The sequence below is a fragment of the Mesorhizobium sp. M1027 genome (genome assembly GCF_040318745.1).
Classification (GTDB): Bacteria; Pseudomonadota; Alphaproteobacteria; order Rhizobiales; family Rhizobiaceae; genus Mesorhizobium.
Map to the genome: position 1 here is coordinate 170,122 of NZ_JAMYMW010000011.1, position 53,253 is coordinate 223,374.

General features: G+C 62.3%; 57 protein-coding genes and 1 tRNA gene. 33 read left to right on the plus strand and 25 right to left on the minus strand.

Features of this window, described 5'->3' with window-relative positions:
- The first annotated feature begins 33 nt into the window (after window positions 1-33).
- Window positions 34-1,155: a branched-chain amino acid ABC transporter substrate-binding protein gene (locus tag NKH50_RS21665; RefSeq protein WP_254819977.1), complete on the plus strand. Its 1,122-nt coding sequence runs from the start codon at window positions 34-36 to the stop codon at window positions 1,153-1,155.
- An 82-nt stretch (window positions 1,156-1,237) separates the two neighbouring features.
- Here NKH50_RS21665 and NKH50_RS21670 read toward each other — a convergent pair whose 3' ends face one another.
- The 11 genes from NKH50_RS21670 to NKH50_RS21720 form a co-directional block, all read right to left on the minus strand.
- Window positions 1,238-3,223: an acetyl/propionyl/methylcrotonyl-CoA carboxylase subunit alpha gene (locus NKH50_RS21670; RefSeq protein WP_352752353.1), complete on the minus strand. Its 1,986-nt coding sequence runs from the start codon at window positions 3,221-3,223 to the stop codon at window positions 1,238-1,240.
- 49 nt (window positions 3,224-3,272) lie between these two features.
- A complete protein-coding gene (locus NKH50_RS21675; RefSeq protein WP_352507508.1) occupies window positions 3,273-3,557 on the minus strand; it encodes a hypothetical protein in 285 nt (94 codons plus the stop codon).
- A gap of 196 nt (window positions 3,558-3,753) precedes the next feature.
- Window positions 3,754-4,284 carry an O-acetyl-ADP-ribose deacetylase gene (locus NKH50_RS21680; RefSeq protein WP_352752351.1) on the minus strand — a complete coding sequence of 177 codons (531 nt, stop codon included), beginning with the start codon at window positions 4,282-4,284 and terminating at the stop codon, window positions 3,754-3,756.
- Between the two features lies 1 nt (window position 4,285).
- Window positions 4,286-5,893 carry a carboxyl transferase domain-containing protein gene (locus NKH50_RS21685; protein WP_352880906.1) on the minus strand — a complete coding sequence of 536 codons (1,608 nt, stop codon included), beginning with the start codon at window positions 5,891-5,893 and terminating at the stop codon, window positions 4,286-4,288.
- Window positions 5,894-5,897: 4 nt separating this feature from the next.
- The gene (locus NKH50_RS21690; protein WP_352480311.1) at window positions 5,898-6,281 is read right to left on the minus strand and encodes a type II toxin-antitoxin system VapC family toxin; all 384 of its coding nucleotides are present in this window, start codon (window positions 6,279-6,281) and stop codon (window positions 5,898-5,900) included.
- Window positions 6,278-6,670: an AbrB/MazE/SpoVT family DNA-binding domain-containing protein gene (locus NKH50_RS21695; RefSeq protein ID WP_352880908.1), complete on the minus strand. Its 393-nt coding sequence runs from the start codon at window positions 6,668-6,670 to the stop codon at window positions 6,278-6,280. The genes NKH50_RS21690 and NKH50_RS21695 overlap by 4 nt, the downstream gene beginning before the upstream one ends.
- Before the next feature lie 82 nt (window positions 6,671-6,752).
- The gene (locus tag NKH50_RS21700) at window positions 6,753-7,916 is read right to left on the minus strand and encodes an isovaleryl-CoA dehydrogenase (protein ID WP_352880910.1); all 1,164 of its coding nucleotides are present in this window, start codon (window positions 7,914-7,916) and stop codon (window positions 6,753-6,755) included.
- Window positions 7,917-7,964: 48 nt separating this feature from the next.
- Window positions 7,965-8,627, minus strand: a complete 663-nt coding sequence (locus NKH50_RS21705) for a TetR/AcrR family transcriptional regulator (RefSeq protein ID WP_352880912.1) — start codon at window positions 8,625-8,627, stop codon at window positions 7,965-7,967.
- 146 nt (window positions 8,628-8,773) lie between these two features.
- Entirely contained in the window at window positions 8,774-9,052 is a 279-nt protein-coding gene (locus NKH50_RS21710) for an acylphosphatase (protein WP_352880914.1), read from the minus strand.
- A gap of 90 nt (window positions 9,053-9,142) precedes the next feature.
- Window positions 9,143-10,249, minus strand: a complete 1,107-nt coding sequence (locus NKH50_RS21715; RefSeq protein ID WP_352880916.1) for a pyridoxal phosphate-dependent aminotransferase — start codon at window positions 10,247-10,249, stop codon at window positions 9,143-9,145.
- A gap of 154 nt (window positions 10,250-10,403) precedes the next feature.
- On the minus strand, window positions 10,404-11,609 hold the full coding sequence (locus tag NKH50_RS21720; RefSeq protein WP_352880918.1) for a porin: 1,206 nt from the start codon (window positions 11,607-11,609) through the stop codon (window positions 10,404-10,406).
- Window positions 11,610-11,917: 308 nt separating this feature from the next.
- Between NKH50_RS21720 and NKH50_RS21725 the strand changes: the two genes are divergently transcribed.
- A complete protein-coding gene (locus NKH50_RS21725; RefSeq protein WP_352880920.1) occupies window positions 11,918-12,097 on the plus strand; it encodes a hypothetical protein in 180 nt (59 codons plus the stop codon).
- Window positions 12,059-12,149, plus strand: a tRNA-Ser gene (locus tag NKH50_RS21730). Before NKH50_RS21725 ends, NKH50_RS21730 begins: the two co-directional genes overlap by 39 nt.
- A gap of 51 nt (window positions 12,150-12,200) precedes the next feature.
- Here NKH50_RS21730 and NKH50_RS21735 read toward each other — a convergent pair.
- Complete coding sequence (locus NKH50_RS21735; RefSeq protein WP_352880922.1) at window positions 12,201-13,094, minus strand: alpha/beta fold hydrolase; 894 nt, start codon at window positions 13,092-13,094, stop codon at window positions 12,201-12,203.
- Between the two features lie 241 nt (window positions 13,095-13,335).
- Window positions 13,336-15,444 carry a lytic transglycosylase domain-containing protein gene (locus NKH50_RS21740; RefSeq protein WP_352880959.1) on the minus strand — a complete coding sequence of 703 codons (2,109 nt, stop codon included), beginning with the start codon at window positions 15,442-15,444 and terminating at the stop codon, window positions 13,336-13,338.
- A gap of 227 nt (window positions 15,445-15,671) precedes the next feature.
- Here NKH50_RS21740 and dapA point away from each other — a divergent pair, with 227 nt between their 5' ends.
- The 5 genes from dapA (at window position 15,672) to NKH50_RS21765 (ending at window position 18,503) form a co-directional block, all read left to right on the plus strand.
- The gene (gene dapA, locus NKH50_RS21745; RefSeq protein WP_352756397.1) at window positions 15,672-16,553 is read left to right on the plus strand and encodes a 4-hydroxy-tetrahydrodipicolinate synthase; all 882 of its coding nucleotides are present in this window, start codon (window positions 15,672-15,674) and stop codon (window positions 16,551-16,553) included.
- A 25-nt stretch (window positions 16,554-16,578) separates the two neighbouring features.
- On the plus strand, window positions 16,579-17,058 hold the full coding sequence (gene smpB / locus NKH50_RS21750; protein ID WP_023768487.1) for an SsrA-binding protein SmpB: 480 nt from the start codon (window positions 16,579-16,581) through the stop codon (window positions 17,056-17,058).
- Window positions 17,059-17,161: 103 nt separating this feature from the next.
- Window positions 17,162-17,890, plus strand: a complete 729-nt coding sequence (locus tag NKH50_RS21755; protein WP_352753092.1) for a GH25 family lysozyme — start codon at window positions 17,162-17,164, stop codon at window positions 17,888-17,890.
- Between the two features lie 39 nt (window positions 17,891-17,929).
- Entirely contained in the window at window positions 17,930-18,367 is a 438-nt protein-coding gene (locus NKH50_RS21760) for a hypothetical protein (protein ID WP_352880925.1), read from the plus strand.
- 4 nt (window positions 18,368-18,371) lie between these two features.
- Window positions 18,372-18,503, plus strand: coding sequence for a hypothetical protein (locus NKH50_RS21765; protein ID WP_352508496.1), 132 nt, complete (start codon window positions 18,372-18,374; stop codon window positions 18,501-18,503).
- Between the two features lie 30 nt (window positions 18,504-18,533).
- On the opposite strand, the gene NKH50_RS21770 is transcribed toward NKH50_RS21765, so the two are convergent.
- The gene (locus tag NKH50_RS21770) at window positions 18,534-19,211 is read right to left on the minus strand and encodes a uracil-DNA glycosylase (RefSeq protein WP_352647302.1); all 678 of its coding nucleotides are present in this window, start codon (window positions 19,209-19,211) and stop codon (window positions 18,534-18,536) included.
- Window positions 19,208-19,789 (minus strand): LabA-like NYN domain-containing protein, encoded by a 582-nt coding sequence (locus NKH50_RS21775; RefSeq protein ID WP_292657898.1) that lies wholly within the window; start codon window positions 19,787-19,789, stop codon window positions 19,208-19,210. Before NKH50_RS21775 ends, NKH50_RS21770 begins: the two co-directional genes overlap by 4 nt.
- Window positions 19,790-20,079: 290 nt before the next feature.
- Between NKH50_RS21775 and rpoZ the strand changes: the two genes are divergently transcribed.
- From rpoZ to era, 9 genes are all read left to right on the plus strand, one after another.
- Window positions 20,080-20,481, plus strand: a complete 402-nt coding sequence (rpoZ, locus tag NKH50_RS21780; protein ID WP_023677773.1) for a DNA-directed RNA polymerase subunit omega — start codon at window positions 20,080-20,082, stop codon at window positions 20,479-20,481.
- A gap of 111 nt (window positions 20,482-20,592) precedes the next feature.
- Complete coding sequence (locus NKH50_RS21785) at window positions 20,593-22,821, plus strand: RelA/SpoT family protein (protein ID WP_254820189.1); 2,229 nt, start codon at window positions 20,593-20,595, stop codon at window positions 22,819-22,821.
- Window positions 22,822-22,850: 29 nt separating this feature from the next.
- Window positions 22,851-23,429, plus strand: a complete 579-nt coding sequence (gene pyrE / locus NKH50_RS21790) for an orotate phosphoribosyltransferase (protein ID WP_352508499.1) — start codon at window positions 22,851-22,853, stop codon at window positions 23,427-23,429.
- Window positions 23,430-23,524: 95 nt separating this feature from the next.
- On the plus strand, window positions 23,525-23,905 hold the full coding sequence (locus NKH50_RS21795; RefSeq protein ID WP_352480324.1) for a VOC family protein: 381 nt from the start codon (window positions 23,525-23,527) through the stop codon (window positions 23,903-23,905).
- A gap of 231 nt (window positions 23,906-24,136) precedes the next feature.
- A complete protein-coding gene (locus tag NKH50_RS21800) occupies window positions 24,137-24,718 on the plus strand; it encodes a DUF2062 domain-containing protein (RefSeq protein WP_254820192.1) in 582 nt (193 codons plus the stop codon).
- A complete protein-coding gene (acpS, locus tag NKH50_RS21805) occupies window positions 24,715-25,128 on the plus strand; it encodes a holo-ACP synthase (RefSeq protein ID WP_254820193.1) in 414 nt (137 codons plus the stop codon). Before NKH50_RS21800 ends, acpS begins: the two co-directional genes overlap by 4 nt.
- 77 nt (window positions 25,129-25,205) lie before the next feature.
- On the plus strand, window positions 25,206-25,955 hold the full coding sequence (gene lepB / locus NKH50_RS21810; protein ID WP_352508500.1) for a signal peptidase I: 750 nt from the start codon (window positions 25,206-25,208) through the stop codon (window positions 25,953-25,955).
- Window positions 25,956-25,959: 4 nt separating this feature from the next.
- Window positions 25,960-26,685 carry a ribonuclease III gene (gene rnc, locus NKH50_RS21815; protein ID WP_352880930.1) on the plus strand — a complete coding sequence of 242 codons (726 nt, stop codon included), beginning with the start codon at window positions 25,960-25,962 and terminating at the stop codon, window positions 26,683-26,685.
- Window positions 26,682-27,608 carry a GTPase Era gene (era, locus tag NKH50_RS21820; RefSeq protein ID WP_352880932.1) on the plus strand — a complete coding sequence of 309 codons (927 nt, stop codon included), beginning with the start codon at window positions 26,682-26,684 and terminating at the stop codon, window positions 27,606-27,608. The genes rnc and era overlap by 4 nt, the downstream gene beginning before the upstream one ends.
- A gap of 46 nt (window positions 27,609-27,654) precedes the next feature.
- On the opposite strand, the gene NKH50_RS21825 is transcribed toward era, so the two are convergent.
- Window positions 27,655-29,160, minus strand: coding sequence for a winged helix-turn-helix domain-containing tetratricopeptide repeat protein (locus NKH50_RS21825; protein ID WP_352880934.1), 1,506 nt, complete (start codon window positions 29,158-29,160; stop codon window positions 27,655-27,657).
- Between the two features lie 106 nt (window positions 29,161-29,266).
- Window positions 29,267-30,070: a CPBP family intramembrane glutamic endopeptidase gene (locus NKH50_RS21830; RefSeq protein ID WP_352880936.1), complete on the minus strand. Its 804-nt coding sequence runs from the start codon at window positions 30,068-30,070 to the stop codon at window positions 29,267-29,269.
- Between the two features lie 212 nt (window positions 30,071-30,282).
- Here NKH50_RS21830 and NKH50_RS21835 point away from each other — a divergent pair, with 212 nt between their 5' ends.
- The 13 genes from NKH50_RS21835 (at window position 30,283) to NKH50_RS21895 (ending at window position 42,262) form a co-directional block, all read left to right on the plus strand.
- Entirely contained in the window at window positions 30,283-31,119 is an 837-nt protein-coding gene (locus tag NKH50_RS21835; protein ID WP_352880938.1) for an antitoxin Xre/MbcA/ParS-like domain-containing protein, read from the plus strand.
- A gap of 358 nt (window positions 31,120-31,477) precedes the next feature.
- Entirely contained in the window at window positions 31,478-32,611 is a 1,134-nt protein-coding gene (locus tag NKH50_RS21840) for a porin (protein WP_352880940.1), read from the plus strand.
- Window positions 32,612-32,724: 113 nt separating this feature from the next.
- Window positions 32,725-33,510, plus strand: coding sequence for a DNA repair protein RecO (gene recO, locus NKH50_RS21845; protein ID WP_352880942.1), 786 nt, complete (start codon window positions 32,725-32,727; stop codon window positions 33,508-33,510).
- 13 nt (window positions 33,511-33,523) lie between these two features.
- Window positions 33,524-33,676 carry a hotdog fold domain-containing protein gene (locus NKH50_RS21850; RefSeq protein WP_254820198.1) on the plus strand — a complete coding sequence of 51 codons (153 nt, stop codon included), beginning with the start codon at window positions 33,524-33,526 and terminating at the stop codon, window positions 33,674-33,676.
- Between the two features lie 84 nt (window positions 33,677-33,760).
- A complete protein-coding gene (locus tag NKH50_RS21855) occupies window positions 33,761-36,460 on the plus strand; it encodes a DUF2339 domain-containing protein (protein WP_352880944.1) in 2,700 nt (899 codons plus the stop codon).
- A gap of 40 nt (window positions 36,461-36,500) precedes the next feature.
- The gene (locus NKH50_RS21860; protein ID WP_352738149.1) at window positions 36,501-37,037 is read left to right on the plus strand and encodes an ABC transporter substrate binding protein; all 537 of its coding nucleotides are present in this window, start codon (window positions 36,501-36,503) and stop codon (window positions 37,035-37,037) included.
- A 16-nt stretch (window positions 37,038-37,053) separates the two neighbouring features.
- Window positions 37,054-37,398 (plus strand): ABC transporter substrate binding protein, encoded by a 345-nt coding sequence (locus NKH50_RS21865; protein WP_352738148.1) that lies wholly within the window; start codon window positions 37,054-37,056, stop codon window positions 37,396-37,398.
- A gap of 42 nt (window positions 37,399-37,440) precedes the next feature.
- Window positions 37,441-37,689, plus strand: coding sequence for a type II toxin-antitoxin system VapB family antitoxin (locus NKH50_RS21870; RefSeq protein ID WP_352738146.1), 249 nt, complete (start codon window positions 37,441-37,443; stop codon window positions 37,687-37,689).
- A 197-nt stretch (window positions 37,690-37,886) separates the two neighbouring features.
- Window positions 37,887-38,405, plus strand: a complete 519-nt coding sequence (locus NKH50_RS21875; protein ID WP_254820200.1) for a sigma-70 family RNA polymerase sigma factor — start codon at window positions 37,887-37,889, stop codon at window positions 38,403-38,405.
- The gene (locus tag NKH50_RS21880) at window positions 38,402-39,193 is read left to right on the plus strand and encodes an anti-sigma factor family protein (protein WP_352738143.1); all 792 of its coding nucleotides are present in this window, start codon (window positions 38,402-38,404) and stop codon (window positions 39,191-39,193) included. Before NKH50_RS21875 ends, NKH50_RS21880 begins: the two co-directional genes overlap by 4 nt.
- A gap of 208 nt (window positions 39,194-39,401) precedes the next feature.
- A complete protein-coding gene (locus NKH50_RS21885; RefSeq protein WP_352738141.1) occupies window positions 39,402-40,508 on the plus strand; it encodes a peptidase C39 family protein in 1,107 nt (368 codons plus the stop codon).
- Window positions 40,505-41,968, plus strand: a complete 1,464-nt coding sequence (locus NKH50_RS21890) for a RimK family ATP-grasp domain-containing protein (protein ID WP_352738139.1) — start codon at window positions 40,505-40,507, stop codon at window positions 41,966-41,968. The genes NKH50_RS21885 and NKH50_RS21890 overlap by 4 nt, the downstream gene beginning before the upstream one ends.
- Window positions 41,969-41,989: 21 nt before the next feature.
- On the plus strand, window positions 41,990-42,262 hold the full coding sequence (locus NKH50_RS21895) for a DUF3303 domain-containing protein (protein ID WP_352508513.1): 273 nt from the start codon (window positions 41,990-41,992) through the stop codon (window positions 42,260-42,262).
- A gap of 129 nt (window positions 42,263-42,391) precedes the next feature.
- Here NKH50_RS21895 and NKH50_RS21900 read toward each other — a convergent pair whose 3' ends face one another.
- The 3 genes from NKH50_RS21900 to ygfZ all read right to left on the minus strand — a co-directional run bounded on the left by NKH50_RS21900 (window position 42,392) and on the right by ygfZ (window position 46,087).
- A complete protein-coding gene (locus NKH50_RS21900) occupies window positions 42,392-44,530 on the minus strand; it encodes a putative bifunctional diguanylate cyclase/phosphodiesterase (RefSeq protein ID WP_352738137.1) in 2,139 nt (712 codons plus the stop codon).
- A 64-nt stretch (window positions 44,531-44,594) separates the two neighbouring features.
- Window positions 44,595-45,227 carry an HD domain-containing protein gene (locus NKH50_RS21905; protein ID WP_023677753.1) on the minus strand — a complete coding sequence of 211 codons (633 nt, stop codon included), beginning with the start codon at window positions 45,225-45,227 and terminating at the stop codon, window positions 44,595-44,597.
- Window positions 45,227-46,087 carry a CAF17-like 4Fe-4S cluster assembly/insertion protein YgfZ gene (gene ygfZ, locus NKH50_RS21910; protein ID WP_352880949.1) on the minus strand — a complete coding sequence of 287 codons (861 nt, stop codon included), beginning with the start codon at window positions 46,085-46,087 and terminating at the stop codon, window positions 45,227-45,229. The genes NKH50_RS21905 and ygfZ overlap by 1 nt, the downstream gene beginning before the upstream one ends.
- Before the next feature lie 83 nt (window positions 46,088-46,170).
- On the opposite strand from ygfZ, the gene NKH50_RS21915 reads away from it, so the two are divergent.
- Window positions 46,171-47,502 (plus strand): dihydroorotase, encoded by a 1,332-nt coding sequence (locus tag NKH50_RS21915; protein WP_352705393.1) that lies wholly within the window; start codon window positions 46,171-46,173, stop codon window positions 47,500-47,502.
- Between the two features lie 33 nt (window positions 47,503-47,535).
- Here the strand turns inward: NKH50_RS21915 and NKH50_RS21920 are convergent, their stop codons facing one another.
- The 4 genes from NKH50_RS21920 to NKH50_RS21935 all read right to left on the minus strand — a co-directional run bounded on the left by NKH50_RS21920 (window position 47,536) and on the right by NKH50_RS21935 (window position 49,902).
- Window positions 47,536-48,339 carry a hypothetical protein gene (locus NKH50_RS21920; RefSeq protein WP_352705391.1) on the minus strand — a complete coding sequence of 268 codons (804 nt, stop codon included), beginning with the start codon at window positions 48,337-48,339 and terminating at the stop codon, window positions 47,536-47,538.
- A gap of 80 nt (window positions 48,340-48,419) precedes the next feature.
- The gene (locus NKH50_RS21925) at window positions 48,420-48,677 is read right to left on the minus strand and encodes a hypothetical protein (protein WP_008874920.1); all 258 of its coding nucleotides are present in this window, start codon (window positions 48,675-48,677) and stop codon (window positions 48,420-48,422) included.
- Between the two features lie 373 nt (window positions 48,678-49,050).
- The gene (locus NKH50_RS21930) at window positions 49,051-49,428 is read right to left on the minus strand and encodes a TIGR02301 family protein (RefSeq protein WP_023677748.1); all 378 of its coding nucleotides are present in this window, start codon (window positions 49,426-49,428) and stop codon (window positions 49,051-49,053) included.
- Window positions 49,429-49,476: 48 nt separating this feature from the next.
- Window positions 49,477-49,902 (minus strand): NUDIX hydrolase, encoded by a 426-nt coding sequence (locus NKH50_RS21935; RefSeq protein WP_352689570.1) that lies wholly within the window; start codon window positions 49,900-49,902, stop codon window positions 49,477-49,479.
- A 121-nt stretch (window positions 49,903-50,023) separates the two neighbouring features.
- On the opposite strand from NKH50_RS21935, the gene NKH50_RS21940 reads away from it, so the two are divergent.
- On the plus strand, window positions 50,024-50,785 hold the full coding sequence (locus NKH50_RS21940; RefSeq protein ID WP_352705441.1) for an SOS response-associated peptidase: 762 nt from the start codon (window positions 50,024-50,026) through the stop codon (window positions 50,783-50,785).
- Between the two features lie 57 nt (window positions 50,786-50,842).
- Here the strand turns inward: NKH50_RS21940 and NKH50_RS21945 are convergent, their stop codons facing one another.
- The gene (locus NKH50_RS21945) at window positions 50,843-50,992 is read right to left on the minus strand and encodes a hypothetical protein (RefSeq protein ID WP_254820210.1); all 150 of its coding nucleotides are present in this window, start codon (window positions 50,990-50,992) and stop codon (window positions 50,843-50,845) included.
- 418 nt (window positions 50,993-51,410) lie between these two features.
- On the opposite strand from NKH50_RS21945, the gene cysS reads away from it, so the two are divergent.
- Window positions 51,411-52,943, plus strand: a complete 1,533-nt coding sequence (cysS, locus tag NKH50_RS21950; protein WP_352705389.1) for a cysteine--tRNA ligase — start codon at window positions 51,411-51,413, stop codon at window positions 52,941-52,943.
- Window positions 52,944-53,253: the final 310 nt, after the last annotated feature.

Genomic DNA, 53,253 nt, shown 5'->3' on the forward strand with positions numbered 1-53,253 from the left:
GCGGCTGCGCGAGAGTGGAGGAGTTATGTTACCATGAAGAAATTCAGTATTTTGAGCGCAGCCATATTTGGCCTGATGATGACCGCGCCGCTCGCCTTCGCCGACGACATCACCTTTTCGGTGGTCGGACCGATGACCGGGCAGCTTGCCACCATCGGCGATCAGTTCAAGCAAGGCGCGCAAGCCGCCGCCGACGCGATCAACGCGGCTGGCGGCGTCGACGGTCGCCAGATCAAGCTCGACATCGAGGATGATCAGTGCGATCCGAAGCAGGCGGTTTCGGTCGCCAACCGCATCATCGCCAATGGTGTCAAGTTCATCGATGGCCACGCCTGCTCGGGCTCCAGCATCCCGGCCTCCGCTGTCTACGCAGAAGCCGGTGCGCTGATGATGAGTCCGGCTTCCTCAAACCCGGTGTTGACCGACGCAGCGGCGAAGGCCGGCTGGCCGACGATCATGCGCCTCTATACGCGCGACGATGCGCAGGGCGCTTTTATTGGTCCCTGGATCGCCAAGAAATATGCCGGCAAGAAAGTCGTCATCCTGCACGACAAGAGCGCCTATGGGCAGGGCGTGGCCGATGCCGTCAAGGCAACGATGAACCAGAACGGTCTCAATGAAATCCTCTACGAGGGCATCAACGCCGGCGAGAAGGACTATTCCGCGCTCGTTACCAAGCTCAAGGAGCTGAAGGCTGATGTGGTCTATTTCGGCGGCTATCACCCCGAAGCCGGCCTCATCCTGCGCCAGTCCGCGGAGCAGAACCTCAAGTTCCAGTTGATCATGCCGGACTCGATCGCTTCGCCGGAATTCTGGCAGGTTGCCGGTCCGGCCGGCGAAGGCACCATGTTCGTCTTCCCATCGGATCCGCAGTCGAAGCCCGAAGCCAAGGAAGCCATCGCCAAGATCAAGGCCGGCGGCTTTGTGCCGGAGGGCTTCACGCTGTTTTCCTATGCCGTGATCCAGGCATTCGCCGAGGGCATCAAACGCGCCGGCAGCGACGACCCGGCCAAGGTCGCCGAGGCGTTGAAGAACGGCCAGCCGATCAGCACGGTTGTCGGGCCGGTCACCTTCGACGAGAAGGGCGACCTCAAGAACGCCAGCTACGACATCAACCAGTGGCATGACGGCAAATACGCGCCGATCCAGCCCTGATAGAACTATGTTGTAATTGAAAATGGCCGGCTCAAACCCGGCCATTTTCATCTTTGCGGTGCCTTTTGTGACGCGCTCGGGGTCACTTCGTGGATAATGAAACTGCGGTCAGCTGTGGTTCCTCGGCAAAGCGAACCAGCACGGTTCCGTCTGTGACCTGCGCGCCTTCGGCGGCGATCTCGGCGATAAGCCCGTCATGGGGCGCAGCAATGGTGTGCTCCATCTTCATCGCCTCCAGGATCAGCAGCGGCTGGCCCTTGATCACCGCGTCGCCTTTTGCCGCACGCACCAATTTGACCAGGCCCGGCATCGGCGCGCGCAGGCTGCCGGAAGCGGCGGCTTCGTCGGCTCGCGCCAACGGGTCCGGCACGGCAAAATCGTAGCCGATAGCGCCCTCGAAGACGGTGACGTGGCCCGGCCAGCGGGCGAGGCGAGGGGCGGTACGGAGATCATGCGAATTGACGCTGTCATAGGGCGCTTCCAGCGCCACCTCGAACCGTCTGTCCGGCCGCACCGACACGCGCGCGACGATCTCCTGCTCCCCAAACTTCAGCAGCATGCGCCGCACTACAGCGTGGAAATGCGCATAGCCGGCCAGCGACAACCAGGGATCGTCCGAGGACGGCAAGTCGCGCGCACCGGACGCGGCAAGTGCCGCGGCGGCAATCGTCTCACCGCTCGGCGGCGCAACCGCCGTCAACGCCTGCTGATGCCTGGAGATCAGGCCGGTATCGACATCGCCCGCCGCAAAAGCTGCATCAGCGGCCAGCGCGGCAAGAAAGCCAGTGTTGACGGTCGAGCCGGCGATTTCGGTCTGCGACAGCGCCTCGCCAAGTGCCGTGAGCGCCGCCCGTCTGTCCCTGCCATGGACGATCAGCTTGGCGATCATCGGGTCGTAAAACGGCGAAATCGCATCGCCGGCGCGCACGCCGGTTTCGATGCGCATGGTCGCACCTTCCGGTGCTGGCTGCGGAAATTTCAAATGGTGCAAGGTGCCGGTCGCCGGTAAAAACCCTCTTGCCGCGTCCTCGGCATAGATGCGCGCCTCGAAGGCGTGGCCGGAGAGCGCGATCTCGCTCTGCGTCTTCGGCAGTTTTTCGCCGGAGGCTACCCGGAACTGCCACTCGACCAAGTCGATGCCGGTGACCATTTCGGTGACGGGGTGCTCGACCTGCAGGCGGGTGTTCATTTCCATGAACCAGAAACGGTCGGCCTTCAGACCTTGCGAGGCATCGACGATGAACTCGATGGTACCGGCGCCGGAATAGTGGATTGCCTTGGCGGCTTTCACCGCCGCCTCGGTCATCGCCTTGCGCAGTGCCGGCGTCATGCCGGGGGCAGGCGCCTCCTCGATCACCTTCTGATGGCGGCGCTGCGCCGAGCAGTCACGTTCGTGAAGATGTACGGCGTTGCCGAAATTGTCACCAAACACCTGCACTTCGATGTGGCGCGGCTTATCGACATATTTTTCCACCAAGACGCGGTCGTCACCGAACGCGGCTTTCGCCTCGCGCCGCGCGCCCGACAGTGCTTCCGAAAAATCATCGGGATGCTCGACACGCCGCATGCCCTTGCCGCCGCCGCCGGCGCGCGCCTTGATCAATACGGGGTAGCCGATCTCGCGCGCCTTGGAGGCGAGCAACACGATCTCCTGCGCTTCGCCATGATAGCCCGGAACGACAGGCACGCCGGACTTTTCCATCAGCCGCTTGGCCGCGTCCTTCAGTCCCATGGCACGGATCGAGGCCGCCGACGGCCCAATGAAGATCAGCCCAGCGGCCGCGACCTGGTCGACGAATTCGGGGTTTTCCGAAAGAAAGCCGTAGCCCGGATGGATGGCCTCGGCACCTGTGGCCAAGGCCGCTGCAATGATCTTGTCGCCGCGCAGATAGCTTTCGTTGGCGGGAGAGGCGCCGATATGCACCGCTTCGTCGGCCATTTCGACATGCAAGGCGTGAGCGTCGGCATCGGAATAGACGGCGACGCTGCGCACACCCATCCTGCGTGCCGTGCGGACCACCCGGCAGGCGATCTCGCCACGGTTGGCGATCAGGATCTTGGCGAACATCGGGCCTCCCGGATTTGGCGCGGGCAATCCCGGATCGGCGTTTGCCCGTCTACTTCGAAGCCGCGATCTGACAGTTGCCGCTGGCCGCCACCTTGTAGTACGCCCGTGCGCTCTGGCAGGATTTCATCGCCATGGCCTCTGCCGCCTTTTGCGACGAGGCGTTGTAGTGGGCGCCACACAGGACGTAACCGTCCCTGACCCGCACGAAAGACGTCGTGGCGTATGCCGAATGGCCGCTTGCAGCGACATAGGCCTTGTAGGCCTTGGTGCACTCGTCCTTGGCGCTGCCAGGCAGAAGTGGTGAAAAGCGCTTGTCGCCTTCGCTTCCGGCCAACGATCCCGCCGCGCCAGTGCCTGGTGCAGCCAATATAAGTAACCCCGAAAGTATTGCGGCAGTAGTTTTCTGGAAAAGTCGCTGTTTCACCTTCGCCCAAGCCCCATTGACGTTGAAAAACAGCAATAGCCGCAATTTTTCTGTATGGCCAGTTGGATGATTGAAAATGGGTCTGCAGATTTCTCATGGCTGTGGATCACGCTTTGCCGAGTGCAGCAACGACCCGCTGATACAATTCGGCCGTCGGCTCGTCGAAGCAGCAGAAAATGACGGTTTCCGGAACGATGTTCTGGCCGATGAAGGCGCTCACGGTCCCGACAGCAATTTGCGTCGCCTGATCCTTTGGGTAGCGGTAGGCCCCGGTCGAGATCGCTGGAAACGCCACCGTCCGGCAGTCCTTTGCGGCGGCGATTTCGAGCGACCGGCGATAGCAGGAGGCGAGCAGTTCGGCTTCTCCTTTGCTGCCACCTTGCCAGACCGGCCCGACCGTATGAATGACGTAGCGCGCGGGCAGTCTGTAGCCCTTGGTGATTTTTGCGTCTCCGACCTTGCAGCCATGCAAGGCCCGGCATTCTGCCACAAGCTCGGGGCCGGCCGCGCGGTGGATAGCGCCGTCGACGCCGCCGCCTCCGAGAAGAGAGGTGTTGGCGGCGTTGACGATGGCATCGACCGCCAGCTTCGTGATGTCGCCGGTTTGAATACGAATCCTCTGGCCGATTTCGCTCATCTCACATCCTGAACACGCCGAACCTTGTCTCTTCGATCTCGGCGTTGAGCGCGGCCGAAAGGCTGAGCGCCAGCACCTCGCGGGTCTTGGCCGGGTCGATGATGCCGTCGTCCCAGAGCCTTGCCGACGAATAGAGCGGGTGGCCTTCATGCTCGTATTTCATCAGGATCGGCTTCTTGAATTTCGCCTCCTCCTCGGCGCTCCATTCTCCGCCCTTGCGCTCGATGCCTTCGCGCTTGACCACGGCCAGCACCGTTGCAGCCTGCTCTCCGCCCATCACCGAAATGCGGGCATTCGGCCACATCCACAGGAAGCGTGGCGAATAGGCGCGTCCGCACATACCGTAATTGCCGGCGCCGAACGAGCCGCCGATGATCATCGTTACTTTCGGCACCTTGGCGGTGGCGACCGCCATCACCAGCTTGGCGCCGTCCTTGGCGATGCCGCCGGCCTCGTATTTCCGCCCGACCATGAAGCCGGTGATGTTCTGCAGGAAAATCAGCGGGATCTTGCGCTGGCAGCACAGCTCGATGAAATGCGCGCCCTTTAGCGCGCTTTCCGAAAACAGCACGCCATTGTTGGCGATGATGCCGACCGGCATGCCGCTGAGATGGGCAAAACCGGTGACCAGCGTGGTGCCATAACTCTGCTTGAACTCATCGAATTCGGAGCCGTCGACGGTGCGGGCGATTACCTCGCGTACGTCGTAGGGCTGGCGCAGATCCGTCGGCACGATGCCGTAGAGTTCATGTGGATCGTGAAGCGGCGGAACCGATTTCTGTAAGGCAAGGCTTACAGTCTTGTTCTGATTCAGGTTTTTGACGATACGCCGGCATATGGCCAGCGCATGCTCGTCGTCGAGCGCATAGTGGTCGGCAACGCCGGAAAGCCTTGTGTGCACGTCGGCGCCACCGAGGTCCTCGGCGGTGACGTCCTCGCCGGTGGCCGCCTTCACCAGCGGCGGGCCGCCGAGAAAGATGGTTGCCTGGTTGCGCACCATGATTGTCTCGTCCGACATCGCAGGCACATAGGCGCCGCCGGCCGTGCACGACCCCATGACGCAGGCGATCTGCGGAATGCCGGCGGCCGACATGTTGGCCTGGTTATAGAAGATGCGGCCGAAATGATCGCGGTCGGGAAACACCTCGTCCTGATTGGGCAGATTGGCGCCGCCGCTGTCGACCAGATAGACGCAAGGCAGATTGTTCTGCAGCGCGATTTCCTGTGCACGCAGATGCTTCTTCACTGTCAGCGGATAATAGGTGCCGCCCTTCACCGTGGCGTCGTTGACGACGACCATCACTTCGGTGCCTTCGACGCGCCCGATGCCGGCGATGAGGCCGGCCGACGGAATGTCCTCGCCATACATCGACCATGCCGCGAACTGGCCGATTTCGAGGAAGGGCGAGCCGGTATCGAGCAATTGGGCGAGGCGTTGCCGCGGCAGGAGCTTGCCGCGGGAGACGTGCCGCTCGCGCGCATCTTCCGAGCCGCCGCGTTCGACCGTGGCCGCTTTCTCAGCAATATCGGCGACCAGCGCCCGCATGCGCTCGGCATTGGCGCGGAAAATATCGGAGGCGGGCGAAATCTGCGAGTTGAGGGGGGCCATGGCGCTACCGGATCAGCTCGATCTTGCAGCCGACATCGAGGTCGCTCCAATCGCGATCAGCGGTGACGGCAATGGCGTTCTCGCGAATAGCCAGCGCGAGGCAGGCCCGATCGCCCAACGACAGGCCGCGATGCCGCGTCAGTTGGCGAAGCTGCCCGGCGGCGATGCCCATCGCTTCGTCGAAAACGGCGATCGGCATGCCGAGACTGGCGAGGTCGTCCGCGGCCTGTTCCATGCTGCGTCCCTTGTCGATCAGCTTGGCAATGATTTCGGCCGCATTGACCGAACTGCATTGTGCATCCGGCGCGAACCCCAAAGCACTATCGGTGCCTTGCTCGTTGAGCAGGATTGCGAGTGCCGCCGAACTGTCCATGACGTAGGGCTTCATTTCGCCCGCTTTCCTGTCGTCCCTTCGGCGTGAAGCCGGTCGAGACGCTTGTCGCTTCGACGCTGCTCTTCCCGCCGCTCTTTCAGAAATTCGTCGACGACGCTTTCACCGGGCTGTTTCAGCGCCAACAATTCGGCCTGGACGCGTCGCAGATTCTGCAGCCACGATCTTACCCGCAACTCGCCGTTTTCGACATGCAGGATCATCTCCTCGCCAGGCTTCACGCCCATCTCCTCGCGCATCGCAGCAGGGATAACGAAGCGCCCACCCTCACCAAGCTTGACACGCTCGCGTTTCGCCGGAACCCTAAGCGGCGTTTTGCGAGCGCCGGCATCGAACTGTGCTTGCGGATCTTCGTCAAATCCGGACTTTCCCGTTCTGCCCGCCATGGTTCGTCTCGCTAGGATTGTGGCACATAGTCCGAAATATGCCACATCGTATGGCTTCTGGCAAAAGCTCAAAAGGATGCCATTAGGCGCTCTCCGCCATGATTTCCCGCCCGATCAGCCAACGACGGATTTCGCTGGTGCCGGCGCCGATCTCGTAGAGCTTGGCGTCGCGCAGCAGCCGGCCGGTCGGGTAGTCGTTGATGTAGCCGTTGCCGCCCAAAAGCTGAATGGCGTCGAGCGCCATCAGCGTCGCCTTTTCGGCGGCGAAGAGGATACAGCCGGCAGCATCCTTGCGGGCCGTCTCACCGCGATCGCAGGCGGCGGCTACGGCGTAGACGTAAGCACGTGCCGCGTTCATCGTCGCATACATGTCGGCGAGCTTGCCTTGCACCAGCTGGAATTCGCCGATTGGCTGGCCGAACTGCTTGCGCTCGTGCACGTAAGGTATCGCCACGTCGAGGCACGCCGCCATCAGCCCGATCGGCCCGCCGGCCAGCACGGCGCGTTCGTAGTCGAGGCCCGACATCAGCACCTCGACGCCGCGCCCTTCCTCGTGCAGCACATTGTCGAACGGCACTTCGACATTCTCAAACACCAGCTCGCCAGTGTTCGAGCCGCGCATACCGAGCTTGTCGAGCTTTTGCGCCACCGAAAAACCGGCAAAGGCTTTCTCGACGATGAAAGCGGTGATGCCGCGCGAATTGAGTTCCGGATCGGTCTTGGCGTAGACGACCAGCGTCTCGGCATCCGGTCCGTTGGTGATCCACATCTTGGTGCCGTTGAGCACATAGCGGTCGTTGCGCTTTTCGGCGCGCAGGCGGAGCGACACCACATCGGAACCGGCACCCGATTCCGACATCGCAAGTGCGCCGACCTTTTCGCCGCTGCAGAGCGAAGGCAGATATTTTTCCTTCTGCGCCTGCGTCGCCCAGCGATTGATCTGGTTGACGCAGAGGTTGGAATGGGCGCCGTAGGAGAGGCCGACCGAGGCCGAAGCGCGGGAAATCTCCTCCATCGCCACGACATGGGCGAGGTAGCCCATACCGCTGCCGCCGAAATCGGGATCGGCGGTGATGCCGAGCAGGCCGAGCCCGCCGAGCTCCACCCACAGTTGTGCCGGGAATTCGTTCGAGCGGTCGATCTCGGCGGCTATCGGCGCGATTTTCTCCTGGGCGAAGCGCCGCACCAGATCGCGCAGCGCCTCGATGTCTTCGTCAAGCCCGAAGTTGAGCGTCTGCGTGTACATGCCGTTCCTCCCGGCGCACGACCGCGAAAATCGGGATCATGCGCGAAATCAAAGTGCTACAGCGTCCTTTGCGCGCTCGAATGGACGCACGGTGCCGTGGCTCGTCCTCGCGCCATCGCTCTTTGTTCCGACAAGGCGCATTGTCATTGCTAGATATGTAGCGGTGACTTCGGCGATCGACAGCCGTTCGCCCGGCCGGAACCAGACGATGACGCCGGTCATCATCTGGATCAGCGCCATGGCGGTGAGCCCGGTGTCTTCGATGCTGAATAACCCCGCTTCGACACCGTCGCGCAGGATGGCGCGCAGCTCCTTCTCGTAGGCCGTGCGCATGCGCAGGATATGCGTGAGTTTTTCGTGCGACAGGCTGCGCAGCTCCATGTTCGAGACATGGGTGGAATGGCGGCGTTCGATATGGAAAGCGATGTGATTTTCGACATAGGCGGCAAGCCGGGTTGCCGGATCGGCGCCGACAGGGCGTGTTGCGCGCCACGCCTCGATCAAGCCTTCCATATGCTCACGCATCAGCGTGAACAGAAGGTCCTGCTTGGTCGGAAAATAGCGATAGAGCGCCGCCGCCTGGACGCCGACTTCGGCCGCCAGCTGGCGCATCGACATCGCCTCGTAGCCGAGACGCGCAATCAGGCTGACCGCCGCCTCGCGGACCGCAGCTTCGGTCTTTTCTCCGTCGGAACCGGTCGTACGCGCCATGACAAACCGCCTTTCACGAAACAATAAAACAAACGTTCAATTAATTCAAGGACCGAAGCATTCGGGCAGGGTAATGGCTTCAGGTTTGCTCTCTCTGCACCCTGGAGATTTTGTCCGATGGAAGCAATGAGCAGGATCATGCCTTGCTAGGCAATAATCCTGAAACCCGCGGACGTGTTGCGTGCCTCGATGTCCTCGACATCGACCTTCGAAACTGCTGCCCCTGGCGGCCCTTGCCAAAGTCGCTCAATCATCGTCGAGACCGCCGCCCCGGTCCCGGCAATCAAGGCTGTCACCGAGCCGTCAACTTCGTTGCGCACCCACCCGGCGAGGCCAAGCGCCGACGCCTCGCGCCGCGCCCAGACCCGGTAGCTGACGCCTTGCACCTTGCCATATATGCGTACTTGTACAGTGCGGTCGGTCATCGCGCTCTCCATCCTCTGAGTCGAGTCTGGCGCATCGCCGTGCAAATTCAACCACGCTGCCGCCAGTCAGCCACATAGGGCGAAGGCTCTTCAGTTCCCCCGTGCTGCCGCCAGTGCGCCGGGCAATTCCTCGGCAAAAATGTCGAGCTCGTGGTCGAGGCCGACGCTGACCCGGATGCAGCGATCGAGCACCGGCACCATCGGCTTGCGGATGAAGACGTCGCGCGACAACAGCGCCCGCAGCACCTTCAGCGCGAAGGCGCCGTCGCGGCCGCAATCGATGGTGACGAAATTGGTCGCCGAAGCCAGCGGCTTCAGCCCGTTCGCCTCGGCTGTTCCGGCAATGCGTCGGCGGCCGGAGGCGACCCGCGCCACCACGCTTTCCAGCCAGGCTTGATCGGCAAGCGCCTCGACGCCGGCGATCTGCGCCATGCGGCTGACGCCGTAATGGTTGCGGATCTTCTCGAAGTCGCGAATCACTTGGGCCTCGGCCACCGCATAGCCGCAGCGTATGCCGGCCAGCCCATAGGCCTTGGAGAAGGTGCGCATGCGGATGACGTTCGGCCGCGCGATATCGATCGGCGGCAGCGCCGAGGCCGGTGCCAATTCGCCATAGGCCTCGTCGAGCACCAGCATTGTGGTTTCCGGCAATGCCTCGATGAAGCGGCCGAGTTCGGCGGCTTCCCACCAGCTGCCCATCGGATTGTCCGGATTGGACAGGTAGACAAGCGGCGCCTTTTCCCTGGCGACCGCAGCCAGCAGGCCGTCGAGGTTTTCCCGATCGTTCTCGTAGGGCACTGCGACCAATCGGCCGCCGACGCCGGCAACATGAAAGTTGAAGGTCGGATAGGCGCCGAGCGAGGTCACCACCGCGTCGCCGGGCGCCACATACATGCGCGCAACCAGGCTGAGCAGCCCGTCTATGCCTTCGCCGACGACGACGTTTTCGGCGCCGACGCCGAGATGCCTGGCTACGGCTACCTTCAAATCGTGATTATCGGGGTCGCAATACATCCACATGTCGCCGGCAATCCCGGCCATGCGGGTAACGACGCGCGGCGAAGGGCCAAAGCTGCTCTCATTGGCGCCGATGCGGGCGCGAAAGGCGCGGCCGCGGTCGCGCTCCTGCGCCTCCGGGCCGACAAACGGCACCGTGGAGGGAAGCGCTGCGATGAGCGGTGTAAGGGGAGGGCGCATGGCAAAGGCTCGTTAAAAAAGGGGCCTTCTTGCTAGCCTGCCGGCTTGGCCTGCGCAAGTTCCGCGGCAGCCTTGAAATGTGGCAGCCGGCGAATGGCTCAAAGAAAAACCCGGCGGTTGCCCGCCGGGTTCAATATTGGTCAGGTCGAACTTATTAGAACGAGCGCTGGAAGCGGAGGAGGCCGCCAATGCTGTCCTTCTTGTCCGCACTGGTCCAGTTGACGTTGGTGAAGCTGGCCGGATCGTTAAACCGCCCGTAGTGGTCCCAATCGACTTCGGCGGTGATCGTCAGGCCAGGAACGATGTCGTAGGCGATGTTCGCCGCGACGGCATAGTTCTTGTCGTCGTCAGCCGAAGCCTGCACGTTGAACGAGGTCTTCTCGTTGAACTTGTAGGTGCCGCCACCCCAAACCGCCCAGTTGCCGCCCCACTGCTTGTAGAAACCACGGCCATTGGCTGGGACAAAGTTGCCCGGGTCATTGAGGTTATCGTCAGTGCCGTAGCCCGCCATGATGAACAGCGACAGCGCGTCGGTTGCATTCACGTCCAAACGAACCTTGCCGGCCACTTCTTCGTAGTTGCTGTCGTAGGCGATGACGCCGGTGATCGCGCCCCAGCCCTGCGTCCACTTCAGGCCGCCGACGACATGCGGAACGTAGCTGTCGATGGTCCCAACGCGGCCCGCGCCCTGCTCGAGCGAAGCCACGGCCGAGAAGCCGTTGCCGAAATCGAAGTAGTACTGGACGACGTTGGTGTCGAAATCACCGTAAGGAACCAGCGTATCCTGGATGACGTTGCCGGCGTAGCCGATGAACGTGTTGAAGGCCGATTCGTCCTTACCGACGCGCAGGCCACCGAGCTGGATCCAGGCGAAGTTCAGCGAAACGCCCTTGTTTTCGGCGTCATTTCTGACGATGGTCGTGACCGGCAGCAGCGGACCGGGGCCGTCCGGATCGGTGGTTGTGGTGCTGACGTGACGGTTCCGGTTGCCGAAATTGAACCGGGTCTCGGTGTAGGTCTTCAAGGTGCCGAGTTCGGTTTCCTGAGCGGTCCAGGTCTTCAGGTTGAAGCGGGCGTTCTTGGAGTAGGTGTCCTGGATATCGCCATCTTCGTGATCGAAATTCTCAGCACCGTCGAACGAACCGACGTCGCCGATGCCGATGTCGTAGCGGACATAGCCGCCGATGCGCAGGCAGGTTTCGGTGCCGGGGATGTAGAAGTAGCCAGCGCCGTAGACGTCGCAGATCTTGACGTATTCAGCGGGTTCCGGCTCGGCAACGACGACGGCGTCGGCGGCGCGCGCACCGGATACTGCGATCAGTGCCGCAGCGGAGCCGAGAAGCAGGCTCTTGATGTTCATTTTCTGACCTCCAGTCAAAAGTTAAAAAACGGGTCTGGGTATTCTTTGCTGAAGGACAGCGTTCCCTGCCCCATCCCCACTACCGAAAAAGATGCGCACCGCGCCGCTCCTTCAAACCCGACATTACCCATGAGGCGGCGTCGTTCAACCACGATCGTACCGGCAAAAGGTTTGTGGTGGCGCTATCGCCGAGCGTTGTTGCACAAATGACACGATTTGGCCTCACTCCGAAAGCTCCCATTAACTATCAGGCCCCGGCAACCCCGCATACCAGCCAATTCCGGCAATGGCCCGCTCAAACTGTGACCATGCGCCGACTCAACAGCCAGGGAATTGCCGCAGAATCGCCGCAAGCCACACGTGGCATTTTGGCGGAAGCCCGATTTTTCGACGATAGTGACACCAGCTTGTTGATTGTGGCGGCGCTTTTCTTTATCCACCGGCGCAACGGAGAGGTGGCCGAGTGGTCGAAGGCGCTCCCCTGCTAAGGGAGTAGAGGTCAAAAGCTTCTCGTGGGTTCGAATCCCATCCTCTCCGCCACCGCTCAAAGTCGGTGCAGCACTGCCCAATAAATTCCTCAGTTCTCGAGCCTTACTTCCTGCCACCCCGCCGCTCCGCCCGATCGAAAAAATCAGCGATCCTGCCCGGCAGGATCCCGGACTGCAAGAACGGTGCATGCCCCTGGCCGTCGGCGGTGATCGTCTCGATATCGGCATGGCGCGTCCGCATCTGCTCGAGCGTTTCGGCGGACAGCAGCTTCGAATTGGCGCCGCGTATGACGAGCATCGGGACCGCCGCCAGCGCCTCGAACTGCGGCCACAGATCGGGCAACGGCCGGCTGGGATCGAGGCCCGTCAGCGTGTCGACCAGTCTCGGGTCGAAATCGGGCAAGAACCCTTCCTCGGTCTCGCGGTAGAGGGCTGACGCCATCCGCTCCCAATCCGCATCGGTCAGCGCCGGAAAATCCGCTCCATGGATGCTGCGTAGGTCGCGGACCACCTCGGCGTACGTCTGCGGCCTCGGCGTGGGGGCGAGATAGGAGCGGATATGGGCGAGACCTTGCGTCTCGATCACCGGGCCGATGTCGTTGAAGACGATGGCCTTCAGCACGGCCGGCCGCATCGCCCCGAGCACATGGATGATCAGTCCGCCGCGCGACGTGCCGATGAAATCAGCCTCCTCGATGCCAAGTGCTGCCAACCCAGCGAGAATATCGCCGGCTTCGATGCCGATATTGTAGTGGCCGATATCGGGATCGTAGGCGGACTGCCCACGCCCGCGATAATCGAAGGCGACGACCTTGCGCTTCGCCTGTGCCGACAGAAAAAACGCCAATTCGTGAAAATCACGGCAATTGCGGGTCAGGCCGGGCAGGCAAACGACTGGCCAATGGCCGGAATTTGCTTCGCCGTAGATACGGGCGTGCAGGGACAGCCCGTCCGGCGCGGCGTAGAAGAAGTCGGAAAAACCCTGCTCGATTGCCATATGGACCGCCTCCTCGCAGTTGCCGGATCGTTCCCGACTGCTACAGACGATGGCAGAGACGGTCAAATCGAAGCGTCGGCGCTGAGAATCGTCGAGATGTCAGTGGGACAGCGCCCCCTCTGTCCTGCCGGACATCTCCCCCTCAAGGCGCCCTCAAAGGGGAGATCGGCCATCATCTCCGTTTTCGATAACATCCCAAATTGCAGAAAAGTACCCCTCAGCGAAGCTGCCAATCTCACCACTAGAGGGGGAGATGTCCGGCAGGACAGAGGAGGCGCGAAGGATCGCAGCCTGGTTTGAAGCCCGGTCGTCGACCCCGGCCGTTCACCAGATCCCCGACAATGTCGTATTTGCCGGAGATACGCATCTTGTAGACCTCGTAGTTCTCCATCACGCGCTGGACGTAACTTCTTGTTTCCGTATAGGGAATCCGCTCGATCCAGTCGACGATGGCGTCGACGTCCTTGCCGCGCGGATCGCCGTATTTCGCCACCCACTGGGCGGCGCGGGTGGGGCCGGCATTGTAGCCTGCGAAGGTCAGCACGTAGGAGCCATCGAAACGGCCGAGCTGCTCGCCGAGAAAGGCAGCGCCGAGCGTTGCATTGTAGCCGGCATCGGTGGTCAGCCGGGCCTGAGAAAATGTCATGCCGGCCTTCTTCGCCAATTGCTTGGCCGTGCCCGGCATCAGCTGCAGCAGTCCGCGCGCGCCGGCGCTGGAGACAGCGCCGATGTTGAACTCGCTTTCCTGGCGGGCAATCGCATAGGCCAGCGCCTTGCCCGAGCCGGAGACGTTGGCGGTGTCGGGAATGACGCCGAGCGGATGCGACAGCGCGCCGACGTCGATGCCGCGGGCGCCGGCGATCTTGCCGACCTTCAGCGCCATGAAATGGTTGCCTTGTCTTTCCGCCAGCGCCGCAAGCAGCGCCAGTTCGCCGGGGCTGTTCAGCTGCCCGGCAAGGTCGCGGTAGAGCGTTTCCGCGTAGCGGTCATAGCCGGCCTCCTGCAGCCGCTTGATGGCGCTGACCGCCTCGCGGGTGGCAAAATTCCGGCGGTCGGCGGCACTTGGCTGGGGGTAGACGATGTTGAGGGTCTGCCGGCCGACGCGCTCGCCGGCGAGTTGGCCGTAAAAGGTCGTGCCGTAGCTGGCGGCGCGGCTGAAATAATCCTTCGCATTGCCGGGCCCGCCGACTTCGGCAGCGCGGCCGAGCCAGTAATAGGCGCGCGACAGCGACATCGGCCCTTGGGCGAGCTCCGCGATTCGCGCAAAATGCTTGGCGGCGGTGCCGGGATCGTTGAGGCCGCGCAGCGCGTACCAGCCGGCGTGGAATTCCGCCTCGGCGGCATTGGCGGCACTTTCGGCGGCGTGCGCGGCGACTATTCTGTAGGCGGTCTTCATGTCGCCCTGGTCGACCAGCTCGCGCGACAGCACCCGGCGCTCCACCCACCAGGCGTCCGGATCGACCAGCGCGTCACGGTCGCCCGGCGCTTTCATCACCAGCGCGGCGGCGTCGGAAAATTTCTGCTGCTTGCGCAGATATTCGGCTTCGGCAAAGAGATAGCCAGCCGCCCGCTGCGCTGTCGGCACCGCCTTCAGCAGCTTGGCCGCGTTCTTGTCGCCTTTGGTGACTGCCGCCCAGGCGTCGGCCAATTGCTGGGCGCCGGCGAGACCGGCGACGCGCAGCGCCGAAGCGACCCGGTCGGCATAGAACATGCGCTCCATGCGGAAGCGATGGTCGGCGGCCGGGATCAGCGCGCCGAACTCGCGGATGACCGCCGCCTCGTCCTTGGCTTCGAGCTTTTCGGTGCGCCAGAATGGCGACAGCACCGAGCGCGCCGCCTTCGTATCGCCCAGCGCTACATAGGAGCGGGCCAGGATCACCACGCCCTCGAAGGTCAGCGGCTGGCTGCCGTCGAACGCCCGCACCACGACATGTGGCGCGGGGTTCTCGCGATAGAGCGCGCGCTCGCTGTTCTTGCGCAAGGCGATCGTGCCCGGCCAGTTCGGCAGCATCTTCGCGGCATCGGCGATGTCGCCGCTCGGCACCTGGTCGCCGCCATAAAGCGCTATCGCCCAGGCAAGGATGTGCCGGTCTAGCGATTTGGTCGGCAGCGCCTCGCGCACCTGGCGCGCGCGCTGAATGTCGTTTGCCGCCAGCGCGTCGAGACCGCTCTTCAGCACCGCAACGCTGGCGGACGGCGACGGGGACTGCGGCAGCGCATCGTTGTCCGGCGCCGTCATCGGGATCGCCGACGTGACCCGCATATCGACGCTGCCGCCGATCGCCGCGCCGGGTATCAGCGCGACGATCGCGCCGAAAAGCGCGAAAAGATGAGGCCGCCTGGCCGGCATGGATCTGGTCATTTCCTGTTCTTCGACGTTACAGCAGGCACAGTTGAACCGAAGCCTATTCGTCGGTGGTGAAGGGCCCGTAAAGAAAATCTTATTGAGGTCGTTCGAATTGCGATTGCCGGCGCAATGCTTGCCGCGCAACAATGTCGAGACTATGGTGCGCGGCTTCGCTTTCGGCTAGAAGGCGCGCACGACAAAACCCGAAAGGCCCCAAGGAGTTGGACGACATGCTGAGAGGCTCGCTGACCGCGCTCGTCACACCGTTCGAAAAGAGCGGCCGTTTCGACGAGAAAGCCTTTCGCGCGTTTATAGCCTGGCAGATCGCCGAAGGCACGACGGGCGTGGTCCCGGTCGGCACCACCGGCGAGTCGCCGACGCTGTCGCATGACGAGCACCGCCAAGTCGTCAAGGTTTGCATCGAGGTCGCCAAGGGCCGGGTTCCGGTCGTCGCCGGCGCCGGCTCCAACAATACCGAAGAGGCGGTCGGCCTGGTTCAGTATGCCGAGAAGGCGGGCGCCGACGCGGCCCTTGTCGTCACGCCCTATTACAACAGGCCGACGCAGCGCGGCCTCTATGCGCATTTCGCCGCCGTCGCCAAGGCGACCAGCCTGCCGATCATCATCTACAACATTCCACCGCGCTCGGTGGTCGACATGAGTCCGGAGACGATGGGGCAATTGGTGCACGACTTCAAGAACATCGTCGGCGTCAAGGATGCCACCGGCAAGGTCGAGCGGGTTTCAGAGCAGCGCGCCACCTGCGGCAAGGATTTCATCCAACTCTCCGGCGAAGACGCCTCGGCACTCGGCTTCAACGCGCATGGCGGTGTCGGTTGCATCTCGGTGACAGCAAATGTCGCGCCCAGGCTCTGCGCCGAATTCCAGGAGGCAACGCTTTCCGGCGACAGTGCCAAGGCGCTCGACCTGCAGGACCGTCTGTTGCCGCTGCACAAGGCGATTTTCATGGAGCCCGGCGTTTCGGGCGCGAAATATGCGCTGTCGAAGCTGGGCAAGGTCGAAAACGTGCTGCGCTCGCCGCTAATGACGGTCGATCTGTCGACCGCCGAGAAGATCGACGCAGCGATGAAGCACGCCGGCTTGATAAACTAGGGATGAGGCGCCACCTCTCCGCATCATGAATCAAGTCAGAAAAGCCGATCCCAACAACAAGACCGTTGCGGAAAACCGCAAGGCGCGGTTTTCCTATGAGGTGCTCGACACGATCGAGGCCGGTCTTGTGCTGACCGGCACCGAGGTGAAGTCGCTGCGCCAGGGCCAGGCCAACATCCAGGACAGCTACGCATCGGTCGAGGGCGGCGAGATCTGGCTGATCAATTCCTATTTGCCGGAATACCTGCAGGCCAACCGCTTTAACCACGAGCCACGCCGCCGCCGCAAGCTCCTGCTCAACAAGCGCGAGATGGCCAAGCTGGCGCAAAGCGTCGACCGCGAAGGCATGACGCTGGTGCCGCTGAAGATCTACTTCAACGACCAGGGCCGTGCCAAGCTGCTGCTCGCCGTTGGCCGCGGCAAGAAGCTGCACGACAAGCGCGAGACCGAAAAGCAGCGCGACTGGTCGCGCGAGAAGGGCCGGCTGCTGAAAGAGCGAGGGTGAGGGGCGGTCCGAAGCGGAGGAAAGCCAATGATTTGGCTTTTCGAGCGACGAACGCCCGGAGCCATAGCGGCGGGCAGGGCGGACCAATGGGGATAGGTCTCTGTTGAAAAACCGGATCGTCTTGTGGGGTGCTGCCGGTCTGCTCATGGCGGGCCTCATCCTGGCCGGCGGCTATACCTACTTTCAGACGTTTTCTCCGGATCGCGGCAAATATCCGATCAGGGGCATCGACGTTTCCCACCATCAGCGGCAGATCGACTGGCGGCGTGTTGCCGCCGACGATGTCGCCTTCGCCGTTATCAAGGCAACTGAAGGCGGCGACCATGTCGACGATGCCTTCGCGGGCAATTTGCGTGCGGCCCGCGCCGCCGGCCTTGCCGTCGGCGCCTATCACTTTTTCACCTTCTGCAGGCCGGGTGCCGATCAGGCACGCAACTTCATCTCGGTGGTGCCGCGCGATCAGCCTTTGCTGCCGCCGGTGGTAGACATCGAGTTCGGCGGCAATTGCCCGCAGCGGCCAACTCCCGAACAGCTGAGCGCCGAACTCTCAGCCTTCCTCGGCCCGGTCGAAGCAGCGTTCGGCAAGACGGCGATCCTCTATGTGACCGACGAGGCCGCCCAAGCCTATGCCGGGCAGGTAGCCGGCCGCCCGCGCTGGCTGCGTTCGCTGGCGCTGCGGCCAGGCCATGACGCCTGGATTTACTGGCAGTACCACAACCGGGGCCGCGTCGACGGCATCAGCGGCGACGTCGACCTGAATGTTCTCCAAGGCGGGCCGGCGACGCTGGCCGCGTTGTTTGCCGCAGCGCCTGAAGCGACGGCGTCGGATTGACACTATTCCTGTCCGCCCGAAAGCACCCTCCGTGGCGCGATGACGACGAAGCCTTCGCCAATTCATATCGCAGGTGGCGCTGTGCTAAGTACATTTGATGCCGGAGCGCCCTTCATCAACCAACGACAGCAACGCCCCGCCTGCATCGACGGCGGCGACCCCCGCCTGGCATTTGTCTACGCGGAGGCGGTGCGTGGCCTCCAACACCAGCAGGGCGTGGTTGAAAGTCTCAATACGCGCGCCGGCAATCTGATTTTCGCAACTGCGTTCGCGAGTTCTCTCCTTAGAGGCAGGGCGCTCCTGGATGGCGTAGGGCCTTGGGACTGGCTGGCACTGACGTTGCTTTTTCTGATCGGACTGCTGGTCGCGATTATGTTGTGGCCGTATTATAACTATACGTTCCGTTTCGATCCCAAGAAGCTGCCCCAGGACTTCGTCGACCAGCACCCTCCCGCAACCGTGGACGGGATGCAATGAGCGCTTGCTGCGCATCAAATCCGACATGGCCAGCAATTGGCGGATCATCCAACGCCTGCGCGTCGCGCTGCAGCTTGCACTGTTTCTGTGGTTGCTGGATCTCCTGGCCTGGTTGTTTGCGATCGCCCGAATCTAAGGCTCGTGCCCTGGCGGGCCTCGTCCGACTCTATGTCTTCAGAAAAGCTTCTATCTGACTGAAGACGTCGACGAACATCGCTTCCGTCAACACGCCGGTATTGGTGTTGTAGCGCGAGCAATGATAGCTGGAAAACAGCGTGATGCCATTGGCCTGCTGCTGCCCACCATGCCGGAACGGATAGGCGGCAACGCGTTGGCCGAGCGCCCGCACGGTCGACTGGTGCGCGATCGAGCCCAGCGCCAGCACAGCGCGCAGATTTGGAAACCGCGCAATCGTCGGTACCAGGAACGTCCGGCAGGTCGCTATCTCGGCGCCAACCGGCTTGTTATCCGGCGGCACGCAGCGCACCGCATTGGTAATCGCCGAACCGACAAGCTCCAGCCCGTCATCTGGTCGCGCTTTGAATTCGCCGCGCGCAAAGCCGTGCGCGATCAGCGTGTTGTAGAGCAGGTCGCCGGCAAAATCGCCGGTGAAGGGGCGCCCCGTCCGGTTCGCCCCGCGCAGGCCAGGCGCCAGGCCGACGATCAGCAAGCGCACCGCATCCTCGCCTTCCGGCGGCAAAAAGGTCGGCACTGGCGCGTTGAACCAGGACGGCTCGCGCCGCCGCCACTCGGCGATGAAGTCGTGCAGCCGCGGGCAGAGCGGGCAATCGCGATCGGGTTCGGGCGAGACGACCAGGGGCGCGGTCAAGGCAACGACCGTCAATAGTCTTCCTCGTCGACTTCGGCCGGTTCGGGCCGACGCACCGGCCGCTCCGACGGATCGCGGCCGACTTCGTTCTTGAGTGTCATCAGGTCAATGAAATGGTCGGCCTGGCGGCGCAGATCGTCGGAGATCATCGGCGGCTGCGACGCCATTGTCGAGACGATCGACACCTTGCGCCCGCGCCGCTGCAGCGCCTCGACCAGCGTACGGAAATCGCCGTCGCCTGAGAAGATGACATAATGGTCGACGACGTCGGCAAGCTCCAGCGCATCGACGGTCAGCTCGATATCCATATTGCCCTTGATCTTGCGCCGGCCGGTCGAGTCGGTGAATTCCTTGGCCGGCTTGGTCACCACCTTGAAGCCGTTATAATCGAGCCAGTCGATCAGCGGACGTATCGAGGAGTATTCCTGATCCTCGACCAGCGCGGTGTAGTAATAGGCGCGCAGCAGATAGCCGCGTTTCTGGAAGCTCGACAAAAGTTTGCGGTAGTCGATGTCAAAACCCAGCGCGCGCGAGGTGGCGTAGAGATTTGCACCGTCGATAAAGAGAGCGATTTTTTCACGAGGATCGAACATGGAAAAATGTCCTTTTTCGAAATAAGCGGTCGTCTAAATGCGTCGCGACTACCGGCCAGTCTGATACCGGTCTGATACTAGACCTGTTGGCCTTCATTGTTCGAGATAACGCCAGTTTTACGGCAATCCAAGGCGCCATGCCGCACTGCAAGCAATTGTGATCGGCGCTGTGTCGTCGCAGGCGGCCCGCGTCGGAGCTGCGCACCGCCATAAAAGCTTGTATTTTGGCGGCGTTCGGGTTATGGACCGCGCCTGTTTTCCATTAAATCCAGGCATGAAAGGGGCAACTCATGGCCCGCGTAACCGTTGAAGATTGCATCGACAAGGTCGACAACCGCTTCGAGCTGGTGCTCCTGGCCGGCCACCGCGCCCGTCAGATCAGCCAGGGCGCGCAGATCACCGTACCGCGCGACAACGACAAGAACCCGGTCGTTGCGCTCCGCGAAATCGCCGAAGAGACGCTGTCGCCGGACGACCTCAAGGAAGATCTCATCCATTCGCTGCAGAAGCATGTCGAGGTCGATGAGCCGGAAGCCGATGGCGAGGCGATTGCCGACCAGACCGGCAGCGCCGTTGCGGCCACCGATGCCGACGACGCCGAGGACAACGTCACCTTCGATCGCATGACCGAAGAAGACCTGTTGGCCGGCATCGAAGGTTTGGTGCCGCCGGAAAAAAGCGACGATTATTGATCTTAGCGACAACTGCCGACACTTTCGCGTCGGCAGTTTCGTGGCTATCTATGACATGCGCCGTACGCCAGTGCGGCGCATGATTCATTTCAGCATTGCGAGATCCCGCCCATGATGCGTCAGTATGAGCTTGTCGAGCGCGTCCAGCGCTACAAGCCTGACGTCAACGAGGCGCTGCTCAACAAGGCCTATGTCTACGCCATGCAGAAGCATGGCCACCAGAAGCGCGCTTCCGGCGATCCCTATTTCTCGCATCCGCTCGAAGTCGCCGCCATCCTCACCGAAATGCATATGGACGAGGCGACGATCGCCGTTGCCTTGCTGCATGACACGATCGAGGACACCACGGCGACCAGGGCCGAGATCGACGAATTGTTCGGCCCGGAAATGGGCAAGCTGGTCGAAGGCTTGACCAAGCTGAAGAAGCTCGACCTCGTCTCCAAAAAGGCCGAGCAGGCGGAGAACCTACGCAAGCTGTTGCTGGCGATCTCGGAAGACGTTCGCGTGCTGCTCGTCAAGCTCGCCGACCGCCTGCACAACATGCGCACGCTCGACCATGTGCCGGAAGCCAAGCGCCTGCGCATCGCCGAGGAAACGATGGATATCTATGCGCCGCTGGCCGGGCGCATGGGCATGCAAGGCATGCGCGAGGAGCTCGAGGAGATCGCCTTCCGCTTCATCAATCCGGAAGCCTACCGCGCCGTCACCGCACGGCTGGCCGAAATTTTCGAGCGCAACAAGGGCGTGCTGTCCGAAATCGAGAAGGCGCTCTCCACGCTGTTCGACAAATATTCGATCAAGGCCGAGGTCAAGAGCCGGCAGAAGAAGCCGTGGTCGGTGTTCCGCAAGATGGAAGCCAAGGCGTTGTCGTTCGAGCAGCTGTCCGACATCTTCGGCTTTCGCGTCGTCGTCGATACCGTCGAGGACTGCTACCGGGCGCTCGGCGCCATCCACACCACCTGGTCGATGGTGCCCGGCCGCTTCAAGGACTACATCTCCACGCCGAAGCAGAACGACTACCGCTCGATCCACACCACCATCGTCGGCCCGTCGCGCCAGCGCGTCGAATTGCAGATCCGCACCTACCAGATGAACAAGATCGCCGAATACGGCGTCGCCGCTCATTCGATCTATAAGGATACCGGCGGCAAGATGAATGGTGCCGCCCATGCGATCTCGAAGGAAACCAATGCCTATGCCTGGCTGCGGCGCACCATCGAGCAGCTTGCCGAAGGCGACAACCCCGAGGACTTCCTCGAAAACACCAAGCTGGAACTGTTCCAGGACCAGGTGTTCTGCTTTACGCCGAAGGGCATGCTGATCGCGCTGCCGCGCGGCGCCACGCCGATCGACTTTGCCTATGCCGTCCACACCGATGTCGGCGACACTTGCGTCGGCGCCAAGGTCAATGGCCGCATCATGCCGCTGATGACGGAGCTGAAGAACGGCGACGAGGTTGAGATCATCCGCTCGAAGGCGCAGGTGCCGCCTGCGGCATGGGAATCGGTGGTGGTTACCGGCAAGGCGCGGTCGGCCATCCGCCGCGCCACCAAGAACGCTATTCGGAAGCAATATTCAGGTCTCGGTATCCGCATTCTGGAGCGCGCCTTCGAACGGTCCGGCAAGACCTTCACCAAGGAAAGCCTGAAGCCGGTGCTGCACCGCCTCGCGCGCAAGGACATCGAGGATGTGCTGGCCGCGGTCGGCCGAGGCGAAGTTGCCTCCACCGATGTCATGAAGGCGGTGTTTCCCGACTACAAGGACGAGCGCGTCACGCTGGTCGCGCCCAAGCAGCGCGAGGAGGGCTGGTCGAAGATCCGCAATGCCGCCGGCATGCTGTTCCAGATTCCGGGCCGCGCCGCGCGCAAGGATAAAAACCAGCCGCGCGACGATGCGGTGCCGATCCGCGGTGTGCGCGGCGATTTGCCGGTGCGCTTCGCGCCGGAAGGGGCAGTGCCAGGCGATCGCATCGTCGGCATCGTGCAGCCGGGAACCGGTATCACCATCTATCCGATCCAGTCGCCGGCGTTGCAGGCCTTTGACGACCAGCCCGAGCGCTGGATCGACGTGCGCTGGGATATTGACGAGCGCACCAAGGAGCGGTTCCCGGCGCGCGTCTCGGTCACCGCCATCAACGCGCCGGGTTCGCTAGCCGACATTGCGCAAGTCGTCGCATCCAACGATGCCAACATCCACACTTTGTCGATGGTGCGCACCGCGCCCGATTTCACCGAAATGCTGATCGATCTCGAAGTGTGGGACCTCAAGCACTTGAACAGGCTGCTGTCGCAGCTAAAGGACAATTCGAGCGTCAGCGACGCGCGACGCGTCAACGGCTAGACCACCAACTTTGTTGGAAGAGGCAGAAGATGAACACCGACGAAGTGCTGGGCATTTTCCGCGAGGCCGGCGCCGTTCTTGAAGGGCATTTCATCCTGACGTCCGGCCTGCGCAGCCCGGTCTTCCTGCAGAAGGCGCGCGTTTTCATGCATGCCGACAAGACCGAGCGCTTGTGCAAGGCGCTCGCCGAAAAGATCCGCACTGGCGTGCCCGGCAGGATCGACTACGTCGTCGGCCCGGCGATCGGCGGGCTGATCCCGGCCTATGAGACCTCGCGCCATCTTGGTGTGCCGGCGATCTGGGTCGAGCGGGAAGGGGGCGAATTCAGGCTGCGCCGCTTCGAGATCGCCAAGGGATCGCGCGTCGTCATTGTCGAGGACATCGTCACCACCGGCCTGTCGATCCGCGAGACCATCGACTGTCTGCGCGCACTTGGCGCCGATGTCGTTGCCGCTGCGTGCATCATTGACCGCTCGGCCGGCAAGACCGATGTCGGCGTGCCGCTGATCGCGCTCGCCGAATACGAGGTTCCGGCCTATCCGGCCGACAGGCTGCCGCCCGAGCTTGCCGCCCTACCGGCGATCAAGCCGGGCAGCCGCAATATCTAATGCATGTCGCCCAAAGCTTATCCTCGGGCTTGAACCGAGCATGTGCAGCGGTTTTGGGACAAAGAAATGCATAAAACAAGTCAAGAGGCGCTGCCGTGATTGCTGGTATCGACCATTTCGTGCTGACGGTTCGCTCCGTTGAAGACACCTGCGCCTTCTATCAGCGCGTGCTTGGCTTCAAGCGCCTCGACGAGCCGGACCGGCCGACGGCGCTGCTGTTTGGAACGCAAAAGATCAATGTGCATGAGGTCGGGCACACCTTCGAGCCGAAGGCCAAGGCGCCGACCCCGGGCTCCGGAGATTTCTGCTTGATTGCCGCCCGTCCGCTCGCCGAGATATGTGCCAACCTCGCCGCCAATGGCGTGGTGATAGAGGTCGGCCCGGTCGAGCGTGCCGGCGCTCGTGGCGCGATGATGTCCGTCTATTTTCGTGACCCGGACGGCAATCTCGTCGAGGTCAGCGAATATCGACCCTAAGTGGCCCTCCTTAAATTCGCCGCGATCATGCCCTGTTCAGAACGGCGATACCCAAGGCTGGCGCGACCGGCCACCGAGCGGATGCCCTCGGCCTCGTTGTTCTTCGGCCAGCGCATCGCTATATCAAAGTCGTAGTTGCTTTTCGGCGACCGCAGAGCGCAGCATGGGGCTGTCGCGCCCGGCTGGAGAAGCCGGCGTGAAGCTATTGACGGAACTAGGAACAGGAACAGAGTGCTTTTTCGACGGCGCAAGCCTGATGGTTTCTTAGAGCGGGTGCGTACTTATTTGTGGCCGCGCCGCTCGTTCTCGCGCTCGCTGCGGTATTTTTCCAAGCGCATCCTGCGGCTTAGAGCCACGCCGCATGCCGTGGCCGCCGGTGTTGCGGCGGGCGTATTCGCGTCGTTTTTCCCGCTTGGCTTCCACTTCATCATTGCCGCCATCCTGTGCTGGCTGATCGCCGGCAATCTGGTTGCCGCAGCACTCGGCACGGTCTTCGGCAACCCCCTTACCTTTCCGCTGCTATGGGCCGCCTCCTGGGAGGTCGGCAAGCTGATCCTGCATGAACACCTGCCGGCACACGGACCGCCTGCCCATCTCGGCGACATGCTGCACAATCTTTCCTTTGCGCAATTGTGGGGACCGGTGCTGAAGCCGATGACGGTTGGCGCAATACCGCTCGGCCTGGTTTTCGGGCTGCTGTTTTACGGCATCACCCGCTGGGGCATGGTCACTTTCCAGGAGCAGCGCCGCAAGCGTCTGGCCGAAAGAGCGGCAAAGGCTGGAAAAACCGGGCCGGAAGTTCCCGCCGAATGATTATCGGTATCGGCAGCGATCTCATCGACATCAGACGCATCGAGAAGTCGTTGGAACGTCACGGTCAGCGCTTCATCCAACGCATCTACACCGAGATCGAACAGGCGCGCTCCGAAAACCGCGCGGCGCGTGCGGCCTCCTACGCCAAGCGTTTCGCCGCCAAGGAGGCCTGCGCCAAGGCGTTGGGCACCGGTCTTGCACAGGGTGTGTTCTGGCGTGACATGGGGGTCGTCAACCTGGCCAGCGGCAAGCCGACCATGGCGCTCACCAACGGGGCGGCAGCGCGGCTGGACGAAATCCTGCCTGAAAGGCACCGAGCCGTGATCCACCTCACCATAACCGATGATTTTCCGCTCGCTCAAGCCTTTGTGATCATTGAAGCGTTGCCGGTCGAAGAAGCGCCACATTGATTGCATCTGACCACCGGCATGACGTTGCCCAGCGCGCGCCGAGACTCTATACCATCCAACGCACAATCGAGGACGACATGAGCGTGGCTGAAAAAACCCAGAAGAAATCCGGTGGACTTGGCGAAACCGTCAGCGTCATCGTCCAGGCCCTGCTGCTTGCGTTGGTCATCCGCACGCTCCTGTTCCAGCCGTTCTCGATCCCGTCCGGGTCGATGCGGCCGACTTTGCTCGAAGGCGACTATCTCTTCGTCACCAAGTGGTCCTACGGCTTCTCCCGCTATTCGCTGCCGTTCGGGCCGAACATCTTTTCGGGCCGCATCTGGGGCTCCGAGCCGAAGCGCGGCGACGTGGTGGTGTTCAAGTTTCCGCCGGATCCTTCTGTCGATTATATCAAGCGCGTCGTCGGCCTGCCGGGCGACAAGATCCAGGTCAAGGATGGCCAGCTCTTCATCAACGACGTGGGCGTGCCGCGCGTCAAAGTCGGGCAGATCGACAACCGCGACATCACCGAGGAGAACGGGCCGGTCGATGTCTATCGCGAGACGCTGCCGAACGGCGTCAGCTACGACACGCTCGACCTGACGCAGGCTTCGATCGGCGACAATACCAAAGAGTTCAAGGTGCCGCCCGGTCACTATTTCATGATGGGCGACAATCGCGACAACTCGTCGGACAGCCGCTTCACCGTCGGCTTCGTGCCGGACGAGAATTTGGTCGGCCGCGCCAACCTCATTTTCTTCTCGATCGGCGGCAGCGCCAGCCCGCTCGAAATCTGGAAATGGCCGTCGCAGATGCGCGCCTCGCGCCTGTTCCATTTCGTCAATTAGGACCATGGCGGCGACGAAACGGCTGACCGCCGATGCGCTCGCCGAGGCGCTCAAGGAGCGCACCGGCCACAGTTTTGGCGACCACCAGCGCCTGCAGCGGGCGCTGACCCATGCCAGCGCTCGCGGCAGTCATGCCGGCGTCGACTACGAACGTTTCGAATTCCTGGGCGACCGCGTTCTCGGCCTTGTCGTTGCCGATATGCTGCTGGCGGCATTTCCCGACGCTGCCGAGGGTGAGCTGTCGCTCAGACTGAACGCCCTGGTCAACGCCGAGGCCCTGGCGGAAATCGCCGATGAGATCGGCCTGCCGGAACTCATTCGCGCCGGTTCGGACGTACGCGGCCTCGATGGGCGCAAGCGCGTCAATCTGCGCGCCGATGCATTGGAATCGCTGATCGCCGTGCTCTATCTCGACGGCGGGTTGGAAGCGGCCCGTGCCTTTATCCACAAATACTGGCAGCCGCGCTCGCAAGCCATTGACGCCGCCCGTCGCGATGCGAAAACCGAACTCCAGGAATGGGCGCATCAGGCGGCAAGCGCAGTGCCGGTTTACATAATCGACAGCCGCGAGGGACCGGACCACGATCCGCTGTTCACCGTCAGTGTGAAGGTCGGCGCCTATCCGCCGGCGACCGGTAGCGGGCGCTCCAAGCGCGAAGCGGAGCAGGCTGCAGCCGCGGCACTTCTGCAGCGGGAAGGCGTCTGGCTCGATCAAGGGAGTGCCGCATGACCGCCACCGAATCTCCGGCAACAGAAGCGCCCGTTACCCGCTCCGGCTTCGTCGCGCTGATCGGCGCGCCTAATGCGGGGAAATCGACGCTGGTCAACCAATTGGTCGGCGCCAAGGTGTCGATCGTGACACACAAGGTGCAGACCACGCGCGCCATCGTGCGCGGCATTGCCACCCACAACAACGCGCAAATCGTTTTCGTCGACACGCCGGGCATATTCAAGCCGAAGCGCCGGCTGGACACCGCGATGGTGACCACAGCCTGGGGCGGTGCCAAGGACGCCGATATCGTGCTGCTCTTGATCGATGCCGAGCGCGGCATCCGGGGCGATGCCGATGCCATCCTCGAGCGGCTGAAGGATGTCCGGCAGCCGATGGTGTTGATCCTCAACAAGGTCGATCGGGTCAAGCACGAGACGTTGCTTGCATTGTCGGCGGCAGCCAACGAAAGGGTGCCGTTCAAGCGCACCTTCATGGTTTCGGCGCTGACCGGGTCCGGCTGCAAGGACCTGCTCGACTATCTCGCCGAGACCCTGCCGGCCGGACCCTGGTACTACCCTGAAGACCAGATCTCCGACCTTCCGATGCGCCAGCTCGCAGCCGAGATCACCCGCGAAAAGCTCTATCTCAGGCTGCATCAGGAACTGCCTTATTCCTCCCACATCGAGACAGAGAAATGGGAAGAGAAGAAGGACGGGTCGGTGCGCATCGACCAGACAATCTATGTCGAGCGCGACAGCCAGAAGAAGATCGTGCTCGGCCATAAGGGCGAGACGATCCGCGCCATCGGCCAGGCCGCGCGTATGGAGATCGCAGGCATCCTCGAGCAGAAGGTGCACCTCTTCCTGTTCGTCAAGGTGCGCGAGAACTGGGGCGACGATCCCGAGCGCTACCGCGAGATGGGGCTCGAATTTCCGCACTGAGCTATCCAAAGATTTGGCCGATCGGTCGAGCTGTCTGTTGGTCGTCTCAGGATTCTGAGCGGTCCCCAAGTGCCAACGACACGCCGTTGGCAAGATGCTCGGCGTCGGACGCGTTTTCGAACGGGATGCCCGTTCTTGTATAGTCGAGCGGTGAGAAATCGGAGCCGTCGGCGTTGATCAGCGCAGCCTGGCGCCTTGCCGCTTGCATGTCGCCGAACTGAGCGTAACAGGCGGCAAGCCGGGTGCGGATCCACGGCGTCGGTCGCGTCGCCAGCTCCAGCGCCTCGGCAGCCGTGCGGTATTCGCCCAGCATGTATAGCGCGAGCGCGCGATCGTACTGATACCAATGAGGATGCAGCGGGTTGATGCGGATGGCGCGCGCCAGCCAGGCGAGCGCGTCGAGCGGCCGGCCACGCATCGTCAACAGATGCCCCATCTGCTCGATACAGTCTGCGTCACCCGGATTGAGCTCGAGCGCGATGCGTAAATGATGCTCGGCCGCCTCGTGGTCGCGCATATTGAGCCGCACCAGCGACTGGATGCGGTGTGCCGTTGCCTGGTCCGGCGACAATGCGATGCCCCGGTCGGCCAGGTCGCGGGCCTTCGTCAGCACCGCGTCGCTGCTCGGTCCGAATTCGCTGTTAAGCACATGCGACAGCGCCAGATAGGTGTAGGCAAGGCCATGGGCCGGGTCCCTGACGATCGCAGCCTCGAAAAACGCCGCCGCTTCTTTCAGTTCGCTTTGCGCCGGATCGCGCAGCAAGGCGACGCCGCGCAGCACCAGTTCATGGGCGGCGAGGCTGGCTACCGGCTGCCGCGAGGCACGTTGCAGGCCGGCATTGTTCACCCGAACCACCAGCCGGCCGACGATCTTTTCGACGATCTCCTGCTGGATCGCGGACAGCCCGGCGTAATCGGCCTGGTAGCGATCGCCCCAGAGCTGGGAAGCGCTGGCTGCGTCAACGAGATTGACCGCACAGACGATGCTGTCTGCCTGCCGCCGCACCGAGCCCTCGACGACATAGTCGGCGCCGATGCACGAACGCACCACAGGCCATTCGCCAGGCGAATAGGAGGCAAACGAGAAGCTCGAGTTGCGCGCCAGCACCGTCAACGTGCCGAAGCGGGCGAGGCCATTGATAATGTCTTCGGCAATACCATCGACGATCGCTTCGTCGGCCGGATCGGCGCCGTCATTGCGGAATCTGAGCACCGCCACGATCGGCTGGGCGCCGGGTTCGGGCACCGGCTCAGGGATCAGCATGTAGCCGCGCTTCGATACGGTCCGTATCGTTTCCTCGCCGAGCACCTTGCGGATCTCGCGAATCGACTGCGTCAGCGAATCCTCGGTGACGAAAACACCCGGCCAGACCGCATCCATCAATTCCGACTTCGGCACCACACGGCCGATATGGCGGGCGAGATGCGTCAGCAATGCGTAGGCTTTCGGCCGCAGGAAGGCCGGCTGTTCGGCCCGGCCAAGCGTACCTTTGCCCAGATCGAGCGTGAAACCGCCAAACTGAAAAACCTGGTCAGTGGCCGAACCCGCCATCGAAACGGCCGCTCCCTGAAGCCGTGCCTGTATTGGCCTACGGCTGGAGGGCTAGGTCAAGGTCTGTCGCCGCCGAAAGCGGCGCTTTGGATTTGGACGCCGCAAATTAGACGGCGCCAGCAAGGGCGGGCTGCGTTGCCGGCCTGCGGACGAAGCTCTCGGTGCCGTAGACGGCAACGATCGCGATCGCAGCCATCGCCCAGATCGCAACATCGATCCATTGCTGCTGCACATGGTCGGCGTCGATGAACGCCTTGCCCAGGAAGCGCACGCTGTTCTGATGGGTGACATGCATCAGAATGGCGAGAAGCACACTGCCGGTGTTCTGATAGAGCCAGGTGAACACCACTGCCGCCAGCACGACGTTGATCGTGCCATAGAGGCTGAGATCGCCGACCAGGCCGAGCGGAAAATGCCAGATCGCCCAGATCGCGCCGAGGATCAGGCTTCCGGCCAGCGCCGAATGCTTGGCCAACAGACGCGGTGTCGCAAAGCCGCGCCATCCCGGCTCTTCGCCAAGCGGGCCGCTGAAGACCGCATAGAGCGCGATGATCGGCAGTATCTCAGTGACGGCTGGAATGTTGCCCCAGGCCGGCGTCGCCGAGCCGAACAGCGGATTGACCAGGATCGAGGCAAGCTGCGTGCCCAATGGCAGGCTGAATGCCACCAGATACCAGAGCGGAGATACCCGCCACTTCACCATGGAAGCGAGAATGGCCTTGACCGAAGCCCAGCCTCCGGAAAGAGCGGCGATGACGAATCCGGACACCATCGGGCCGAAGGTAAACCAGGGAATGCTATCGCCATTCGACAGGTAGAATGGGATGAAGGCAAACCAGGTCAGGGCAAGCGTCAACGAAAAGAAGGCAGCCAACTGATGCTGCCGCACCAGGCGCAGGAAAGAAGTCATGTCGGGCCTCTCACGGGCAGATGACAATGAGAGGTCGCCGGGCTGCCCAATCGGTCGACTTACATCTTGAACAGCCGGCCGAAACATTCCGGGAGGCTATGCGCCGACCACCTCGGTCGACCCGTTTCTTATTGGCAGCCGCGCTACCCGAAATCCTGAGCGGGTTCTGAGAAATTTCCGATATTTCATGCAGAACCGGCCAGTCAGACCGGTTGGAACGCCTGCCGACACGGCGGTCGTCCAGCGTTCCCGTTCGTCGTCTCTCCGTCATACACCCTGCCTATAGGCTGTGCGAAGACCCGCTTCCGAGCAAACCGGGACCGGCAGGCAAACAGCCAGATCAGGACATGACCGGGACTTGGAATCGCATCGACCCCATCCGTCAGACCGAGTTTGCAAATGCCGTCGCCGTTGAGATCGAGCGCGTGCTGGCGCGGCAAGGCAAGGTCGCGAACAGCGATGCGATCGTAGCAGCAGGTAAGGTCGCCGCCGCCGTTGCCGCCGCCGTCGCCCTGCTTGCGCCGAACGACATCAGGGCGATCGACACCATGCAGGAGACATTGCCCGCCATCGCGTCGCAGTTCGTGCGGATATTGGCTGCCGAAGCTGCGGAACGCAGTGCCCGGACGCGTCTGTCGAGCGCGCACGGAGGCCAAAGGACGGACGTCCAGCCGCCTGGAAGCGGCGACCTCGACGCGATGCGGGTCGAGGACTGGGCCGGTCGGGTCGCCGGGTCGACGTTCCTGCAGCAAAATCTCGACATATCGCGCTCGACCCTGCATCGCTGGCAGCGGAGCGGCACGGTCGTTGCGTTGCGCACCGGTGGCCGCAAACATGTGTTTCCGCTGGCGCAGTTCGTCGACAGCAGGCCGGCTCCGGGTATCAAGGAAGTGTTGTCCGCGATGCCCAACCCACGGCATGCCTGGGCGTGGCTGATCGACCCCGCGCCCGGCCTCGCCGGACGTACTCCCATTGAAATGCTCAAGCAGGATCTGGTGGCGGAAGTCGTTCTTGCCGCACAGAACGCAGCGATGGCGAAGTTGTCTTGATCTCGCTTCCAAATGTTAGAAGTCTATTAAAAGAACACTTAAAAGGAATGTCTGTCGAACTCCGATCGGTTTGCCGGCTAAATGGCATAAGTATATTTTCGTACAATTTATGACAATGTCTCGTTTGTGCCGAGGCAAACGTGAAGAAAATATGAAGTGATATTTGTGCAACATGGATTTCTTCTGTTATGCAAACATTGATTATTTTTATAAATCGTCATTGAGACTGGAATGCGGATGAGTATGTTCGCCGCCTGAAGAGGGGGTGCGGTGCGCGCCTTTTTCGACGTGGGTGAGGCGTTCAGCCGTTCAACCGCGGATACAAAGCCATCTTAACTTTGACTGGAGAGGTCAGAAAATGAATATCAAGAGCCTTCTTCTCGGCTCAGCCGCGGCATTCGTCGCGGTCTCCGGCGCGCGCGCCGCCGACGCTGTTGTGGTCGCCGAGCCGGAACCGGCAGAATACGTCAAGATTTGCGACGTCTACGGCGCCGGCTACTTCTATATCCCGGGCACCGAGACCTGCCTGCGCATCGGCGGCTATGTCCGTTACGATATCGGCGGGGGTGATGTCGGCTCGTTCGACGGTGCGGTCACCGGCGACCATGATGATGGCAGCGCGAATGACACCTACCGCAAGAACGCCCGCTTCACGCTTAAGACCTGGACCGGCCAGGAAACCGAGCTCGGCACCTTGAAGACCTACACCGAGACCCGCTTCAACTTCGGTAATGAAAACGACTACATCTTCGCCAACGAAGCCCATAACAGGAGCCTGTCGCTAAAATTCGCCTGGATCCAACTCGGTGGTCTGCGCGTCGGTAAGGACGAATCGGCCTTCGACACGTTCATCGGCTATGCCGGTAGCGTCATCCAGGATACGCTGGTTCCGTATGGTGCCTTCGACACGAATGTCGTCCAGTACTATTTCGACGCCGGCACTGGCTTCTCGGCCGTGGTCTCGCTCGAAGAAGGCTCTGGCGTTGTTGGTACGATCGACAGCTACGTTCCGCATGTCGTCGGGGGCGTGAAATACACGCAGGGTTGGGGCGCCATCACCGGCGTCGTCGCTTATGACAGCAACTATGAAGAAGTGGCCGGCAAGGTTCGCCTGGACGTCAAGCCCATGGACAACCTGTCTCTGTTCATCATGGGCGGCTACGGCACCGACGACAACCTCACGGATGACGCCGGCAACGCGATCGACGCCCACGGTCGTGGCTTCTACAAGCAGTGGAGCGGCAACTGGGCGGTCTGGGGGGGTGGCACCTACACTATCAACGAGAAGATCTCGTTCAACACCCAGCTCTCCTATGACGAAGGCAAGAACTTCGGCGTTGCAGCGAACATCGCCTATGAAATCGTCAAGGGTCTCAAGATCACAGCCGAAGTCGACTACTTGCATCTTGGTGAAGATTCCGTCACGAATTTCACCAAAGCCGACAAGGAAAACAGCGTCGGCGGCATTCTCCGCTTCCAGCGCTCGTTCTAATCGAAGCCAGTATCTCCGAACGGCCCGTAGCGATACGCTACGGGCCGTTTTGGTTTGCGGCGGATAAGTCGCTCATCTTGATTTCGCCATCCAACCGGTGACAAGCTCTCGTCATGGAATGGCGCGACGAGGGAATCATTCTGGGCACCCGCAAGCATGGCGAAACCAGCGCCATTCTCGAGGTGATGACGCGCGTGCATGGCCGCCATCTCGGCCTCGTGCGCGGCGGCCGTTCGCGCAAACAGCAGCCGGTCTTGCAGCCCGGCAATCGCGTCGACCTGTTGTGGCGGGCGCGGCTCGACGAGCATCTCGGCACCTTCCAGGTCGAGGCGATCGAGATGAACGCCGCCCGGTTGATGGACAGCGCCGTTGCCGTCTACGGCCTGCAGACGATGGCCGCACATCTGCGTCTTCTGCCCGAGCGTGACGCCCATGGCGGCCTTTACGAGACGCTTGCGGTGATGATCGCTCATCTCGACGATGCCGATGCCGCCGGCGAGTTGGTGGCCCGCTTCGAGCTGCTGGTCCTCGACGAACTCGGTTTTGGCCTCGATCTCAGCCAGTGTGCGGCGACCGGCACCAGGCAGGACCTTGCCTATGTCTCGCCGAAATCCGGCCGCGCCGTGTCGCGCGCGGCGGGCGCGCCGTGGCGCGACAAGATGCTGGCGCTGCCTGCCTTCCTGCAGCGCGGCTCCGGGTTGCGCGCCGATCCGGCGGCGATCGAGGACGCCTTCCGGCTGACCGGCTTCTTTTTGACCCGCCATGTCTACGAACCGCGCGGCATCGAGCCTCCCGGCGCCCGCGCCGGGTTTCTCGCCGCCTTGCGCAAGTATCATTCACCCGGCCATGAATCCGGCAAGGCGAGCGCCGCAGAAACCGCCGGGGAGACCACCAGATGAGCGACGTTGAACCTTGTCCCGGCAACGTTTCGCCGCTCGGCCTTGGCACAAGGGCGGCACGCTGGCGGTTTCGGAAGCGGCGCTGAAGGATGTCAACGGCAAGCTGCTGGCTTTGGGCGCTGAAACATGCTCGATCTTTCCGGCGGCCAATCTGGTGGCACGTTGAATGGACCGGCCGTTTGGCCGCCGCATTTGAATGTCACTGAACATTGAATGTCAGTGACAACTGGCCTGGTTTGGGGGAACCGCCATGTTTGAAAGCCTGATTGGCCTCGTCGCCATCATCGCGCTGTTCGTCATCATTTCACGCCAGCAGAGCCGTATCGGCCTGATCGAGCGCGAGCTTGGCGCCTTGCGCAGCCTTGTGCTTTCGGGCACGCCTGCGCTGCCGCCGCAAGCCAAGGAACCGGCTGCAAACGACAGCAAACCGGCGGATGCCGCAATACCGCTTGCGGCCGCAGCCGACCTGGCATCGCCAGGGACCGCAGCGGTGGCATCAGCCACAGAGGCCGAGGCCGATACCGCGGCGCCATCCGCGCCGGAGTCGGCGCAACCGGCGGCCGCGGCGAAGCCAACTCGCCAGTCCGACGTCGAAACGGCTCTCGGTACTCGCTGGGCGGTCTGGGTCGGCGGCATCGCGCTGGCGCTGGGCGGCCTGTTCCTGATCCGCTACACCATCGAGGCCGGCATTTTCGGGCCACGCGTGCGGCTCGCCATGGCGGCGGCACTCGGGCTGGTGCTGGTCGCCGGCGGCGAGTTCATCCGGCGCACCGGCTTCAGGGTGCCGGTGCAAGGTGCCGCCGGTGCCTATATCCCGGCAATCCTGACGGCGGCCGGCGCTTTCATCCTGTTCGGTACCGTCTACGCCGCGTACAGCATTTACGGCTTCATCGGCCCGACGCTCGCTTTCACGCTGCTCAGCGCCATCGGGGTGGCGACGATCGCGGCAAGCCTGGTCCACGGTCAGGCGCTGGCCGGCGTCGGCCTGCTCGGTGCCATGGTGACGCCGCTGCTGGTCGCCTCGCAGGCGCCCAATCCGTGGGCGCTGTTCGGCTATCTGGCGATCGTGCTCGTCGCCACCGGCGTCATCGCCCGTATCCGCGACTGGAGCCTTTTGATGGCCGCTGCCTTCGTCGCCACCGGCATCTGGACCATCTTCTACATGACCGAAGCGCCGGGGACGAACCTTTCCGTCATCCTTTTTATCGACGGGGTGACACTGGCCGTGCTCGCCTTCGTCTGGCTTGGCCGCCGCGACGAAGCGGTCGCCGGCAGCGGCTTCGATTGGCCGTCGATCGCGCCGGGCTTCTTCGTCGGGCTTTCGGCGCTGGCCCTGTTCGTCGATCCGGCCTTCGCCGCCATCCGCGGTGCATTGCCGGGTGCCGCCCTTGTCGCAGCCCTGGTGGCGGTGGCGCGATATCGGCCGCGGGCGCTGGCACTGCTGCACGCCGCCGGGCTGGCGACGGTACTGGTCTATCTCGGCATCATTCCGCCGACCACGATCGCTTCCGATTTTTCGGGCGGCGCTCTTGGCGTCGACGGCATGCCGGTTGTGGCGTCCGATGCCTTGATGCTCAGGGTCGGCATCGTTCTCGGCCTGGTCTTCATCGGCCTCGGCTTTTGGGCAGCGCGCCGTTTTGCGGCCCATGGCTGGCTGCGCGCCGCCACAGGGGCGGCCTGGAGCGCTGTCGCGCCACTGGTCATCCTGCTGGCGCTCTGGTCTACCTTCGGCAATCTCGACCGTGACCTTGCTTATGCGGCGGTCGCGGCCGTTTTGGTCGGCGTCTTCGTCGCCGGCGGCGAATGGATAGCGCGCGGCGAAGCGCCGCCGCTGACCGGCGGCGCTGCTGTCTCCTTCGCGCTCGGCGGCGCGGCGATTGCCGGCCTGCTGATGCTGCACATGGCCTTTGGTTCCGGCTGGACAACCATCCTGCTCGGAGCAGCCGCCGCCGTGCCGGCGCTGGCGACGCGCTGGCGTAGCTATCCGGTGCTTGGCTGGATTTCCGTTGGTGCGGTGATTGCAGTGCTTGGTCGCGCTGCCTTCGACCCGACCATCGTCGGTGCCGAGTTCCTGTCGAAGACGCCGGTGTTCAACTGGCTGCTGCTTGGATATGGCGTGCCGGCGCTCGCTTTCGGTTTTGCCGCCTGGCAGCTTGCCCGAACCACCAATGGCCGACCGCGCCTCGCGATGGAGGCCGGCGCCGCGCTGTTTTGCCTGCTCACCGTCGCCATGCTGGTGCGCCATGCCATGCATGGCGGCGTCATCGATACGGCTGCTGCGACGCTTGCCGAACAGGCGATCTACACGCTGATCGCCATCGGTGCCGGTGCCATCCTGGTCGCTATCGACATGCGCTCGCCAAGTCAGGTGCTGCGTTACGGCTCGATTGCAGCGGGCGCGGTCTCGGTCGCCTTCATCGTCCTCCAGCATTTTCTGGCGCTGAACCCGTTGCTGACGGATGAATCGACGGGCAGCATTCCGGTGTTCAACCTTCTGTTCCTCGCCTATCTCTTGCCGGCGGTCGCGGCAGGCGCACTGGCACTCTATTCCCGTGACAAGCGGCCGCAATGGTATGCGGCGATGTTGGCGGTGGTGGCGGCGGTGCTCGCTTTTGCCTATGCCACGCTGTCGGTCAGGCGCCTGTTCAAGGGTGAGTTCATCGGACTGTGGAGCGGTCTCGGCCAGCTTGAGACCTATACTTATTCGGCGCTGTGGCTGGTCATCGGCGTGGTGCTGCTCGCCGCCGGTGTCTGGCTGAAGTCCCAGGTGCTGCGCATAGCGTCGGCGGCGCTGATCTCGATCGCCGTGCTCAAAGTCTTCATCTTCGACATGTCGGAACTGGAAGGCGTGTTGCGGGCGCTGTCCTTCATCGGCCTCGGGGCGGTGCTCATCGGCATCGGCCTGTTCTATCAGCGGCTGCTGACAAGGGCGGCGAGAGAGGTAAATTAGGTCGTCCACTGCAAGAAGGTCCAGCCTGGAGGACAGCGCGTTGCTCATAAACGACATAGCTACGATCGGCATCATCACGGCAGGCCCTGGGGGACCAATCGAAGGCTTCAAGGAGGGGCTGAGAGAACTGGGATTTGCCGAAGGCCGGAACATTCGGTTTGAGCAGCGATCGGCCAATGGTGATTTGGGCAGGCTTCCCACCCTGGCGACGGAACTGGTTAGGCTGAACGTCGACCTTATCGCCGTGATCGGGGCGGTAACCGCGCGTGCGGTCCAAAAGGCGACAACGGAGCTCCCCGTCGTTTATTCTGTCGTCGTCGATCCGGTCAGTGATGGCCTCGCCGCAAGCCTGGAGAAGCCCGGCGGCAACATGACAGGAGTAACCAGCTTCGATCCAAACCAGGCGCGGACGCATGTCGAGTTGTTGCGAGCCGTCTTACCAGCGCTCTCCCGCATCGCGATCTTGAGCGATAAGGGGGTGTCCGATTGCCTGTCAGCCTCCAATGCTGGGGCAATACAAAAAATTTGGGCTGAACCCGCAGGTTCTCCGCATTATAGGGCCTCAGCCCGATCTTGACGGCGCTTTTGCAGCGATGGATCGCGAACTGGTCGAAGCGCTCATCGTCCTCGAGGAGCCGATTATTGCAGCACTCCGCGCAAGAATCGCGGAGCTTGCCCTTGCGCGTCGCTTGCCAACCATCTTCGCGCGGGAGCAGATCGATGCGGGAGGTCTGTTCTGCTACGGCACCAGCTTGCGAAGCGCAACATATCACATGGCCCTGTGCGCGAAGAAGATTCTTGATGGCAAGAGCCCCCGCGACATACCAATTCAGACTTTGTCCCAGCACGAATTGGTGGTGAACTTGCAGACCGCGAGAAAGCTCGGTCTAACGGTGCCTTCAAATATAGTAAATAGAGCGGTGCGTGTGATTGAATAGTACTGCGGCCGCTGACCCGCAGCAAGGGAGACATAGGATCAAATGGCACTCTATATACATATACGAGGCCCTGAAGTGGATGCTTCAGCGACTATGTTGCAGCGCCAGACGGACGCTCCAAGCAAAACGGAGGCGGTGCGGACCGCGCTTGTGCACGAACTCGAACGCAGTCGCACCAATGTGTCGCTTCGCGACCGGATTGCCAGGCTGCAAGCCGAGGCGATGAGGATCGGCCTGCCTAATCCTGACTTCGATATGAAGAAATTCACAGACGAGATGTGGGAAGACTGACGTTTGTCGACACGCCGCTATTCGTCACCACGCATTTCTTTCAACTTTCGGATGCAACCCGGGAATAAACCTGCCACCGGCAGCGTTATTCAGTTGCTTGGGTGACCGGGGCGGCCGACCGCTTCGCGCTGGCCGCTTGCGCCGCGCTGCAAAGGCGCGTTCAATCACCACGGACAGGGGCTCCAGAACCAGCGGTCATGGACGAAAAGAAGGCAGCAATCCTGGGTGAAATACCGCGTCTGCGCCGCTATGCACGCTCGCTGTTGCGCGACCGCGATTCCGCCGACGATCTCGTCCAGGATTGTCTCGAGCGGGCGCTTGTGCGGCTCGACAATTGGCAGACAGGAGAAAGCCCCAGGAGGTGGCTGTTTACGATCATGCACCATTTGTTCATCGACCAGATGCGCAAGGTGAACCGACGCGGCGAGGCGGCGATGCTGCCGCTCGAGACAAGCGAGGCGCAGGCAGCACCCGCCGAGCAGGTCGAGAGCATCGCCTCGCGCGAGATCGTCGACGCGCTGCAGGCGATCAGCCCTGACCGGCGCGCGGCACTTGTGATGGTCGCCATCGAAGGGTTTTCCTATGCCGAAGCCGCCAACATCCTTGGAGTGCCCGCTGGCACTTTGATGTCGCGCATCGCGCGCGGGCGTGACGAACTGCGAGCGCTGCTGGATGATACCGCGCGCCGCCGCTCGATAAGGATCGTTGAGAAATGAGCCGGCGCGATTTCTCCGAACGCGACATCCACATGGCTCTCGATGGCGAGTTGCCGGGCGACGAGCGGACGGCCTATGAGGCATGGCTCGAGGCCAATGCCGAGATGAAGGCCAAGAGCGCACGCTACGCCGCCGACCGGGAAGCGTTGCGCGCAGCCTTTAATGGCGTGCTGGACGAACCCGTGCCGGTGCGGTTGAGCAAGGTGGTGCTTGGCGAGGCGCCGGTGGTCAGAGTATCGCCGTCGCGCTCGCGTTGGTGGCTTGCGGCCGCCGCTGCCGCCATCCTGGCGATTGGCGGTGCTGGCGGCTACCTTGCTGGCATCGGCCGCCTCGGCCTGGAAAATACCGCCGAGGACCAGCTTGCCGAAGAGGCGATCGCCGCCCACGTCATCTATGCCGCCGAAACGCGGCATGCGGTGGAAGTGCCGGCAAGCGACAAGGATCATTTGCAGAGCTGGTTGTCGAACCAGGTGGGTCTGAAGCTCGTCGCGCCGGATCTGGCCGCGCAAGGATTCCAACTGGTCGGTGGCCGGCTGCTGCCCGCCGGTCAGGGCAAGGCCGCGATGCTGCTTTACGAGGACGTCAAGGGCGAGCGCATATCGCTCTTCGTCACCGCCGAATCGGCAGCCAAGGCCAGGGGCACCTATGGGGAGGACGATGGTCCTGAGGCCGTCTATTGGCTGGACAAGGGTTATGGCTGCGCCGTCGTCGGCTCGCTGCCGCGCGAGCAACTGGCCGCAGTGGCCAAGAGCGCCTATGGCCAGCTTTTGGCGGGCTTGCAAAGCTGAGCAGGCTCTCGCTCTTCCGGAGCCGCGCCGTTGCCTAAACACGGAGGTCGTTCAAAGCCTTTGCGCGACCTGCCTGCCGTCAAAACTGTCACAATTCGGCCCTAATCGAGGTGCGATAGCGCTTGCTGAATGCTGGCACTTCGGCTGGTGTGACCGATGTTTAGACTAGGGCCGTTTCCACAACCCAATCGAGGTTTTCTGAGCCCGCATGCCTGCCGAGATTCGCAAGGCCCGCGCGTCCGACGTCGATGACCTCGCCGCCATCGAAAAAGCCGTTTTCTCGAGCGATCGCATTTCTCGCCGCTCCTTTCGCCAACTGATCGAACGCGACACCGCCGAACTGCTGGTTGGCGAAAGCGATGGCCGCGTCGCCGGCTATGCAGTCGTGCTGTTTCGCAAGGGCAGCGGCGTCGCGAGGCTTTATTCGATCGCCGTTGGTCCATTTTTCGGCGGCCGTGGCCTTGGCCGGCTGCTGCTGGAAGAGGCCGAGGCCGCCGCTTTCGAGCACGGCCGCATGATGCTTCGTTTGGAAGTCCGCGAAGACAACCCGCGCGCGATCCAGATCTACGAGCAGAGCGGCTACCGCAAGATCGGCCGCGAACCGGACTATTACGAGGATGGCGCCACGGCGCTGCGCTATGAAAAGACCTTGCGCGGCGACATTCCGGTCGCCACCGAAGTGCCGTTTTATCAGCAAACTTGCGAATTCACTTGCGGACCATGCTGCCTGATGATGGCGATGGCTTACTTCGGCCCCGGATTCGTGCCGGATCCGGTGATGGAAATCAGGCTGTGGCGTGAGGCGACGACCGTTTTCATGATGTCGGGGCCGGGCGGCTGCGAACCGTTCGGGCTTGCCGTCGCCGGCTATGAGAGCGGGCTTGCTGCTGAGATCTATGTCTCCTTCTACGGCGCGCTGTTCCTGCAGTCGGTGCGCAGCGAGGACAAGCGCCGCGTCATGGAGCTGGCGCAGGTCGACTTTCGCCGCCGCGCGGAACTTTACAGCATCCCGGTGAATTACCGTTCATTCGGGCTTGACGACATTCGCACCGCGATCGCAGAGGGAAAACTGGTGCTGGTCCTGATCAGCGGCTTCCTGATGTTCGGCAAGAAGGTTCCGCACTGGGTATTGGCCATCGGTGACGACGGCGATCATATCCTGATCCACGACCCCTGGGTCGAGGGCGAGCGGCAGGAGACGATCCTCGATGCTGCCAACATTCCCGTGCCTTACGGCATCTTCATGAACATGGCGCAATTCGGCCGCGACGGATTGCGCGCCGCCATCACTCTCGGAAAGCGCGATAGCCAATGACCTGGGTCATCCTTACCGGCCGGCAGAACGATCTCGACCAAGTGGCGACGCCGCACAAGATCATCACCAATCGCGACTACCTTGCCCATCCGGCACTGTTTCGCGGTCAGCGGCCGAAGGTCATCAACCTGTCGAACAATTACGGCTACCAGAGCCGCGGCTATTACGCGTCGCTGCTGGCTGGTTCGCGCGGCCATAAGGTCATCCCGACGGTCGAAACGATGATCGACCTGTCGGAGCGCAAGCTCTATGAGCACGCGTTGCCGGAACTCGAACTCGCACTCAACAAGTGCCGCAAGGATCTGGGTGGCGCTTTTCCCCAGAAGGTCTGCATCTTCTTCGGCATCGGACCATCCAGGATCTGGGACCGCTTCGCAAAACTTCTGTTCGACTGGTTCCGTGCCCCTGCGCTCGAGGTCCACATCAGGGACAGCGCCGAATGGGCCTCGATCCGCAAGATCGGCTTCCATCCCCTGGCCAGGATGACCGAGGACGAGGAAACGCACTTTCTCCAGTGCCTGGAGACCTACACCAACCGCGAGTGGCGCGACACCAAGGGCCGCACGCCGGCGCGCTACACTTTCGCCACGCTGGTCGATCCGCACGAGGAACTGCCACCGTCGGAGATTTCGTCGCTGCGCCACTGGGCCAAGATCGCTGAAAAGATGGGCGTCGAAATCGAGCCGATCACCAAGCGGGATCTGGCCAAGCTCGCCAACTACGACGCGCTGTTCATCCGCGAGACCACCTCGATCTCCAACCACACCTACCGCTTTGCCCGCCGCGCCCAGCAGGAAGGCATGCCGGTCATCGACGATCCGCTGTCGATGATCCGCTGCACCAACAAGGTCTATCTCAACGAGCTGATGACCTACAACAAGGTACCGGTGCCGCCGACGGTGATGATTGCCGGCACCGCGGACCTGGAAGTTGCGGCACAGACGCTGGGCTTCCCGCTGGTGCTGAAGATCCCGGACTCCTCATTTTCGCGCGGCGTCAAGAAATGCGGCACCTTCGACGAGCTGAAGACGCTCGCAACCGAATGGCTGGAGGATTCCGACCTCCTGATCGCGCAAAAATTCATTCCGACGGAATATGACTGGCGCGTCGGCGTCCTCGGCGGCCAGCCCTTGTTTGCTGTCCATTATCTGATGGCCAAGAAACATTGGCAGATCGTCAATCACAAGGCCAACGGCAAGCCCGACCAGGGCGGCATCAAGACCTTCACCCTGAAGGAAGCGCCGGCCCATGTCGTCGAGACGGCGGTGAGTGCGGCGCGTTGCATCGGCGACGGCCTCTACGGCGTCGACCTCAAGGAAACTAGGGACGGCGTCTTCGTCATCGAGGTCAACGACAACCCCAACCTCGACCACGGCTGGGAAGACTCTGGCGAAAAGGACGAGGTCTGGGTGCGGCTGACGCAGTGGTTCCTGGAGCGGCTGGACAGGCCGGGGCGATGATATACGATTGTGGGGGAAAAGATGCTGTTCTTCGTGATCGAGGATTTTCGCGGCTGCGACCGCAAGGAGATCTACCGCCGTTTCCGCGACCAGGGCCGCCTGAAGCCGGACGCGCTTCTCGTGCACCACAGCTGGATCGCAGCGGATATGAGCCGCTGCTTCCTGCTGGTGGAGGCCGATGACATCACGCTCCTGCAGCGGTGGGTCATCGAATGGGCGGATCTGGTCGAATTCGAGATTGTTCCTGTGGCGACGAACAAGGATATGGTTGAGGCATTGAACGGGCACCTCTGACCCGGCAAGGAACCTCCTGGTTCGCCACACCTGAATTCCGCCTTCTCTATCAAGGAATTAACACGCGAATCGAGCGTCATCTCAAGCAGATCTAAGCCGGTTGCCCGCGCTTCCGCGAGACTGTCGCACTTAGCCGGACTGCCGGATCGTCGCGCTCGACTTCAGCAGCCGATTGATGTCCGACGCCTTTGACGGCACGCCGATCAAATAGCCCTGGGCCTCGACACAACCCTCTTTTTGCAGGAATTCAAGCTGCGCTTCGGTCTCGACACCTTCGGCGGTGACGGTGATGCCCAGCTGTGCGCCAAGCCCGATGATGGTGCGCACGATCGCCGCGGTATCGCGACTGTCGATGTCACGGGTGAACGAGCGATCGATCTTGATCTTGTCGACGGGAAAGCGCCTGAGGTAGCCCAGCGAGGAATAGCCGGTGCCGAAATCGTCCAGCGCGATGCGGACGCCCAGATCGCGTAGCTGCCTGAGTGTCTTGAGCACCAGATCGCTCTCGTCCATCAGCACCGTTTCGGTGATTTCCAGTTCAAGTCGGTTGGCCGGCACGCCCGAGAACGCCAGTGCCGAAATGACGCTGCGGGCAAAGGTACCGCTTTTGATCTGCACGGCGGAGACATTGACTGCGATGCGCCAAGCCGCCCAGCCTGCCGCGGCCGTGCAGGCTTTTCGCAGCGCCCATTCTCCGAGCGGCACGATCAGCCCGGTCTCCTCGGCGGCCGGAATGAAGTCGTCCGGCCGCACCAGGCCGCGCACCGGCGATCGCCAGCGCATCAAGGCTTCGGCACCGACGATTTCGCCGGAGGCGATGTTCATGATCGGCTGGAAATCCAGCTCGAATTCGCGGCGCGACAGCGCTGCCCTGAGATCGATTTCGAGCGCCCGGCGTGCCCGCACCCTCGCGTCCATGGCCGGTTCGAAGAAGCGGTAGAGGTTGCGCCCTTCGCTCTTTGCCCGATAGAGCGCCATATCGGCATTTTTCAGCAAAGTCTCGGCGTCCTTGCCGTCATTCGGAAACAGCGCGATGCCGAGACTGATGCCGACACGCATGTCGTGTCTCTTGTCGCGAAACGGCTTTCCGATGATCTCGACTATGCGTTTGGCCAGCTTTTCCGCGTCGCCCGGGCTTTTGAGATTGAACAGGATTATGACGAATTCGTCGCCGCCGAAGCGGGAGACAACGTCCGTTTCATTGCGCAAGCACCGTTGCAGCCGTTCGGCCACGCATTTCAGCAGCCAGTCGCCGGCGGGGTGACCCCAAGTATCATTGACTGCCTTGAAGTGATCGAGGTCGAGCGAGAATATCGCCAGCGATCCGTCTCTCGTCTCGCTCAGGGCTTGGTCGAGCCGTTCGCGAAGCATCGAGCGATTGGGCAGGTTGGTCAGTGTGTCGTGGTGCGCAAGATGGGTCATGCGCTCTTCCACACGCCTGCGCTCGGTGACATCGTCGAACGTCGCGACCCAGCCGCCGCCGCTCATCGGCCGGCGCGCAACCAGCAGCGTCCTGCCGTCGGCGAGATGACGATGCGTTACGTGTGTTTTCCCCGCCCGCAGGCAGGCTTCGATTTGCGAGATTTCGCTGTCGGGGTCGAGCTTTGTATAAATGCCCAGTTCCAGCAGCCGCTTGAACGCATCACGGTGGCTCATGCCAAGCGGGAAGTCGGCGGGCCTGACATGATAAAGTTCCAGGAAACGTTCGTTGCGCACGATCAGCTTGCCGTCCGCATCGTACATCAAAAGGCCTTGCGACATGTTGGCAAGTGCTGCGTCGAAACGGCGGTGCTGCTCTTTCAACTCCTGCTCGGCGCGCCGTTGCTCGGTGATGTCCTCGTAGATCGAGACCCAGCCACCTGACGCCAGCGGCCGGTGCGAAATGTTGACGATGCGCCCGTCTGCAAGCGTTTCCTCATAGGTGGAAGGTTTTGCCTGGTCGATATAGGGCTTGCGGATGGCATAGAGTTGCTCGGCGCTTTGCGAGGCGATGCCGATATCCACGCTGTGCTGGAGGATGTCGAAAAACCGGATGCCGGGCCGCACCACTTCGGCGTCGAGGCGAAAGATGCTGATGTAGTTCCTGTTGCAGATGATCATCCGCTCATCGGCATCGAACATGCACAGGCCATGCGACATGTTCTCGATCGCTGCCGAAAAACGCTCGTTCTGTTCGCGTAGCTCGTCTTCGATCCGTCGCGGCAGACCAACGCCTTTGGCCCTCCGTCGGCGGACGGATGAACCAGCCTTGATACCGGCAACGGGCATGAGGCAAGCCTATGGACCATGGTTAACCACGGCACTGTTGTCCCTGCCGGTTAATTTACCGTTTTCAGCCGGCTGGAACGGCAGTCTGGCGTCGCGACTTTTCGATTGCCGCAAACCGTTTGAGAAAGGCATTCTGCGCCCAGGTCACCGAGCGCGGCGTGACATCGAAGCGCTCGGCGTTGAAACCGCGAGGCCTGCCGAAGAACTCGGTCGCCTCTGCCGTCGAAAAACCCGCAAGCAGCGTTGCTTCGAAATAAGCGGCGATCTGATCCGCTCGCTTGATTTCCTTGCGCAGCCCCGCGTCGAGTTCGGCCGGCAGTGAAAAGCGCAGATGGATGGCGCGCTGCAGTCTGATCTCGCAATCCCTGTAGCTGCCGCCCATCACGGATTTGAACGGCGAAATCATATCGCCGATGACGTATTCCGGCGCGTCATGCAGCAGCGCCGCCAACCGCGCGTCAGCGTCGGCATCCGGCATCAGTTCGCCGACAAGCGTTTCGACCAGCAGCGAATGCTGGGCGACCGAAAAGGCGTGATCGCCTCTGGTCTGGCCGTTCCAGCGTGCGACGCGGGCAAGGCCATGGGCAATATCGGAGATCTCGATGTCGAGCGGCGAAGGATCGAGCAGGTCGAGCCGGCGGCCGGACAGCATACGTTGCCAGGCACGCGGCGGCGCCCCGGCGCGGTCGGCCGCCATCAGGCGTCCTCCGCGCCAACGGCTTCCTGCGGAAAGCTGAACTTCGCCCAGGACGGGATGGCGAGCGACACGGCGACGTCGTCAGCCAGGATCGGCAGGCCGGCGTCGAGCGCTGCCTTGACCCGGTCGATGCGGGCAATGGCAAGGCCTGTCGTGCCGGCGGTAGAGCCAAGCGTGCCGACTGGTCGCCCCGCCACGGCCAGCTCTGCGCGCGAAGTGGGCAGGGGGCGTTCGGCCGAGACGATCAACACTCGGCGCCTGGCAGTGCCGCGATGCTGCATGCGCGAGACGACCTCCTGGCCGACGTAGCAGCCTTTCTTGAAGCCGACGCCGCCGATCTCGTCGAGCAGCACATCATGCGGAAACGCGTCGCCGAGCTGATAGTCGCTGCCGCTTTCGGCAATGCCATTGGCGATGCGAAAGGCTTGCCATGCGGCAAGGTCGCCGCCGTCTGGCGCGCCACCATAGAAGCGCGTGACGATAGCATCGACAAACCGCGCATCGGCAAACGGCGCCGATTCAAATTGCGAGGCCGTTGAATCGCTTTCCCATACGACGGTCACAACCGACTGATCTGCCTTGGCAATTTCGACTTTGGCGCGCAACTTGTAGAGCGTCAGCCGGCGCATGAAGTCATCGATGGTCTCAGCACGGCATTCGAGCAGGAAAATATTTTCGCCAGCGCGCGAGATCAGGAAGTCGAAAAGGATCTTGCCTTGCGGCGCCAGCAAGGCGCCGGGCTTTGCTTCGCCGCGGCCGAGCGCGTCGAGGTCGGTGGTCAGGATGTTCTGCAAAAAGTGCTCGGCATCCGGTCCGGACACGGAAACGAGTGCGCGATCTCTGAGCGAGGCAAAGGGCATGGTGGGAAAACGAGCCTGATCTTGCAAAACTATCGGTCATTACGTAAGCCGCTGGCACTTCCCCCGCAAGAGACCGGATCCGCATGGCCCCCCTATACGATCTCATCCTGACAGGCGGCACCGTGGTCAATCACGACGGCGAGGGTTTTCGCGACGTCGGTATCAATGGTGGGCGCATCGCTGCCATCGGCGACCTCCGCCAGGCATCGGCGGGCGAGACGATCGACTGCCACGGGCTGCATATCCTGCCGGGCGTCGTCGACAGTCAGGTGCATTTCCGCGAGCCGGGACTGGAGCACAAGGAAGATTTGGAGACGGGCTCCCGGGCAGCGGTGCTTGGCGGCGTCACCGCCGTCTTCGAGATGCCGAACACCAATCCGCTGACCACCAGCGAGGCAACCCTTGTCGACAAGGTGCGGCGTGCCACCGGCCGCATGCATTGCGACTTTGCCTTCTGGGTCGGCGGGACCCGCGACAATGCAAAAGACGTTGGCAATCTCGAGCGGCTGCCGGGTGCGGCCGGCATAAAAGTGTTCATGGGCTCGTCCACCGGCGACCTGCTGGTCGAGGACGACGAAGGCGTTGCCTCGATCCTGAGGAACACACGCCGCCGCGCCGCCTTTCACTCCGAGGACGAGTTCCGGCTGCGCGAGCGGCTTGGCGAGCGCATCGCGGGCGATCCGTCCTCACATCCGGTGTGGCGCGACGAGATCGCTGCATTGCGCTGCACAGAGCGCCTTGTGCGCATCGCGCGCCAGGTTCGCGCCCGGATCCACGTGCTGCACATCTCGACCGCCGAGGAGATAGGCTTCCTCGAACAGCACAAGGATGTCGCGACCTGCGAGGCGACGCCGCATCATTTGACGCTGAGCGCCGATGACTATGCGCAGCTCGGTACGTTGATCCAGATGAACCCGCCGGTGCGCGCCACGCGTCATCGCGAGGGGATCTGGCAGGGCATTGCGCAAGGCGTTGTCGATGTCCTCGGCTCAGACCATGCGCCGCACACGCTGGCCGAGAAGGCAAAACCTTATCCGGCGTCGCCGTCCGGCATGACCGGGGTGCAGACTTTGGTGCCGATCATGCTGGACCATGTCAACGCCGGCCGGCTGACGCTGCAGCGCTTTGTCGACCTGACCAGCCACGGCCCGCAGCGTATTTTCGGCATCGCCAGGAAAGGCCGTATTGCCGCCGGCTACGATGCCGATCTGACCATCGTCGATCTGAAGCGCCGAGAGACCATCGCCAACGCCCAGCAAGGCTCCAAGGCCGGCTGGACGCCTTATGACGGCAGGCAGGTGACCGGCTGGCCGGTCGGCACCATCGTTCGGGGCCGGCGCGTGATGTGGGAAGGCGAGATCGTCGCGCCGAGCCAGGGCAGGGCGGTGGAGTTTTGCGAGGCGTTGGCGGGCTAAGCTCCCTGCCTCATAAGGGCCAGGCTAAACCACTCAATCCCCAGCAACGAAGAACGTCCATTGTCCGGTCGGCGTGATGCCGACTCGGTAGAAGATGTACGCACCGAACTGCTTCATATCGTCATAGTCGCTGGCGGTGACGATCTTGAACAGCTCGACCCGCTGCCTGGTATCGAGTTTGTCCAGCGGCAGGGCGAAGAAATAGGGCCAGACATAGAGATCCTGCGGCGTGCCGGCGTCGACATGGACATAACCGGCACTGAGCACCTCTTCCAGGATGGCGAGGATCTCCTGGCCTTCCGTATCGCCCGAAAGGCCCTTCAGGAAGGCGATCGGGTCGCCCTCGATGTCACCCAGCGACAATTGGGTCATCATGTCTCCCGTGCCGATCAGCGGCCGAAGCTTTTCGATGTCGCCGCTTTTGCACGCCTCGACGATCAGATCGTGCATGCGCCTGACCGGTTCCGGCAACTTGGCCAGGTCGTAGACGACTTCGGGCACAGGCGCGTCCGGATCGACATGCGGATTGGCCATCCCGCCATCGTCCGTTGGCCCTTTCGGTTCGGTTTGCTCTGGCTCCTCGGACGGAGTCGGCTGGCGGGCTGGAGGTGGTACCGTGCCGAGTGGGCCGGGCATCGGGACGGTACTTCCAGACGGCGACATGTCGCCGTCCGGCGGCGGCGTGACCGGCGAGGGCAGGTCTTCGCGTTTGATCTCGCTGAGGGCGTGAGCGGGACTGCTCGCAAGAAACAGTGCAAGGGGAATTGTGGCGCAGGAAGCAGTAAGCCAAATGCCGAGGACCAGGCCGCGTGGCTTGCCTGATATCGAAAAATTCACCGCCTGCTACTCCCTGGTTCCAGCCCATCCATGTGCCCGGACATGATGTCCGGCGGCGCGCCGTCGTCAAAGAACCGGGATCAGTGCCGCAGTCTTTCGGGCTCGAAGGCCCCGGCAATCACCTTTTCACGCATGCGATCGAGCAGGGCAAGCGCCGAGGTCTCGCCATTGGCGCGCAGCATTTCGCCGAATGCCGTTTCGAGGGCTGCCTCGGCGATGATTTCCGGCTCGATCCCCGCCGACAATCCTTCTGCCCAGGCTTCGCTGTGGCTTTCCACGGCAGTCAGGCGCTTTTCTTCCCTGACCAGCGCGTCGATGTCGTTGACGCCATGTTCCATTGCGATGTCCACCCTTTCAAGCGGTGATCCGTTGGACAGGGATCAAGCTTGAGTTGTCCCTTTTACACGCAGGCGCAAGTAAGTATCTGTAAATGCGACATTTTTTTGGTCGTTGTCTACAAATTCCGTCGCGTCCAGCAAACTTGCATCCGATCCGTTTCAAACTTAGCCGATTAGGTCGGCCAAGGGGACGGAAACCTTCAGTTTGAGTTAATTTCACATCTGCGCGCTAACGTTTCGTTAACATAGTTGCAAAAGTGCAACATTAGGTTTGCACCAAGACCTCAGTCGAGGCAAGCGGAGAAGTGTCGAACGCGTCCGCCGCGACGGCGCCGACCATTGATGCGGCTTTTCCGGAAAGCGGCTGCCGTCGTCAGTTTCCGTAGCGCGAAGCGATGTCGCGAGACAGCGTCTCGCCTTCCTTCATGTAGCGGCTGATGGCTTCCGTCGCCGAGGCCGTGCATTGCGTATAAGTGCCGCCGAACGACCGGTAGCCGCGGTTGAAGCTGGCGATGAAGCGGGCGCGCCGCTCCGGGTTCGGATTTTCCGATGCGATCAGTTTTTCCATCTCGGCTCGCCACCGATCGCCCTTCTCGCCACACAGATTACGCAGGAAATGCAGCGAGCCGAGCACTTCCGCCAGCCGCATCAGCCCGGGCTCGAACGGTGCTTCGGCGGCAATCGCCGGGCGCGCACCGACAACCACACTGACGGCGAGGCATGCGGCGAGAAACGAAGACGTGCGGCTCATGAGGCTTTGTGCTGGAACAATTTGTCGCCTGCAAGGCGATTCTCTGGCTCACGTCTCGCCGTCTTTTTTGGGACCGAGTAGATCGTCGGCAATTTCAAGCACTGCATCGGCGAGCGGCATCGCCATCATTTCGGCCAGCGTATAGAAAGCCGCGGTTTCGGCGTCGTCGCTGGCAACCGCCTCGCCGCCGGCATAATCGGCCCCAAACACCGTCAGCCAGTAGTCGACCGGATGTCCGTCTCCGCTGCCGTCGATGTGGATTTCCCGTAGCGGCCGGTAGCTGCGCGCCTGCAATCCGGTCTCTTCCAGCAATTCGCGCCGTGCTGCCTGTTCCAGCGTCTCGCCGGCTTCGACCTTGCCGCCGGGAAAGGCATAGAGGCCTTGCGAGGGCGGCCTGGCCCGCTTGACCAGCAGCACCGTGTTCTCGCGCACGACGCAGGCCGAGACTGCCGGAATGATCTTGCGTGCTTCCATGACTCCGGATCGCTCGATTGGCACAGCCCGTTGTGGACCGACCGTCGGCGAACAGCTTTAGCGGTTGCGAAAGGCAGGTTCCATGGCCACTTTCATACGCCACCAATCGAAAGCTGAATTCATGTGCGGACGCTTTGCTTTGACAGCCACTCCGGACCAGACCGCCGCCTTTCTCGGCCTGGCGGAACTTGAGGAGTTTCCGGCCCGCTACAATATCGCGCCGACGCAGCCGGTGCTGATGGCGCTCGCCGGATTGACGCAGGCGCCGGGCTCGAACCTGCCCGACCGCCGCTCGATTCTGGTGCGCTGGGGCCTGATCCCTGCTTGGGTGAAGGATACGCGTAACTTCCCGCTGCTGTTCAACGCGCGTTCCGAGGGGGCTTCGGAAAAGGCGTCGTTTCGCGCTGCCATGCGCCATCGCCGCGCCCTGGTGCCGGCTTCGGGATTCTACGAATGGCACCAAACCGGTGGCAGAAGAGGGCAGCCCTATTGGGTGCGGCCAAGACAGGGCGGGCTTGTCGCCTTCGCCGGGCTGATTGAGACCTATGCCGAGCCGGGCGGTTCGGAAATGGACACCGGCGCCATTCTGACCGCCCACGCCAATGCCGATACTGCCCATATCCACGACCGCATGCCGGTAGTGATCCATCCCGAGGATTTCGCACGCTGGCTGGATTGCCGCACGCTCGAGCCGCGCGACGTGGCCGATCTGCTGAGACCTGCCCAGCCCGATTTCTTCGAAGCGATCCCGGTTTCCGACCTCGTCAATAAGGTCGCCAATACCGGGTCGGAGATTCAGGAGAAGGGCGTCATCGAGCCTGAGCCCGAGAAGGTCAAGCGCCAGAAGTCCGGCGCGAACGACAGTCAGATGAGTTTATTTTAGCAAAAGCTACTGTTACTGGTTCGCCGTGAGCGCCTCAATCTTCACCCGACCGCATTCTCAGGCAGCGCGCGGCGAGACGATCTTCTGTGCCGGCTTCTTCTTCTTCGCGGTGTGCAGAAGAGCGGCGACGATTGCTGCCGGGCCGATCGCTCGGTAATAGCTGGCGAGCGCCGGTTGCTTGGCACGGCTGGGTTCCTGCTTGGGCATTCTTCTCTTCCCTAGTAACGTCTTCGTGTCTGCGTTTGCTGGCCGAATCCGACCAAATCGTGACGCTTGCTGATCTAGCCGGCGAATGTTTCATGACAGTGCCGACATGTTTAATAAAATGTTTCAGTGCCGCATTTCCTGTGATCCAACGATATTTTTGGCGAAGGTAGCGACTTGACGGCAACACCGGGCAAGGCGATAAAGCCGGCCATGAAAACGCCTTTCGCCATTTGTGGCATTTGCATTATCGGCTAGCCTCGCGCTGGTCCTGGACGTTTTCGCCTCATCTCCTCCAAGATTGGACAAACGCCCCGGCCAGCAGGCTGGAGCCCGATTTGCGCCTCGGCGTAACTGGCTTCATCCAGAGCACGATCCCAAAGATCATGCTCAACCAAAGTAACGCACCGGGAACGCACGTATGTCTGACGCATCGAAGAGCCTGCGCCTCTACAACACGCTAACGCGGAGCAAGGAGGATTTCTTCCCGATCGATCCGCGCAACGTGCGCATGTATGTCTGCGGCCCGACGGTCTATGACTTCGCCCATATCGGCAATGCGCGGCCGGTGATCGTCTTCGACGTGCTGTTCCGTTTGCTACGCCATCTCTACGGGCAAGCGCACGTCACTTACGTCCGCAACATTACGGACGTCGACGACAAGATCAACGCTCGCGCGCTGCGCGATTTCGGCGGCGAAATTGCATCGGGCAAGCTGTCGCTGAACGAAGCGATCAGGCGGGTCACCGAAAAGACCGCCGGTCAGTTCCACAAGGACGTTGCGGCGCTCGGTTGCCTGGAACCGACGGTCGAGCCGCGCGCCACCGAGTTCGTCGAGCCCAGGCCCGACGGCAAAGTCGACATGATCTTCTTGATTCAACGCTTGATCGAACGCGGCCATGCCTATGTCGCGGCTGGAGAAGTCTTGTTCGACACCGCTTCCATGCCGGATTATGGGCAGTTGTCGAAGCGCAATCTCGATGAGCAGCAGGCCGGCGCCCGCGTCGCCGTCGATGCGCACAAGAAGAACCCACAGGATTTCGTGCTGTGGAAATTGTCGTCGCCCGAGGAGCCGGGCTGGGACAGCCCGTGGGGCAGGGGTCGGCCGGGCTGGCACATCGAGTGCTCGGCGATGTCGGCCGCCTATCTCGGCGAGGTGTTCGACATCCATGGCGGTGGTCTCGACCTGATCTTTCCGCACCACGAGAACGAGATCGCGCAATCGCGTTGCGCCCACGGCACCGAAACGATGGCCAAGATTTGGATGCACAACGGTTTCCTGCAGGTCGAAGGTCAGAAGATGTCCAAGAGCCTGGGCAATTTCTATTCGATCACAGAATTGCTGGAGACGGATACCTTTGGCGGCCGCAAATGGCCGGGCGAGGTGCTCAGGCTGGCGATGCTGATGACGCATTATCGCGAGCCGATCGACTTTTCCGTGCGCAAGCTGGAAGAGGCGGAAAGGCTGCTTACGAAACTCTACCGTCGATTTGATGAAATCTGGCCCGTGAACCCAATCACACCGGAACCTCGAATATTGGAGCATCTGCTCGACGATTTGCAGACATACGATGCGTTCCGCACCGCTTCTTCATCTGCGTACGGGGCTGGGGATGATGCGGGCCGAGTCTTGGCTGGTCTAAAACTTCTGGGTCTTATGCAGCACACCCCAGATGAATTCTTACGTGGCGTCCCAGCTGTGACTGAGACGAAGGCCGTCGCCCACGCAAGCATTCAGGAGGAGGACGACACCCTCGACGCATACGGCTCTGTTGGTCCCACCAAGGATCGTATCAGAGCGCGTATAGACGAAAGACTCGGTCTTATTCGCGAAAAGAACTGGGCCGAGGCCGACCGCATCCGCGAGGAGCTTCTGGCGCAAGGCGTGCAATTGAAGGACGGAAAGGACCCGGTCACCGGCGCCCGCATCACCACCTGGGAGGTAAAGCGGTGAGGGTGGAGGTCGAAATGTGTGCAAGGCTGGCGAAGGCTTTTGTGATGGCCGATCTCCCCCCTTGCGGGGGAGATGTCCGGCAGGACAGAGGGGGGTGGGAAGGATCGCCGACTTTCGACGTAACCCATTCGCACCCCGGAACCTGCTTGAGGGCGTGGCTGCCATCGGTTGACAGGCCGGAGGGACAGTACCCCCCTCTGTCCTGCCGGACATCTCCCCCGCAAGGGGGGAGATTGGCTGTCGTCGATGATTTCGCCAATCGCGAAGGCGAGGGTGCTTGATGGGTCACGACCTCGTTCCATCGCGTCGG

Excerpts from the sequence above, each read along its gene's own strand:
- NKH50_RS21695 (WP_352880908.1), bottom strand. The coding sequence starts at position 6,670 with ATGGCGGGCAGAACGGGAAAGTCCGGATTTGACGAAGATCCGCAAGCA.
- NKH50_RS21685 (WP_352880906.1), bottom strand. The coding sequence starts at position 5,893 with ATGGCCCCCCTCAACTCGCAGATTTCGCCCGCCTCCGATATTTTCCGC.
- NKH50_RS21715 (WP_352880916.1), bottom strand. The coding sequence starts at position 10,249 with ATGCGCCCTCCCCTTACACCGCTCATCGCAGCGCTTCCCTCCACGGTG.
- NKH50_RS21935 (WP_352689570.1), bottom strand. The coding sequence starts at position 49,902 with ATGGAAGCACGCAAGATCATTCCGGCAGTCTCGGCCTGCGTCGTGCGC.
- NKH50_RS21945 (WP_254820210.1), bottom strand. The coding sequence starts at position 50,992 with ATGCCCAAGCAGGAACCCAGCCGTGCCAAGCAACCGGCGCTCGCCAGC.
- NKH50_RS21720 (WP_352880918.1), bottom strand. The coding sequence starts at position 11,609 with ATGAACATCAAGAGCCTGCTTCTCGGCTCCGCTGCGGCACTGATCGCA.
- cysS (WP_352705389.1), top strand. The coding sequence starts at position 51,411 with ATGTCTGACGCATCGAAGAGCCTGCGCCTCTACAACACGCTAACGCGG.
- NKH50_RS21890 (WP_352738139.1), top strand. The coding sequence starts at position 40,505 with ATGACCTGGGTCATCCTTACCGGCCGGCAGAACGATCTCGACCAAGTG.
- NKH50_RS21690 (WP_352480311.1), bottom strand. The coding sequence starts at position 6,281 with ATGAAGCCCTACGTCATGGACAGTTCGGCGGCACTCGCAATCCTGCTC.
- NKH50_RS21700 (WP_352880910.1), bottom strand. The coding sequence starts at position 7,916 with ATGTACACGCAGACGCTCAACTTCGGGCTTGACGAAGACATCGAGGCG.
- recO (WP_352880942.1), top strand. The coding sequence starts at position 32,725 with ATGGAATGGCGCGACGAGGGAATCATTCTGGGCACCCGCAAGCATGGC.
- NKH50_RS21900 (WP_352738137.1), bottom strand. The coding sequence starts at position 44,530 with ATGCCCGTTGCCGGTATCAAGGCTGGTTCATCCGTCCGCCGACGGAGG.
- NKH50_RS21840 (WP_352880940.1), top strand. The coding sequence starts at position 31,478 with ATGAATATCAAGAGCCTTCTTCTCGGCTCAGCCGCGGCATTCGTCGCG.
- NKH50_RS21670 (WP_352752353.1), bottom strand. The coding sequence starts at position 3,223 with ATGTTCGCCAAGATCCTGATCGCCAACCGTGGCGAGATCGCCTGCCGG.
- NKH50_RS21785 (WP_254820189.1), top strand. The coding sequence starts at position 20,593 with ATGATGCGTCAGTATGAGCTTGTCGAGCGCGTCCAGCGCTACAAGCCT.
- NKH50_RS21725 (WP_352880920.1), top strand. The coding sequence starts at position 11,918 with ATGCGCCGACTCAACAGCCAGGGAATTGCCGCAGAATCGCCGCAAGCC.
- NKH50_RS21855 (WP_352880944.1), top strand. The coding sequence starts at position 33,761 with ATGTTTGAAAGCCTGATTGGCCTCGTCGCCATCATCGCGCTGTTCGTC.
- NKH50_RS21775 (WP_292657898.1), bottom strand. The coding sequence starts at position 19,789 with ATGTTCGATCCTCGTGAAAAAATCGCTCTCTTTATCGACGGTGCAAAT.
- rpoZ (WP_023677773.1), top strand. The coding sequence starts at position 20,080 with ATGGCCCGCGTAACCGTTGAAGATTGCATCGACAAGGTCGACAACCGC.
- NKH50_RS21895 (WP_352508513.1), top strand. The coding sequence starts at position 41,990 with ATGCTGTTCTTCGTGATCGAGGATTTTCGCGGCTGCGACCGCAAGGAG.
- NKH50_RS21830 (WP_352880936.1), bottom strand. The coding sequence starts at position 30,070 with ATGACTTCTTTCCTGCGCCTGGTGCGGCAGCATCAGTTGGCTGCCTTC.
- pyrE (WP_352508499.1), top strand. The coding sequence starts at position 22,851 with ATGAACACCGACGAAGTGCTGGGCATTTTCCGCGAGGCCGGCGCCGTT.
- NKH50_RS21735 (WP_352880922.1), bottom strand. The coding sequence starts at position 13,094 with ATGGCAATCGAGCAGGGTTTTTCCGACTTCTTCTACGCCGCGCCGGAC.
- NKH50_RS21760 (WP_352880925.1), top strand. The coding sequence starts at position 17,930 with ATGACGACGAAGCCTTCGCCAATTCATATCGCAGGTGGCGCTGTGCTA.
- NKH50_RS21915 (WP_352705393.1), top strand. The coding sequence starts at position 46,171 with ATGGCCCCCCTATACGATCTCATCCTGACAGGCGGCACCGTGGTCAAT.
- NKH50_RS21665 (WP_254819977.1), top strand. The coding sequence starts at position 34 with ATGAAGAAATTCAGTATTTTGAGCGCAGCCATATTTGGCCTGATGATG.
- acpS (WP_254820193.1), top strand. The coding sequence starts at position 24,715 with ATGATTATCGGTATCGGCAGCGATCTCATCGACATCAGACGCATCGAG.
- NKH50_RS21825 (WP_352880934.1), bottom strand. The coding sequence starts at position 29,160 with ATGGCGGGTTCGGCCACTGACCAGGTTTTTCAGTTTGGCGGTTTCACG.
- NKH50_RS21705 (WP_352880912.1), bottom strand. The coding sequence starts at position 8,627 with ATGGCGCGTACGACCGGTTCCGACGGAGAAAAGACCGAAGCTGCGGTC.
- NKH50_RS21925 (WP_008874920.1), bottom strand. The coding sequence starts at position 48,677 with ATGGAACATGGCGTCAACGACATCGACGCGCTGGTCAGGGAAGAAAAG.
- NKH50_RS21875 (WP_254820200.1), top strand. The coding sequence starts at position 37,887 with ATGGACGAAAAGAAGGCAGCAATCCTGGGTGAAATACCGCGTCTGCGC.
- NKH50_RS21680 (WP_352752351.1), bottom strand. The coding sequence starts at position 4,284 with ATGAGCGAAATCGGCCAGAGGATTCGTATTCAAACCGGCGACATCACG.
- NKH50_RS21740 (WP_352880959.1), bottom strand. The coding sequence starts at position 15,444 with ATGCCGGCCAGGCGGCCTCATCTTTTCGCGCTTTTCGGCGCGATCGTC.
- smpB (WP_023768487.1), top strand. The coding sequence starts at position 16,579 with ATGAATCAAGTCAGAAAAGCCGATCCCAACAACAAGACCGTTGCGGAA.
- NKH50_RS21870 (WP_352738146.1), top strand. The coding sequence starts at position 37,441 with ATGGCACTCTATATACATATACGAGGCCCTGAAGTGGATGCTTCAGCG.
- rnc (WP_352880930.1), top strand. The coding sequence starts at position 25,960 with ATGGCGGCGACGAAACGGCTGACCGCCGATGCGCTCGCCGAGGCGCTC.
- NKH50_RS21880 (WP_352738143.1), top strand. The coding sequence starts at position 38,402 with ATGAGCCGGCGCGATTTCTCCGAACGCGACATCCACATGGCTCTCGAT.
- ygfZ (WP_352880949.1), bottom strand. The coding sequence starts at position 46,087 with ATGCCCTTTGCCTCGCTCAGAGATCGCGCACTCGTTTCCGTGTCCGGA.
- lepB (WP_352508500.1), top strand. The coding sequence starts at position 25,206 with ATGAGCGTGGCTGAAAAAACCCAGAAGAAATCCGGTGGACTTGGCGAA.
- NKH50_RS21905 (WP_023677753.1), bottom strand. The coding sequence starts at position 45,227 with ATGGCGGCCGACCGCGCCGGGGCGCCGCCGCGTGCCTGGCAACGTATG.
- NKH50_RS21710 (WP_352880914.1), bottom strand. The coding sequence starts at position 9,052 with ATGACCGACCGCACTGTACAAGTACGCATATATGGCAAGGTGCAAGGC.
- NKH50_RS21885 (WP_352738141.1), top strand. The coding sequence starts at position 39,402 with ATGCCTGCCGAGATTCGCAAGGCCCGCGCGTCCGACGTCGATGACCTC.
- dapA (WP_352756397.1), top strand. The coding sequence starts at position 15,672 with ATGCTGAGAGGCTCGCTGACCGCGCTCGTCACACCGTTCGAAAAGAGC.
- era (WP_352880932.1), top strand. The coding sequence starts at position 26,682 with ATGACCGCCACCGAATCTCCGGCAACAGAAGCGCCCGTTACCCGCTCC.
- NKH50_RS21930 (WP_023677748.1), bottom strand. The coding sequence starts at position 49,428 with ATGAGCCGCACGTCTTCGTTTCTCGCCGCATGCCTCGCCGTCAGTGTG.
- NKH50_RS21940 (WP_352705441.1), top strand. The coding sequence starts at position 50,024 with ATGTGCGGACGCTTTGCTTTGACAGCCACTCCGGACCAGACCGCCGCC.
- NKH50_RS21865 (WP_352738148.1), top strand. The coding sequence starts at position 37,054 with ATGGATCGCGAACTGGTCGAAGCGCTCATCGTCCTCGAGGAGCCGATT.